General features: G+C 65.0%; 47 protein-coding genes. 24 read left to right on the forward strand and 23 right to left on the reverse strand.

The genetic code is table 11. From position 1 onward, the window contains the following. Positions 1–204 precede the first annotated feature (204 nt). The 5 genes from O6X71_RS20650 to O6X71_RS20670 all read right to left on the reverse strand — a co-directional run bounded on the left by O6X71_RS20650 (position 205) and on the right by O6X71_RS20670 (position 5,330). Positions 205–1,509, reverse strand: coding sequence for a sensor histidine kinase (locus O6X71_RS20650; RefSeq protein WP_353467572.1), 1,305 nt, complete (start codon positions 1,507–1,509; stop codon positions 205–207). Between the two features lie 46 nt (positions 1,510–1,555). Then, positions 1,556–2,275, reverse strand: coding sequence for a response regulator (locus tag O6X71_RS20655; RefSeq protein WP_056062218.1), 720 nt, complete (start codon positions 2,273–2,275; stop codon positions 1,556–1,558). A 72-nt stretch (positions 2,276–2,347) separates the two neighbouring features. After that, on the reverse strand, positions 2,348–2,854 hold the full coding sequence (locus O6X71_RS20660) for an EF-hand domain-containing protein (RefSeq protein ID WP_353467539.1): 507 nt from the start codon (positions 2,852–2,854) through the stop codon (positions 2,348–2,350). A gap of 113 nt (positions 2,855–2,967) precedes the next feature. Further along, complete coding sequence (locus O6X71_RS20665) at positions 2,968–3,747, reverse strand: acyl-CoA thioesterase (protein WP_353467540.1); 780 nt, start codon at positions 3,745–3,747, stop codon at positions 2,968–2,970. Next, complete coding sequence (locus O6X71_RS20670; protein ID WP_353467541.1) at positions 3,744–5,330, reverse strand: class I adenylate-forming enzyme family protein; 1,587 nt, start codon at positions 5,328–5,330, stop codon at positions 3,744–3,746. Before O6X71_RS20670 ends, O6X71_RS20665 begins: the two co-directional genes overlap by 4 nt. Positions 5,331–5,404: 74 nt before the next feature. Here O6X71_RS20670 and O6X71_RS20675 point away from each other — a divergent pair, with 74 nt between their 5' ends. The 3 genes from O6X71_RS20675 to O6X71_RS20685 all read left to right on the forward strand — a co-directional run bounded on the left by O6X71_RS20675 (position 5,405) and on the right by O6X71_RS20685 (position 8,793). Then, on the forward strand, positions 5,405–6,019 hold the full coding sequence (locus O6X71_RS20675) for a glutathione S-transferase family protein (protein WP_353467542.1): 615 nt from the start codon (positions 5,405–5,407) through the stop codon (positions 6,017–6,019). A 407-nt stretch (positions 6,020–6,426) separates the two neighbouring features. Beyond that, positions 6,427–6,831, forward strand: coding sequence for a hypothetical protein (locus tag O6X71_RS20680; protein WP_353467543.1), 405 nt, complete (start codon positions 6,427–6,429; stop codon positions 6,829–6,831). A 660-nt stretch (positions 6,832–7,491) separates the two neighbouring features. After that, positions 7,492–8,793, forward strand: a complete 1,302-nt coding sequence (locus tag O6X71_RS20685) for a spinster family MFS transporter (RefSeq protein WP_353467544.1) — start codon at positions 7,492–7,494, stop codon at positions 8,791–8,793. Between the two features lie 11 nt (positions 8,794–8,804). Here O6X71_RS20685 and O6X71_RS20690 read toward each other — a convergent pair whose 3' ends face one another. Next, positions 8,805–9,200 carry a hypothetical protein gene (locus O6X71_RS20690; protein ID WP_353467545.1) on the reverse strand — a complete coding sequence of 132 codons (396 nt, stop codon included), beginning with the start codon at positions 9,198–9,200 and terminating at the stop codon, positions 8,805–8,807. 106 nt (positions 9,201–9,306) lie between these two features. Next, positions 9,307–10,551, reverse strand: coding sequence for a TetR/AcrR family transcriptional regulator (locus O6X71_RS20695; protein ID WP_353467546.1), 1,245 nt, complete (start codon positions 10,549–10,551; stop codon positions 9,307–9,309). 156 nt (positions 10,552–10,707) lie between these two features. Here O6X71_RS20695 and O6X71_RS20700 point away from each other — a divergent pair, with 156 nt between their 5' ends. The 6 genes from O6X71_RS20700 to O6X71_RS20725 all read left to right on the forward strand — a co-directional run bounded on the left by O6X71_RS20700 (position 10,708) and on the right by O6X71_RS20725 (position 16,702). After that, positions 10,708–11,991 (forward strand): acyl-CoA dehydrogenase family protein, encoded by a 1,284-nt coding sequence (locus O6X71_RS20700; RefSeq protein WP_353467547.1) that lies wholly within the window; start codon positions 10,708–10,710, stop codon positions 11,989–11,991. 130 nt (positions 11,992–12,121) lie between these two features. Then, on the forward strand, positions 12,122–13,204 hold the full coding sequence (locus O6X71_RS20705; RefSeq protein ID WP_353467548.1) for a Zn-dependent alcohol dehydrogenase: 1,083 nt from the start codon (positions 12,122–12,124) through the stop codon (positions 13,202–13,204). Beyond that, positions 13,201–14,265, forward strand: coding sequence for a phosphotransferase family protein (locus O6X71_RS20710; protein ID WP_353467549.1), 1,065 nt, complete (start codon positions 13,201–13,203; stop codon positions 14,263–14,265). The genes O6X71_RS20705 and O6X71_RS20710 overlap by 4 nt, the downstream gene beginning before the upstream one ends. A 126-nt stretch (positions 14,266–14,391) precedes the next feature. After that, on the forward strand, positions 14,392–15,156 hold the full coding sequence (locus O6X71_RS20715; RefSeq protein ID WP_353467550.1) for an SDR family oxidoreductase: 765 nt from the start codon (positions 14,392–14,394) through the stop codon (positions 15,154–15,156). 15 nt (positions 15,157–15,171) lie between these two features. Then, on the forward strand, positions 15,172–15,969 hold the full coding sequence (locus tag O6X71_RS20720; protein ID WP_353467551.1) for an SDR family NAD(P)-dependent oxidoreductase: 798 nt from the start codon (positions 15,172–15,174) through the stop codon (positions 15,967–15,969). 118 nt (positions 15,970–16,087) lie between these two features. After that, a complete protein-coding gene (locus O6X71_RS20725; RefSeq protein ID WP_107952266.1) occupies positions 16,088–16,702 on the forward strand; it encodes a superoxide dismutase in 615 nt (204 codons plus the stop codon). A gap of 74 nt (positions 16,703–16,776) precedes the next feature. Here the strand turns inward: O6X71_RS20725 and O6X71_RS20730 are convergent, their stop codons facing one another. The 4 genes from O6X71_RS20730 to O6X71_RS20745 form a co-directional block, all read right to left on the reverse strand. Next, a complete protein-coding gene (locus O6X71_RS20730) occupies positions 16,777–17,394 on the reverse strand; it encodes a septation protein A (RefSeq protein ID WP_353467552.1) in 618 nt (205 codons plus the stop codon). 181 nt (positions 17,395–17,575) lie between these two features. Next, positions 17,576–18,511, reverse strand: a complete 936-nt coding sequence (gene ftsY, locus O6X71_RS20735; protein WP_353467553.1) for a signal recognition particle-docking protein FtsY — start codon at positions 18,509–18,511, stop codon at positions 17,576–17,578. Continuing rightward, entirely contained in the window at positions 18,508–19,755 is a 1,248-nt protein-coding gene (gene mtaB, locus O6X71_RS20740; RefSeq protein WP_353467554.1) for a tRNA (N(6)-L-threonylcarbamoyladenosine(37)-C(2))-methylthiotransferase MtaB, read from the reverse strand. The genes ftsY and mtaB overlap by 4 nt, the downstream gene beginning before the upstream one ends. Before the next feature lie 293 nt (positions 19,756–20,048). Then, complete coding sequence (locus O6X71_RS20745) at positions 20,049–21,674, reverse strand: putative bifunctional diguanylate cyclase/phosphodiesterase (protein WP_353467555.1); 1,626 nt, start codon at positions 21,672–21,674, stop codon at positions 20,049–20,051. 389 nt (positions 21,675–22,063) lie between these two features. On the opposite strand from O6X71_RS20745, the gene ffh reads away from it, so the two are divergent. The 4 genes from ffh (at position 22,064) to rimM (ending at position 24,958) form a co-directional block, all read left to right on the forward strand. After that, positions 22,064–23,605, forward strand: coding sequence for a signal recognition particle protein (gene ffh / locus O6X71_RS20750; protein WP_353467556.1), 1,542 nt, complete (start codon positions 22,064–22,066; stop codon positions 23,603–23,605). 67 nt (positions 23,606–23,672) lie between these two features. Next, positions 23,673–24,098 carry a 30S ribosomal protein S16 gene (rpsP, locus tag O6X71_RS20755; RefSeq protein WP_056051069.1) on the forward strand — a complete coding sequence of 142 codons (426 nt, stop codon included), beginning with the start codon at positions 23,673–23,675 and terminating at the stop codon, positions 24,096–24,098. A gap of 241 nt (positions 24,099–24,339) precedes the next feature. Next, positions 24,340–24,480, forward strand: coding sequence for a hypothetical protein (locus O6X71_RS20760; protein WP_353467557.1), 141 nt, complete (start codon positions 24,340–24,342; stop codon positions 24,478–24,480). Further along, positions 24,458–24,958, forward strand: coding sequence for a ribosome maturation factor RimM (gene rimM, locus O6X71_RS20765; protein WP_060526849.1), 501 nt, complete (start codon positions 24,458–24,460; stop codon positions 24,956–24,958). Before O6X71_RS20760 ends, rimM begins: the two co-directional genes overlap by 23 nt. Before the next feature lie 96 nt (positions 24,959–25,054). Here rimM and O6X71_RS20770 read toward each other — a convergent pair whose 3' ends face one another. Beyond that, on the reverse strand, positions 25,055–25,960 hold the full coding sequence (locus O6X71_RS20770; RefSeq protein WP_353467558.1) for an NAD(P)/FAD-dependent oxidoreductase: 906 nt from the start codon (positions 25,958–25,960) through the stop codon (positions 25,055–25,057). Positions 25,961–26,068: 108 nt separating this feature from the next. Here O6X71_RS20770 and trmD point away from each other — a divergent pair, with 108 nt between their 5' ends. Further along, complete coding sequence (gene trmD / locus O6X71_RS20775; protein ID WP_353467559.1) at positions 26,069–26,800, forward strand: tRNA (guanosine(37)-N1)-methyltransferase TrmD; 732 nt, start codon at positions 26,069–26,071, stop codon at positions 26,798–26,800. Further along, positions 26,797–27,189 carry a 50S ribosomal protein L19 gene (gene rplS / locus O6X71_RS20780; protein WP_031395442.1) on the forward strand — a complete coding sequence of 131 codons (393 nt, stop codon included), beginning with the start codon at positions 26,797–26,799 and terminating at the stop codon, positions 27,187–27,189. Before trmD ends, rplS begins: the two co-directional genes overlap by 4 nt. 985 nt (positions 27,190–28,174) lie before the next feature. Here the strand turns inward: rplS and O6X71_RS20785 are convergent. Further along, entirely contained in the window at positions 28,175–28,714 is a 540-nt protein-coding gene (locus tag O6X71_RS20785; RefSeq protein ID WP_353467560.1) for a pseudouridine synthase, read from the reverse strand. A 197-nt stretch (positions 28,715–28,911) separates the two neighbouring features. Between O6X71_RS20785 and O6X71_RS20790 the strand changes: the two genes are divergently transcribed. Next, positions 28,912–29,616: a hypothetical protein gene (locus tag O6X71_RS20790; protein ID WP_133030503.1), complete on the forward strand. Its 705-nt coding sequence runs from the start codon at positions 28,912–28,914 to the stop codon at positions 29,614–29,616. Positions 29,617–30,389: 773 nt separating this feature from the next. Here O6X71_RS20790 and rpoD read toward each other — a convergent pair. The 4 genes from rpoD to O6X71_RS20810 form a co-directional block, all read right to left on the reverse strand. After that, entirely contained in the window at positions 30,390–32,417 is a 2,028-nt protein-coding gene (gene rpoD / locus O6X71_RS20795; RefSeq protein ID WP_056051057.1) for an RNA polymerase sigma factor RpoD, read from the reverse strand. After that, on the reverse strand, positions 32,417–34,279 hold the full coding sequence (gene dnaG, locus O6X71_RS20800) for a DNA primase (protein WP_353467561.1): 1,863 nt from the start codon (positions 34,277–34,279) through the stop codon (positions 32,417–32,419). Before dnaG ends, rpoD begins: the two co-directional genes overlap by 1 nt. Beyond that, the gene (locus tag O6X71_RS20805; RefSeq protein WP_353467562.1) at positions 34,270–34,755 is read right to left on the reverse strand and encodes an endonuclease domain-containing protein; all 486 of its coding nucleotides are present in this window, start codon (positions 34,753–34,755) and stop codon (positions 34,270–34,272) included. The genes dnaG and O6X71_RS20805 overlap by 10 nt, the downstream gene beginning before the upstream one ends. Before the next feature lie 65 nt (positions 34,756–34,820). Further along, the gene (locus O6X71_RS20810; RefSeq protein WP_353467563.1) at positions 34,821–35,273 is read right to left on the reverse strand and encodes a GatB/YqeY domain-containing protein; all 453 of its coding nucleotides are present in this window, start codon (positions 35,271–35,273) and stop codon (positions 34,821–34,823) included. A 140-nt stretch (positions 35,274–35,413) separates the two neighbouring features. Here O6X71_RS20810 and carA point away from each other — a divergent pair, with 140 nt between their 5' ends. The 5 genes from carA (at position 35,414) to O6X71_RS20835 (ending at position 41,950) form a co-directional block, all read left to right on the forward strand. Further along, positions 35,414–36,712 carry a glutamine-hydrolyzing carbamoyl-phosphate synthase small subunit gene (carA, locus tag O6X71_RS20815; RefSeq protein WP_353467564.1) on the forward strand — a complete coding sequence of 433 codons (1,299 nt, stop codon included), beginning with the start codon at positions 35,414–35,416 and terminating at the stop codon, positions 36,710–36,712. Continuing rightward, positions 36,712–37,410, forward strand: coding sequence for a hypothetical protein (locus O6X71_RS20820; RefSeq protein ID WP_353467565.1), 699 nt, complete (start codon positions 36,712–36,714; stop codon positions 37,408–37,410). The genes carA and O6X71_RS20820 overlap by 1 nt, the downstream gene beginning before the upstream one ends. Further along, the gene (gene carB, locus O6X71_RS20825; protein ID WP_353467566.1) at positions 37,410–40,742 is read left to right on the forward strand and encodes a carbamoyl-phosphate synthase large subunit; all 3,333 of its coding nucleotides are present in this window, start codon (positions 37,410–37,412) and stop codon (positions 40,740–40,742) included. Before O6X71_RS20820 ends, carB begins: the two co-directional genes overlap by 1 nt. 75 nt (positions 40,743–40,817) lie before the next feature. Next, entirely contained in the window at positions 40,818–41,294 is a 477-nt protein-coding gene (gene greA, locus O6X71_RS20830; protein WP_056052861.1) for a transcription elongation factor GreA, read from the forward strand. A 5-nt stretch (positions 41,295–41,299) separates the two neighbouring features. Further along, the gene (locus O6X71_RS20835) at positions 41,300–41,950 is read left to right on the forward strand and encodes a rhomboid family intramembrane serine protease (RefSeq protein WP_056486305.1); all 651 of its coding nucleotides are present in this window, start codon (positions 41,300–41,302) and stop codon (positions 41,948–41,950) included. 437 nt (positions 41,951–42,387) lie between these two features. Here the strand turns inward: O6X71_RS20835 and O6X71_RS20840 are convergent, their stop codons facing one another. The 5 genes from O6X71_RS20840 to O6X71_RS20860 form a co-directional block, all read right to left on the reverse strand. Continuing rightward, positions 42,388–42,615 carry a DUF4170 domain-containing protein gene (locus tag O6X71_RS20840; protein WP_353467567.1) on the reverse strand — a complete coding sequence of 76 codons (228 nt, stop codon included), beginning with the start codon at positions 42,613–42,615 and terminating at the stop codon, positions 42,388–42,390. An 81-nt stretch (positions 42,616–42,696) separates the two neighbouring features. Beyond that, on the reverse strand, positions 42,697–43,176 hold the full coding sequence (locus O6X71_RS20845; RefSeq protein WP_353467568.1) for a hypothetical protein: 480 nt from the start codon (positions 43,174–43,176) through the stop codon (positions 42,697–42,699). Positions 43,177–43,279: 103 nt separating this feature from the next. After that, positions 43,280–43,552, reverse strand: coding sequence for a hypothetical protein (locus O6X71_RS20850; RefSeq protein WP_056486297.1), 273 nt, complete (start codon positions 43,550–43,552; stop codon positions 43,280–43,282). Continuing rightward, the gene (locus tag O6X71_RS20855) at positions 43,549–43,902 is read right to left on the reverse strand and encodes a phage holin family protein (protein ID WP_353467569.1); all 354 of its coding nucleotides are present in this window, start codon (positions 43,900–43,902) and stop codon (positions 43,549–43,551) included. The genes O6X71_RS20850 and O6X71_RS20855 overlap by 4 nt, the downstream gene beginning before the upstream one ends. A gap of 4 nt (positions 43,903–43,906) precedes the next feature. After that, positions 43,907–44,395 carry a hypothetical protein gene (locus O6X71_RS20860; protein WP_056062308.1) on the reverse strand — a complete coding sequence of 163 codons (489 nt, stop codon included), beginning with the start codon at positions 44,393–44,395 and terminating at the stop codon, positions 43,907–43,909. Between the two features lie 175 nt (positions 44,396–44,570). On the opposite strand from O6X71_RS20860, the gene eno reads away from it, so the two are divergent. Both eno and O6X71_RS20870 read left to right on the forward strand, forming a co-directional pair. Next, the gene (gene eno, locus O6X71_RS20865; protein WP_107961796.1) at positions 44,571–45,851 is read left to right on the forward strand and encodes a phosphopyruvate hydratase; all 1,281 of its coding nucleotides are present in this window, start codon (positions 44,571–44,573) and stop codon (positions 45,849–45,851) included. A gap of 201 nt (positions 45,852–46,052) precedes the next feature. Then, positions 46,053–46,379: an FtsB family cell division protein gene (locus tag O6X71_RS20870; protein WP_055878455.1), complete on the forward strand. Its 327-nt coding sequence runs from the start codon at positions 46,053–46,055 to the stop codon at positions 46,377–46,379. Positions 46,380–46,515: 136 nt separating this feature from the next. On the opposite strand, the gene O6X71_RS20875 is transcribed toward O6X71_RS20870, so the two are convergent. After that, the gene (locus tag O6X71_RS20875) at positions 46,516–47,340 is read right to left on the reverse strand and encodes an alpha/beta fold hydrolase (RefSeq protein ID WP_353467570.1); all 825 of its coding nucleotides are present in this window, start codon (positions 47,338–47,340) and stop codon (positions 46,516–46,518) included. A 126-nt stretch (positions 47,341–47,466) separates the two neighbouring features. Between O6X71_RS20875 and O6X71_RS20880 the strand changes: the two genes are divergently transcribed. Further along, positions 47,467–49,206 carry a DUF885 domain-containing protein gene (locus tag O6X71_RS20880; protein WP_353467571.1) on the forward strand — a complete coding sequence of 580 codons (1,740 nt, stop codon included), beginning with the start codon at positions 47,467–47,469 and terminating at the stop codon, positions 49,204–49,206. Positions 49,207–49,649: the final 443 nt, after the last annotated feature.

The raw sequence follows: 49,649 nt of genomic DNA on the forward strand, positions 1-49,649 counted from the left end.
GCGTTTCTCCCGCCCCCCCCCCCCCCCCCCCCCCCCCCCCCCCCCCCCCCCCCCCCGCCCCCCCCCCCCCCCCCGCGGGGGGGGGGGCCCCCCCCCCCCCCCCCGGGGGGGGGGGGGGGGGGGGGGGCCCCCCCTGTTCCAGGCGGTGTCCTGCTTGGCTGCCCCTCACCCCGACCCTCTCCCCGCAGGGGAGAGGGAGCAGAACTAGCGCGGCAACTCGATGATCGCGTCGAGACCGCCAGCCGGACGGTTGACCAGCCGGATCTCGCCGCCAGCTTCCCGCACGATCGCGCGGGCCAGCGCCAAGCCCAACCCGATCCCCCCCGTCTCGCGGTTCCGCGAACTCTCCAGCCGCGTGAAGGCGTCGAACACGTCGCCCATCCGATCTTCCGGGATACCCGGCCCCTGATCCGTTACGACGATCGCCACGGTCTTCGCCCCCGCCTCGACACGCACTTCCGCCGACACGCCGTATTTGATCGCGTTCTCGATCAGATTGCGGACCGCGCGACGGATCAGCGACGGCCGCAGATGCATCCGCAGCCGCTCCGTCTCGACGAAGCTGACGTCGCTGCCGATATCGCGGAAATCCTCGACCACCGCATCGACCAGCGCCGCTAGGTCGACGTCCGTCAGCGGTTCGCTTGGCCGCCCGAGCCGTGCCAGCGACAGGATGTCGTCGAGCGTCCGGTTCATCTCCGCCACCGTATCGATCATCCGCGCCCGATCGACATCGTCCTCGACCGACTCGATGCGCACTCGCAGAGCCGCCAGCGGCGTGCGTAGGTCATGGCCGATCGCCCCGAGCATCCGGTCCTTCTCGTCGAGCATTCCCGTGACACGGAGCCTCAGCGCGTTGAACGCCGCGATCAGCGCCACGACGTCGTCAGGCCCATGCGGCGGCATCGGCGCACCTGGATCACCCGGCCGAAAGCTCTCCGCCGCGCGCCGCAAATCCTGAAGCGGGCGCGAAATCCGTCGGACGATCCACAACACGGGCAGCAGTACGATGATGTACAGGATCGCGGTCTGCGTCAGCACCGCGAGTAGCAGTCGCCAACCAGGCTGCGGCCAGGGCGCGGTGATCGCCAGCCATCCGCGTCCGGGCTGCTCGATCGCGATCAGCAGCGTCGCGCTCTGCCGATCGCCGCGCCGCAGCCCGTCGCGGCGATGCGCGTCGCTCGTCTCGTCAGTGGCGGGGCGAAGGCCGGTATCGATCCGCCCGACCGTCAGCCCTAGATCGGCGAACTGCCGACGCAGTTCGGTGGCGACTTCGGGATGACGCTCGAACATCGTGGGTGGGATCGGATTGGCCCGCAAGCGGCGTACGCGGCCGCGGTCGGGGCTCAGCGGGCGGCCGCCATGCGCCTCGCGGTCCAGCGCGTCGGCGATTCGCGTCGCGACCGGTCGCGACGCCTGGGCAAGGCGGAATTCGGACCGATCGTGCAGGATCATGCCGAAGTTGATGACTTGCGCCACCAACAGCGCGATCGCGATCAGCAGCGCCATCTGACCGGCGAGACTGCGCGGCCACGGCCGTCTCACGCGCGGGCCATCACAAGCGGGTGACTTCGGCCGCCAGCGTATAGCCGCCGCCCCAGACCGTCTTGATCAACTCCGGCGTCTTCGCATCCGCCTCGATCTTCCGACGCAACCGGCTGATCTGGTTGTCGATCGCACGGTCGAACGCCGCGGCCTCGCGCCCCTGGGTCAGATCGAGCAACTGGTCACGCGTGAGCACTTGGCGCGGACGCGTGACCAGCGCGAGCAACAGGTTATACTCGCCGGTCGACAGCGGTACGGACACGCCTTCGCGGTCGATCAGCGCGCGCTCGCCCGATTTCAGGACCCAGCCGGCGAACCCGTAGGAGCTGCTCTCGGGCGCGTGCTGGCGTGATCCGCCCGCGGTCGCGCGTCGCAACACCACTTTCACCCGCGTCGCCAACTCACGCGGGGAGAATGGCTTCACGACATAATCGTCCGCGCCCATCTCGAGCCCGACGATCCGGTCCGTCTCCTCCGCACGCGCGGTCAGCAGGATCACCGGCACGTCGCTGGTCGCGGCGATGTGGCGGCACAGCGACAAGCCGTCCTCGCCCGGCATCATGATGTCGAGGATGACTAGATCGATCGCATATGCCGTCAGCCGCGTCCGCGCCGCCTCGGCATCGCCCGCCTGCGTGACGCGAAACCCCTGTTTGGTGAGGTACACGGCCAGCGGCTCGCGGATCGAGCGCTCGTCGTCGACGAGCAGCAGGTGCGGCATATCTCCCATCGGGGCAGTGTCTAGCATGGCGGCTGTCCAGGGGAAGCATCGGGGTTTGCCCGACGCCGCCCCTCTTCCGAGTTATCGAGCAGGTGCGGGCGGGGTCACGCCGTCGCGGCGTTCGCGTCGGTCGACGTAGCGCATCTCGGCGGCGTTGGCGCGCTCTGTCGCGTCGATCGTGCCGTCGTGATTGGCATCCATCCGGTCGAACCGCTTGAGCGCGCGCGCCTCGAACTCTTCGCGTGTCACGCTGCCGTCGCCGTTCGGGTCCATCCGGCGCCCCATGCCGTCATGCTTGCGACCGCCCGGCGGCGGCACGGGGACGTCGCGACCGCTGGCGACCATCCGGTCGTGCAACGCCTCGCGATAGGCGCGCATCTCGCCGGCGGTGATCCGGCCGTCATGGTCGGTATCCATCTGCGCGAACCGCGCATCGGCCTGCGCGATCGCTTCCGCGCGCGTGGCGACGCCGTCGTGGTTCGCATCCTGACGCATTGGTAGGCGCGGTGTTGCGGGGGCGGTTTGCGCGCCGGCGGCGGACGTGATCGCGCTGGCGGCGAGCATCAGGGTGAGGACGGTCTTGCGCATGTCGGTCTCCGGCGGAGTGGGACGAATTCCCATCGAATGACCGTCGTTCTAAGCCCCGGTTGTCGCAGGGTTTTGCCGCCCCTCCACCAATGTGTCGCAAGATATGTCAGGCTTCAGGCAAAGATTGCCACGCTCTGCATCTGTTCGGCGACCGGTGTGCCGTCCGCGTTCCAGATCGCCATCTGCTGGCTCGAACTCCCCTCGCGCACGTAATCGGTGGTCGCGCGGAGCAGCCACCAGCCATCGCGCGTCACTGGCTGCGGCCCCAGGATATTGAGCAGCCACGTCATGGAACTGAGCGGGGCGGGGCCGCCGAGCAGCTTCAACGCGGCGGGTGGCAGGCAATCGGCGACCGCGATCAGTTCGACCATCGGATCGAGCCCGTCACGCTCGGCCAGCCGCACCCAGCGCAGCCATTCCGCCGGCCCGACGCCGTCATCCCGCCGATCGAGCAAGTCGAAGTTCCGCGCGAATGCCACCGCACTGTGGCCACGGAACGTCTGCGTCTCCGGCCCGGGCATCGGAAAGTCGGGCGCACTGCCCGTTTGGTGATCGACTCGCGACGCGACCGCACCCATGAACACGAACGTGGCGCGCAGCCCTAGCCCGGCCTCGCTCTCGACATCCGCCTGGACGAACGCGGCGTTGCGGCCGCGCCGCAACTGGGTCGCGCGTATCACGATGTCGCCGGAAAGTGGCCCGATGAACGACACCTGCGCGGACCGCAGCGGCGGCAGGTCGACGTCCGACTTCTGCGCGGCATGCAGCGCGAGCGCGGCGGAGAAGCCGCCATAAGCGGTTCGGCCCTGCAACCAATTCTCGGGCACCGTCCCGCGCCAGCCGCCGCCTTCGATCGGTTCCAGCGCGTCGATCGCCTGTTTCAGACTGGTCATGCGGCGGCAGCTCCGAGCCTGTCGCGGAGTTCGCGCTTGAGCACCTTGCCGATCGCGCTGCGGGGTAGCTCGTCGGCGACATGGAGCGCGGAGAGGCGTTGCGTCTTGCCGAGCTGGCCGTTCACCCAGGCGAGGATCGCGGGGGCATCGTCGATTACGCCATCGCGTCGCACGTAGAACCCCACCGGCGTCTCACCCCATGCCTCGGATGACACGCCGATCACCGCGCAATCCGCCACCGCCGGGTGCTGCGCCATTACCGCTTCCAGGTCCGATGGATAGATGTTGAACCCGCCCGAGATGATCAGGTCCTTCTTCCGATCCATCAGCGTCAGGAAACCGTCCTCGTCGAACCGCCCCACGTCGCCGTGGCGGATGTAGCGGTTGCCGTCGGCGTCATGCCATTCGGCGTCGCGCGTTGCCTCCGATCGGCCGTGATAGCCGTTCATCATCGCCGGGCTACGGCCGACGACCTCGCCCATCTCGCCGGGCGCGACCTCGACGCCGTCATCGTCGATCAGGCGGATTTCGTGCCCCGGCATCGGCTGGCCGACGGTGTGGAGTTTGGTCGGGTTCGCAGTCGCGTTCAGCGCGCAACTCGCGCCGCCTTCGGTCATGCCGTAGAATTCGACGAGCACGCCCGGCCAGCGCGCGATGACGTCGGCCTTCAACGCCGCGGAGAACGGCGCGCTGGTGCTGGTCTTGAAACGGAACGTCGACAGGTCGAAGCTGTCGAAATCGGGCAGCGCCATGATCCGCTGATACTGCACCGGGACCAGCATCGTGTGCGTCGCGCGGTATCGCTGCGCGAGTTCGAGATAGGCGCGCGCCTCGAACTTGCCCATCAGCACGACCGTGCCGCCCCAGCCGAGCGTCGGCAGGAAGCTGACCAGCGTCGTGTTCGAATAGAGCGGCGTGGCGATCATCGTGACCGCGGTGTCGAACCCCGCCGCCGTGTTGCGGGAGACGTGCGCCCAGCGCATCGCGTGGCTCTGGACGATGCCCTTGGGCGTACCGGTCGTGCCGGAGGAGTAGATGATGTTGAACGGGTCTTCGGGTGCTATATCGACGGGGATCGGCTTGGCTTGGGAAGGAGCAAGCCAATCTGCAAAAGCCTGAAAAGAGTGTTCTCCCGCGAAGGCGGGAGCCCAGTCTGGGCTCCCGCCTTCGCGGGAGAACAAGATGGGGCGGGCTGAAAGCGTTTGCTCCTCTAACGACCGAGCATTCTCCAAATCGAGAAACACGATCGGCGCGCCACTATCTGCAATCATTGCCGCAATCGCAGCCGGCGTAGCGGACGGCGCGATCGGTATCGCGACACACCCCGCGCGTACCGCACCAAGGAATACCGCCGCATAGTCCGTCGTCGGCGCCGCGACGATCGCCACCGCCGTCCCGTGCGCGACCCCGTCGCGCTGCAACGCCGCAGCGACCCGGTCCATCATCGCATCAAGCGTCCGATAGTCCATACTGCCCTTTGCGTCGGCAACGGCAGTCCGATCCCCCCGTTCCACCGCGTGCGCACGGATCAAATCGGGGAGGGTGGCAAAGCCCGTGGCGAGCATATCGGCGGCGGTCGTCATGCGACGCATCGCTAGGCGAACGCGTCCGGCAATGCCATACGGTATATTCGAAAACCGATGCCGAGGAGACGCCGTTGCTGTTCTACGATAGCGCACTGCCAGCGCCCAACCCGCGCCGCGTCCGCATCTTCCTCGCCGAAAAGCATGTCCGCGTGCCGATGGCGCAGATCTCGATCCCCAAGGCCGAGCACAAGGCGGAGCCGTTCCTCGCGGTCAATCCACTCGGCCAGACCCCCGCGCTCACGTTCGACGACGGCCGCGTGCTGACCGAGAGCGTTGCGATCTGTCGTTACTTCGAGATACTCCTTCCCGACCCGCCGATGTTCGGCCACGGTGCGCATAACACTGCCGAGATCGACATGTGGACGCGGCGGATCGAGCTGCGGCTGATGACGCCGTTGTCGATGGTCTGGCTGCACACCCATCCCTGGACTGCGCGGATCGTCCAGCCGCAATATACCGAGTTCGGCGAAAGCCAGCGCCCGCGTGTGCTCGCAGCAATGGGGGAGTTCGACCGCGCGCTCGCCGGTCGCGACTGGCTCGATGGCGAGCGCTACACAATTGCCGATATCGTCCTGCTCACGACGATCGACTTCGCCACGTTCGTCGGAATCGCGATGCCCGACGAGCTTGAGCACTTAAGGGCATGGCATGCCCGTGCCTCTGCCCGACCGAGCGCCCAAGCGTAACCAGTGCAGTTAATCAACTCGTTCATACGATAGAAGTCCTTCCTCGGCTAGCTCCGGCGCGGGACGGGCCGTGCCCGCAGGGGAGAAAGTTGAGTACACAAGCTGATCGTCGTCGCGGCATTGTGGACGCTACCGACCACCATAGCCGCGCAGGAAGCGCCGACGGATACGGCGATCGTCGTGCCGGCGCATACCGAGATAGTATTGCGCCTGGACGAGGAAATCGCGTCGGATCGCGCACGTGTCGGACAATCCGTCGCAATATCCGTTGCGCGGGACGTGATCGTCGACGGCGCGGTGCTGATCCCGCGTGGGGCGCCCGGTGTCGGTGCGGTGACCTTCAGGACCGGCAAGGGCGCGTTCGGCAAATCCGGCAAACTCGATATAGAATTGCGCTCGGTCGCAGCGTGCCTGTCGTTGGTCGCTATCACGCTGCAGGCGATGGCCGGACCGGCGAGACGATCGGCACGATCATCGTCGGTGGTGTCGTGGCGGGGGCCTTCGTCACGGGGCATAACGTCGTGTTCGAGGAAGGGCGCCAGTTCACTGCCTTCACCGGCGAGGCGACCCGGATAGCGCGCCCGGCGATGCGCTTGGCCCGGTACGCGTCACCGGCCGTGCCACCGGCAATGTCCTTCGCCCGAGGCCCGGCCCTGGTGTCGCCATCCTACGCGGCCGTGGCCTATAGTCCACCGGCCGCGATGCCCGTTCCGCCAGCCTACGTAGCCGATGGCAGTTTCGCCCAAAAATTGGCTGCCGCCCAACCCGTCCGCGGTGGCGATCCGCGGCTGGGGTGGATGATCAGCGACTAACGTCCGGCCTGCACCGCCGTCTGCCCGAGTAGCGGATTCTTCGCTTCGTCGGTGATTGGCTCGATGCTGTCGTCGATCGCCTGCCCTCTCGTACGCGGCGATCGCCGCCGGCCGAGCGGCAATCGCCTCGATCGTGAAGTCGGGCCCGGCTTCCTCTAGGAGCGGTGGGATCTCGCCGCGTTTGGCGGGGGTGGATTAAATCAGTCAGATTTAGGAATGTTCCAGCGATTGTGTTGCGAGGGCGAGGGCGGGGGCCGTGGCGGGCAAGCTGGGACGCCACGAGCGATTCCATCCCTGGCGAGGGCTATAAGGAAAATACGCTTTGCAACGTCGCGAATCTATGCGAGGGGAGCCGCATACCCGGTATTCAGATTGCCCGGACGCTCCGCTCCTTTGGTAGCGCGGAGACGAGCCCGGCCACGACGTTGGAGAGGGGATAAGGCGGAAGAGCGACCCGAACGAGGACGCATCTTCCGCCGTCCTTCTCACGAAATCCCGGTAACGCCGTCAAACCCGTAAGACTTTGCTTCCAGGGGTAATGTCGCCCGTCATGCACACGCGGTCGGCTCGTCGCAAGTCGGCGAGGAATGCAGCTTTAGCTCGTCTGGTACGCCTCAATTGCCCTAGCGTAAGGCCTGTTTGGACTTCGAGGTATTGCCGATGGCAGTAGCGTATCAGTCCCATCCCGAGATCGCCGACGCATTGGCGATGAAGCGACGGGGCCTGACGCTCGCGCTGCTCACCTTCACCTATTTCTTCAGTTACATGGACCGCCAGATCCTCGCGATCCTGCTCGAGCGGATCAAGGCGGACCTGCTGCTGACCGATACGCAGCTCGGGTTGCTGTCCGGACTCGTCTTCGCGATCTTCTATGCGACGCTCGGCATACCGGTTGCGCGACTCGCGGATCGGACCAGCCGTCGCAACATCATCGCCGCCAGCCTGACGATCTGGAGCGCGATGACCGCGCTGTGCGGGCTCGCGCAGAACTTCACGCAGTTGATGCTCTTCCGGATCGGCGTCGGCATCGGCGAGGCGGGGTCGAGCCCGCCCAGCCACTCGATCATCGCCGACCTCTATCCGCCCGAGAAGCGCGCGAGCGCGATGGCGGTGTATTCGCTCGGCGTGGTGCTAGGCGCAGGGTTCGGCACGCTGATCGGCGGGGTCGTCGCGCACTCGTACGGCTGGCGGATCGCGATGATGACCGTCGGCCTGCCGGGGATCGCGCTGGCCATCCTGGTACGCCTGTTCATGGTCGAGCCCCGCCGCGGCCTGTCCGACGCCGCCCGCGCGGTGGCCACGCCGATGCCGAGCGTCGCGCAGGGGTTCGCGTCGATGTGGGCGAGCGCCCCGGCGCGGCATCTGGTGGTCGGCGTCACGCTGACGTCGATGATCGGCTACGCGCTGACCGGCTGGGGTCCGAGCTATATCCAGCGGTCGCTCGGCATCTCGATGCTCGACATCTCGCGCTACATCGCGCTGCCGGGGGCGCTGTTCGGTGCGGTCTCCGCGCTGGCGGGCGGCAAGATCGCCGACATGCTCGCCAGGCGTCACGGGCTCCACGTCCAGGCGTGGGTGGTACTCGTGATGAAGGGCCTGTCGCTCCCGTTCGCGCTCGCCTTCTATCTGATCGATGCGCCGGTGATCGCGATCGGCAGCTATTTCGTGTCGTTGATCTTTGCGAACTCGTATCTCGGGCCGAGCTTCGCGCTGATCCAGCACCTCGCGCCATTGCAGATCCGTGCGATGTGGGCGGCGATCACGCTGCTGGTGATCAATCTGGTCGGACTAGGGCTCGGGCCGACGCTGGTCGGCTGGCTCAGCGACCTGCTCAAGCCGGGGTTCGGCGAGGATTCGCTGCGGTATGCGCTGATCATCATCGTGCTGATGACGCCGTGGGCACTGTTCCATTATTGGCGCGCGGGGGTTCTTCTGAAACGCGCGGAGGATGCTGCTAGGTAATCGCTTCTTCGTCAGCTTGGCTGGGCGGCGGCAGGGCGGGCCAACGCATCTGCCAACAACCATGTCATCGCGCTTGTCCGGTCATCGAACACCGCCATGTCGTCGCGCACCGCGACGATCCGCTTCACCTGCAGCCGCGCGAGCTTGCCGTCGGTGAACAAGGCGACTTTCCGCGATTTCAGCGGGATGGTCAGAGCCACGCGCTGGAGCATCGCGACCACTTCCTGGGGTTGGATCGCGGACCGCGAGAAATTGCCCAGCAGCATGTGACGCTTGCCGGTCGCCAGCACGCGCCGCGCCTCGCCATCCAGATCGCGGAGGAAGCCCTGGACATGCGGGATCGTCCAGAATCCGGACGCCTCGACCTCGATGATGCCGGTGTCGAGATCGGTCGTGATCGTGTGCATGACGCCCTCCGTGGAGGTGTCGGGATCGGCCGCTCGGCGTTAACGATGCGTAACCAAACCGTTACGAATGCGATTGTTGCCGCCTATGACGCCGTCGCGACTGGCGTCAGGCCTTCGCCATGCGATCGTCGAACAGCCCGAACATCAACGTCGAGGCATACATCGCGATCGCCCGCTCACGAGGCATAGTCGACGCCCATTTGCGCATGTCGAACGCCGCGTTCTGGAGCGCCATCAACGCCTGCGCCGCGATCAGGGCATCGACCGCGCGGATCGAGCCTTCGCCGATGCCGTCCATCATCATGCCCGCATAGCGTCGCGCGATACCGTTCGAGCGGTCGACCATCGCGTTGCGCACGCCGATCGGCAGGCCGCTGAGTGCCGTGGTACGCAGCAGCGGGCCGCGTTCGGCGAACTGCACGTCGAGCAAGGTCGCGACGGTGCTCGACAGCTTGTGCCAATAGCTCCCGCCCTCGGCCTCGCCACGGCTCTGCGCATCGGCGATCGTGTCGAAGCTGCGGCGGTAGCACGCGATGACGAGATCGTCCTTCGCATCGAGATGGTGGTAGAAGCTGCCCTTGGTCACGTTCAGCTCGGAGGCGATCTTCTGCACCGAGGCGCCGCGATAGCCAAGTTCGTTGATCAGGCGCGTCGCGGCGAGCAGGAACGCCTCGCGCCCCGGCTCCGCCTCGTCATGGCTCAGATCGAGCAGGGTAGGGGACCATTTGGCGTCCTTGCCGGCGATACCGTGCGCGAACACGTCCATCAGCCTTTCCTCGACCCGGCCATATTGATCGGGCTCGTAGCGCGTGAGCCAGATCGGCAGCCAGAACGTGTTTTCCAGAAGCACATGCGCGCGTGCGCCGTTGAGATCGGTCTGCGCGCGCGACGAGGTGGGACCCCACAACAGCCGCGTACGGCGAAACACCTCGCGCCAGCCCGCCATCAGCCGACCGCGCATCGGCTCCTCTGTCGCGCGCAAGTCGGAGAGGACGGCGAACGCTTTCTCCTCGCCGCGCTGGATCCGCCCAAGCCGGTCCATGTTGAGCGCGAGATAGCGCCGAACGCGGTCCTCCGGCGTTGCTTCTTCCGCCGCGACGTCGAGCATCGCAATCAGCGATTCGAGCGTGTTCTCGAACGCCGCCGCCGCGAGGTCTTCCTTGCGCTTGAAATAATAGGTAACGCTCGTCGTGTTGAGCCCGACGCGCCGCGCCACGTCCGCGAACGTCATGCCCTTGGCACTCTGTTCGTTGATCGCTTCTGCCGCCGCGGCGAGGATCGCGTCACGCTTCGCACGGAAGCGCTTGGTCCCCTGTTCGCTCTCGTCGCTGGCCTCTGCCGGAACCTTCATCGAAACACCCTAACAGCTTCGATTTGAAGATACAGTGCTTTTTAGGCGGTTTCAGGGCGGACTTGAAAACATGCTTTCCGGGGCGCTCCACACGCTTTACCGAATGTGCGGTATGGTCTAACCCGCCTTTAAAGCGATGACGAACGGAGAGCCCGCATGGATTTTACGCTGAGCGAACGAGAGATGTATTTCCGGGATCGGGTCCGGGATTTCATCGACCAGAATATCCGCCCGCGACAGGTTGATTACGACCAGCAGGCGCATGAGGGCGAGCGCTGGAAGGTGATTCCGGTGATCGAGGAGATGAAGGAGAAGGCCAAGGCGGCCGGGCTCTGGAATTTCTTCATGCCGCCCCATTCGGGCCAGACGCATGTCGACGATACGTTCGCGTTCGAAGGCACGCAGCTCACCAATCTCGAATATGCGTTATGCGCGGAGGAGATGGGCAAGATCAGTTGGGCGAGCGAATGTTTCAACTGTTCGGCGCCCGATACCGGCAACATGGAGGTGTTTCACCGCTATGGCACGCGCGAGCAGAAGGAGGCCTATCTCGGGCCGTTGATGCGCGGCGAGATCCGCTCGGCGTTCCTGATGACCGAGCCCGCGGTGGCGTCGTCGGACGCGACCAACATCGAGACGTCGATGGTGCGCGACGGCGATCACTACGTCATCAACGGCACCAAATGGTGGTCGAGCGGCGTCGGCGATCCGCGCTGCAAGATCGCGATCGTGATGGGCAAGACGAGCTTCGAGGGCTCGCGGCACCAGCAGCAGAGCCAGATTCTCGTGCCGATGGACACGCCCGGCGTGACGATCAAGCGGATGCTCTCGGTTTATGGCTATGACCACGCGCCGCATGGGCATGGCGAAGTCGTGCTGGAGAACGTCCGGGTGCCGGTCGAGAACGTGCTGCTCGGCGAGGGGCGCGGGTTCGAGATCGCGCAGGGGCGGCTTGGGCCGGGCCGTATCCATCACTGCATGCGCACCATCGGTGTCGCCGAGACCGCGATCGAGGCGATGGCGCGGCGACTGCTCGACCGGGTCGCGTTCGGCAAGCGGATCGCCGACTTCTCGGTGTGGGAGGAGCGGATCGCGACCGCGCGAATCGACATCGAGATGACTCGTTTGCTCTGCCTCAAGGCGGCGGACATGATGGACAAGGCGGGCAACAAGTCCGCGCAGATCGAGATCTCGATGATCAAGGTCGCCGCGCCGAACATGGCGCTGCGGATTCTCGACGATGCGATCCAGGCGCATGGCGGCGGCGGCGTGTCGGGTGACTTCCGGTTGGCGCACGACTGGGCGGCGATGCGCACCCTGCGGTTCGCGGACGGTCCGGATGAGGTCCACAATCGATCGATCGCACGCAACGAGTTCGGCAAATACGGCGACTTCCGCAAGGGTGGCGTGTCGAGCGGGGATGTCGGGGTGAGCCGATAAACCCCCGTTCGTCCTTCTTTCTTCGTCATCCTGGGCTCGACCCAGGACCCATAGCCACAAGGGCAGCGATCTTGGTTCTGGGTCCTGACTTTCGTCAGGATGACGGTCTCGTTTCGGAGCGCACCTACCCATGAAAGCCGCAGTCCTTTTCGAAGCCAAGACGCCGCTCAGCATCGAGGATGTCACTATCTCGAAGCCGACCGCGCACGAAGTGCTGATCCGCACGATGGCGGTCGGCGTGTGCCGGTCCGACCTGCATTTCGTCGACGGCGCCTATCCGCATGCGATGCCGACCATTCCGGGGCACGAGGCTTGCGGCGTGGTCGAGGCGATCGGCGACGAAGTGCGCGGCGTGAAGGTCGGCGATCATGTCGTCACGTGCCTGTCGGCATTCTGTGGTCAGTGCGAGTTCTGCGTCACCGGCCGGATGTCGCTGTGCATCGACGCCAGCGTGCGCCGTCCGAAAGGCGCTACACCGCGCCTGATGCTCGGCGACCGGCCGATCGCGCAGATGCTCAACCTCAGTGCCTATGCCGAGATGATGCTGGTCCACGAACATGCTTGCGTTGCGATCGACCGCGACATGCCGATGGACCGTGCGGCGCTGCTCGGCTGCGCGATCACGACGGGGGCGGGGGCGGTGTTCAACACTACCGACGTGACTCCGGGCGAGACGGTATGCGTGGTCGGCTGCGGCGGTATTGGGCTCGCGGCGGTCAACGCGGCCAAGATCGCCGGCGCAGGGAAGATCATCGCGCTCGATCCGGTCCCCGAGAAGCGCGCGATGGCGGAAAAACTCGGCGCGACGCACAGCATCGATGCGCTGTCCAACACCGCCGCGGACGAGGTCGTCGCGATCACGAAGGGTGGCGTGCATCACGCGATCGAGGCGGTCGGCCGCGCGCAATCCGCGGCGACTGCGGTCAAGGTCCTGCGTCGGGGCGGCACCGCGACCATCCTCGGGATGATGCCGCTCGGCGAGAAGGTCGGGCTGTCGGCGATGGACCTGCTGTCGGGCAAGCGTCTGCAGGGCGGCTTCATGGGCTCGAACCGGTTCCCGGTCGACATCCCGCGGCTGGTCGATTTCTACATGCGCGGGTTGCTCGATCTCGACACGATCATTGCCGACCGGATGCCGCTGGAGCGGATCAACGACGCGTTCGACGAACTCCGCCGCGGCGACACGACCCGTAGCGTGATCACCTTCTCATGAGCGATGCATCGACCAGCATGGTCGGCACGATCGCGGTCGGCGACAAGGACCGTCTCGACCTCGGCACGCTTGGCGCGTGGATGACCGCCAACGTGCCCGGCTATGCGGGCCCGCTGACCTACGCGAAGTTCGCCGGCGGCCAGTCGAACCCGACCTACCGCCTCGACACGCCGGAGCGCGCCTACGTCCTGCGCCGGAAACCGTTCGGCCCGATCCTGCCGAGCGCGCACGCCGTCGACCGCGAATACCGTGTGATCGCGGGGCTGCACCCAACCGGCTTCCCCGTTCCGCGGCCCTATGGCCTCTGCGAAGACGCGGGGGTGATCGGCTCGGCCTTCTACGTCATGGAGATGGTCGAGGGCCGGACGATCTGGGACGGCGCGATGCCCGGCGCGACGCCCGCCGAGCGCACCGCGCACTACGAGGCGATGGTCGACACGCTCGCCGCGCTCCACAACACCGATTACGCGGCGGCGGGGCTCGGCGACTACGGCAAGCCCGGCAATTATTTCGAGCGCCAGGTCGGCCGCTGGACCAAACAGTACCGCGCCGCCGAAACCGAGCATATGGACTCGGTCGAGCGCCTGATCGAATGGTTGCCGCGTACGCTGCCCGAGCAGACGCGCACCTCGATCGTCCACGGCGACTACCGCATCGACAACATGATCTTCGCGCCGTCCGAGCCCAAGGTCATCGCGGTGCTCGACTGGGAATTGTCGACGCTCGGCGATCCGCTCGCGGACTTCTCGTATCTGCTGATGAGCTGGGTGACCGAACCCGAGGGGCGCTCGGGCGTGCTCGGGATGACCGGTCCGGAGACGGGCATTCCGACGATCGAGCAGGTTGTAGACCGCTATTGTGCCGCGACCGGCCGCGGCGGCGTGCCTGATCTGAACTGGTATTTCGCCTACAACCTCTTCCGCCTGACCGGCATCGTCCAGGGCATCAAGAAGCGTATCATCGACGGCACTGCTTCTAGTGCGCAGGCGGAGAAGACGGTCGCAAAGATCCACGGGTTGGCGGATGCGGCGTGGGGATTTGCGGTGAAGGCTGGGGCGTAAACTCATTCCCCTCCCGCATGCGGGAGGGGCTAGGGGTGGGCTCGCGCTCACCATAACCGATACCGTTTGTGGAAGGCCGGGTGCCCACCCCCGACCCCTCCCGCATGCGGGAGGGGAGAAGCAGGAATGTCGCAATTCGACCTGACCGGCATGGTCGCCATAGTTACCGGGTCGTCGCGCGGCATTGGCCTCGCCTCCGCGCGCGAACTCGCCGAGCACGGCGCGAAGATCGTGATATCCAGCCGCAAGCAGGACGCCTGCGATACCGTCGCTGCGGAACTCAACGCCAAGCATGGCGAAGGCACCGCGATAGCCATCGCCGCCAACATCTCGGACAAGGCCGGTCTCCAGCACCTCGTCGACCAGACCCGCGCCCAGTTCGGCCGGATCGACATCCTCGTCTGCAACGCCGCCTCGAACCCCTATTACGGTCCGCAAGCCGGCATCGCCGACGACCAGTTCCGGAAAATCCTCGACAACAACATCGTCTCCAACCATTGGCTGATCCAGATGGTCGCGCCCGAGATGCTCGAGCGCCGCAGCGGCAGCATCATCATCATATCCTCGATCGGCGGGCTGCGCGGTTCACCGGTGATCGGCGCCTATTGCATCAGCAAGGCCGCCGACATGCAGCTCGCGCGCAACCTCGCGGTCGAGTTCGGACCGTCCAACGTCCGCGTGAACTGCATCGCCCCCGGCCTGATCAAGACCGACTTCGCCCGCGCCTTGTGGGAAGACCCGCAGCGGATCGAGGCGGCGAACACCAGTGTGCCGCTCCGCCGGATCGGTGAGCCCGAGGAGATCGCCGGGGCAGTCGTCTTCCTGGCGTCGTCGGCAAGCAATTTCATGACCGGCCAGACGATGGTCATCGACGGCGGCGTCACGATCTAACCGAAGGACCATGCGATGCGCTTTACCGACAAATCGATCATCGTCACCGGCGCAGGCTCCGGCATCGGCCGTGCCGCCGCGCTCCTGTTCGCGAGCGAAGGGGGCAAGGTCGTCGTCGCCGACAAGACCGAGGGCGCGGACGAAACCGCGCACCTGATCACGCAGGCCGGCGGCACGGCGAAGGCGATCCGCATCGATGCCGGCCTCGAAGACGACGTGATCCGCACGATCGCGCTCGCCTGCGACAGCTTCGGCGGGCTCGACGTGATGTTCGCCAACGCGGGTATTTCGGGCGGCATGGCCAACCTCTTCGACACCGACGTCGCGCTGATCACTGAAGTTTTGCGCGTCAACCTGATCGGCCCGTTCCTCGCGATCAAGCATGGCGCCCCGCGGATCGCCGAGCGAGGGAAGGGCGCGATCGTTCTCACCGCCAGCGTCGCCGGGATTCGCTCGGGGGCCGGCTCGCCCGCCTATTCCGCGTCGAAGGCCGGCGTCATCAACCTCGCTGCCGTCTCTGCGCAACAACTCACGGGCTCGAACGTCCGCGTCAACGCGATCTGCCCCGGCCTGACCGAGACGGGCATGACCAAGCCCGTCTTCGACTACGCGCGCGAGGCGAACAAGATGGACCGCGTCGGTCGCCTCAACCCGCTCCACCGTGGCGCGCAACCCGAGGAACTCGCCAAGGTCGCGCTGTTCCTCGCCTCCGACGACGCCAGCTACGTCAACGGCCAGGCGATCGCGGTCGACGGCGGTCTCTCGTCAAGCCATCCGGTCACCCGACAGGAATACGGCAAGACCGCCGCCTGACCGATGATGCTGTCGGGTGGCGACGTTTCGGCCGCTGGATACGCTTGCGCAACGACTTTTGCGGGACCATTTGCGACGTGCGGACGTTGAGCGTCCGACCCCATAAAGGAGAATCCCCATGGCTTTCGAACTCCCACCGCTGCCGTATGCCTATGACGCGCTCGAGCCGGTGATCGACCAGGAAACGATGAAGTTTCATCACGACAAGCATCACGCGGCGTACACGGCCAAGCTGAACGAAGGCGTCGAGAAGGATTCCGCGCTGGCGGGCAAGTCGATCGAGGACATCCTCGGCATGATCTCGTCGCAGCCGCCGCTGGTCCGCAACAATGGCGGCGGTTTCTGGAACCACGACTTCTTCTGGAAGACGATGGCGGCCAAGAACGGCCAGGCACCGTCGGGCAAGCTCGCCGAGGCGATCGATCGCGACTTTGGCAGCCTCGACAAGCTGAAGGAAGAGTTCAACACCAAGGGTGCGGGGCAGTTCGGCTCGGGCTGGGCTTGGCTGATCGCGGATGCGAGCGGCAAGCTGAAGGTGACGAGCACGCCGAACCAGGACAACCCGCTGATGGACGACGCCAAGGAGCCCGGCACGCCGTTGCTCGGTAACGACGTTTGGGAGCACGCCTATTACCTGACGTACAAGAACGATCGTCCGGGCTATCTGAAGGCTTGGTGGGACATCGTGAACTGGGACGTCGTCGGCGAGCGTTACGCGAAGGTCGCGGGCTGAACCGAGCTAAGATTGTTCCCCCGCGAAGGCGGGGGCCCAGTCTGGACTCCCGCCTTCGCGGGAGAACAAGAAAGTTACCCTTCGGGCGGCAGGTCGGTCACGGCTTTGTCGCCCGTTTGCAATCCGTGCTTCAGCAGCATCGGAATGTTGGCGAACGCGAAGAGCAGCGTAAGCGGGATCGCGCCCCAAAGCTTGAAGCCGACCCAGAAGTCCCAGGTCGTGTTGCGCCATACGCCCTCGTTCAGCACCGCCATGAACACGAAGAACACCGCCCAGTTGCGCGTGAGCTTGCGCCAGCCATCGGCGGACAGACCGGGGTAAGCGGTTGCGAGCAGCGACTGGAGCAGCGGGCGCCCCGTGACGAGCCCGAACGTCAGGATCGCCGCGAACATCGCGTAGATGATCGTCGGCTTCATCTGGATGAAGCGCTGGTCGTGGAAATAGATCGTCAGCCCGCCGAACACGACGATCAGCGCGCCAGACAGCCACAGCATCGGCGAGATATGGCCGGTCTTGACCTTCGACACGATCATTGCGGCGACCGTGGCGATGATGAACGCGGTGGTGGCGGCGACGACGCGGACGATCGGCAGGCCGGGCGTGAGGAAGTTCACCGCGAAGAAGACCGCGAGCGGGCCGTAGTCGACCGCCATGCGGAGGCCGGGGGATAGGGGGGGCTTGGTTGGGGTCACTGGGTTTTCGCTTCCTGGGGCGGGTGCGTGCGGACATGTACCTCGATACAGGCCCTCGACAAGCTCGATCCTTACTCGGCACGAACGGGGGCAGTTCGGGAGGGCGTCTGTCAGTCCACGCCGTTCGTCCCGAGTAGCCGTCGAGCTTGTCGAGATGGCGTATCGAAGGACATTCCGAGCGTTACTTCCGAACGCTCTCCACCCCGGCGATGATCCGGCTCACTTCGTTCGCATCGAACGGGCGCAGGTCGGTCATGCCCTCGCCGATCCCGATCGCGTGGATCGGCAGGCCGTATTTTTCCGCCGCCGCGACCAGCACGCCGCCGCGCGCGGTGCCGTCGAGCTTGGTCATCACGAGCCCGGTGACGCCCGCGACCTCCTTGAAGACCTCGATCTGCTGGAGCGCGTTCTGCCCGGTCGTAGCGTCGAGGACGAGGACGATGTCGTGCGGGCTCTCCGGGTTGATCCGGCCCAGCACGCGGCGGATCTTGGCCAGTTCGTCCATCAACTCGCGCTTGTTCTGCAAGCGGCCGGCGGTGTCGACGATCAGCACGTCGATGCCGGTCTCGGTCGCCTTCTTGACCGCGTCCCACACCACGCCCGCTGCATCGCCGCCCTCGGGACCGGTGACGATCGGCACGCCGACGCGCTCGGCCCAGGTCCGCAACTGGCCGATCGCGGCGGCGCGGAACGTGTCGCCGGCGGCCAGCATCACGCCGTAGTCCTGCTCCACCAGCAGATGCGCGAGCTTGGCGATGGTCGTCGTTTTGCCCGAGCCGTTGACGCCGATGACGAGGATCACCTGCGGCCGCGGGAAGGCGTCGATCTCGATCGGCTTGGCGACCGTGGCGAGCACCTTCTCGACCTCTTCCGCGACGATGACGCGGATGCCGAGTTCTTCCATGTTGCGTTCGAAACTGCCTTCAGACAGGCGGCGGCGTATCCGGCCGGCGGTCTCGGGGCCGAGATCCGACGCGATCAGCGCTTCCTCGATATCGTCGAGCGTCGAATCGTCGAGCCGCGCGCCGCCGAGGCCGGCGAGGTTGCCGACCAGCCGGTCGGAGGTGCGCTTGAAGCCGCCGATCAGCTTGTCGTGCCAGGTTGGGGTGGTGCTCATGATGGTTCTCGTGTTGCGCTGAGGCGGTCGGACGTGGCGCCGGTGATCGTGATGCGGACGATGTCGCCGGGTATGGCGGGTTCGTCCAGCAGGACTTCTGCGAAATTGCCGATATGGCCGCGGTCGCCGGGGCGTTCGACGAGCAGATCCTGCGATGTGCCTACCAGCGCTTGCAGCCAGTTCGCTCGCGCGGTTTCGCCGGCGTCGCGGAGGAGGGCGGCGCGCTGGCGGCGGATCTCGGGTTCGACCTGCGGCATCCGCGCGGCGGGGGTGCCGGCGCGGGGCGAGTAGGGGAAGATGTGCGGGTGGACGATGTGGCAGTCGTCGATCAGCGCGCGCGTGTTGGCGAACATCGCCGCGTCCTCGGTCGGGAAGCCGGCGATCAGGTCCGCGCCGATCGCGATGTCGGTGCGGGCGGTCTTGAGGCGATCGACCAGCGCAACGCTTTCGGCGCGTGAATGGCGTCGCTTCATGCGCTTGAGGATCATGTCGTCGCCGGCCTGCAACGACAGGTGTACGTGCGGCATGATGCGCGTTTCGGTCGTCAGCAGCGCGAAGAGGCGGTCGTCGATCTCGATGCCGTCTAGCGAGGAGAGACGCAGGCGTTCGAGCTTTGGGACGTGATGCAGGATGCGTTCGACGAGGTGACCGAGCGTCGGCGCGCCGGGGAGGTCGGGGCCGTAGCTGGTGAGGTCGACGCCGGTGAGGACGATCTCGCGGTGGCCTGCGTCGACGAGGCCGGCGATCCGGTCGACGACCGCGCCGGCGGGGACCGAGCGGCTCGGGCCGCGACCGAACGGGATTGCGCAGAAGGTGCAACGGTGGTCGCAGCCGTTCTGGACCTCGACGAACGCGCGGGCATGCGCGGAGAAGCTGGCGGCGAGGTGTGGCGCGGTCTCGCGGACCTGCATGATGTCGGAGACCACCACTGCGTCATCAGCCTTCCAAGCTGAATACGTCAGCTTGTCTGCATTGCCGATGACGCGGTCGACTTCGGGCATTGCCGAGAAGCTCGCGGGGGCGATCTGGGCGGCGCAGCCGGTGACGACGATCTGCGCGTCCGGCCGATCGCGTTTGGCCCGGCGGATCGCGACCCGCGTGGCCTTCACCGCCGCGTTGGTGACGGCGCAGCTGTTGACCACGACCATGTCCCGCCCGGCGACGAGCGCGCGGATGGTCTCGCTTTCGGCGATGTTGAGGCGGCAGCCGAGGCTGATGACCTCTGGCTGCGGGGCAGATGGCATGCGGCGCGATTTAGGAGGGGAGGGGGGGGAAGTCCACGGTTTGCTCGTTGGGGGCGGCCGACATCGTGTTCTCCTGCGAACGCAGGAGCCTAGGGTACCGGACGGAGCGCTGCTTGGTCCTGGGCTCCTGCGTTCGCAGGAGAACGGATCGGGGAGCGACCATTTACCTATTCCACCCCGGCGGAGGCCGGGGCCCAGTTGGGGGACGATCATTGGGAAGGACGGTGCGTTGTAACTGCAACCTTCCCAACTGGGCCCCGGCCTTCGCCGGGGTGGTGTTTTGTGAATGGGCCTTAGCCCGCCAATCGCGGCGCAATGCCGCGCGGCGGTGGCACGCTCCGGTCGGGGCGCTGGGCCAGCAAGCGTTTCTCCGCCAGCAAGCGCCGGACCTGCGCCGCACCGAGCGGGCGCCCGTACAGATACCCCTGACCCTTCGCACAACCCATGCCGCGCAGGCGCTCCTCAATCGCGGCGTCCTCGATCCCTTCCGCGGTCGTTGGCAGGTTGAGGCTGTCCCCCAGCCGGACGATCGTGTTCACGATCGCCATGCTCTCCGGATTGTCGAGGATCGACGAGACGAAGCTCTTGTCGATCTTGATCCGGTCGAACGGCAGCGCCCGCAGATGCGCCAGGCTCGAATAGCCGGTGCCGAAATCGTCGAGCGCGAGGCGGATGCCCTGGTTTTTCAGGCTGCCCACGATCGACTGCGCGAGTGGCAGGTTGTCGAACAGCGCGCTCTCGGTGATCTCGATCTCGAGCCGGCTCGCAGGGAAGCCTGTCTCGACCAGCGTCTTGATGATCTTCTGCGCGAGCCACGCATCGCGCAACTGCAGCGGCGAAACGTTGACCGACAAAGTGAGCCCGGCGTCCCAGTCGCGCGCGGCGGCGAATGCCTGGCGCATGATCGACAGCGACAGGTCGCCGATGAGCCCCGTTTCCTCCGCGATCGGGATGAACACGTCGGGCGCGATCATGCCGCGCGTCGGATGCTCCCAGCGCGCCAGCACCTCGAAACCGGTGATGAGGCCGGTGGTCAGGTCGACCTGCTGCTCGAAATACGGAACGACCTCCTGCGCCGGGATCGCACTTCGGAGGCCCGCTTCGAGTTCGCCACGGAGTTGCAGCGATCGCTCCATCGACGTGTCGAACCACGCATGGCGACTACGCCCGGCGGTCTTGGCCGCGTGGAGCGCGATGTCGGCGTTGCGCAGCAAGGCGTCGACCGAGGCGCAGTCGCGATCGGACCGGGCGATACCGATCGAGACGCTGCTGTGGATGTCGGCGCCATTGGAGCGGAACGGCAAGGCGAGGCCTGCGACCATGCGCTCGGCGATCCGGTCGGCGACGTTCTCGTGCGCGGAGTCGAAGACGAATGCGCAGGCGAACTCATCTGCGCCCAGCCTAGCAAGCAGGCTGGTACCGGGCGCGATCGCTGCGATCGTTTCCGCGACATGAGCAAGCAACAGGTCGCCTACCGCATAGCCGTGCAGATCGTTGACGCTCTTGAAGTGATCGATGTCGATCGTCAGCATGGCCATCGCCTTGCCGCGGCGGCGCGTACTGGCGAACAGTGCCGCGCCGTCTTCGGACAGGCTGCGGCGATTGAGGAAGCCGGTGAGCGGATCGCGCTGCGCAAGCGCGTGCGCATGGCGGCCGGCGTCGGACAGAATGCTCAGCTCTTCCGATAGGGCCCGGTATCGGAACCAGCCGAACAGGATCAGCGCCGCGTTCAACAACAGCGCCGCGACCAGGCCGTGATCGATCACCGCATCGCTGCCGTGCCAATGTGCCAGTGCCTTGACGACGGCGGTGCCCGCGGTGCCGACGAACAGAAGCAGTGCGGCGCCCGTAACGGCGCCGGTCATGAATTCCCGACTGATGTTGCGGAGCGAAAATGTCGTCGCCGACTTTACGGTCATGGGGTTGGCCTGTTCGGTCTCTTGCTTGGGTGGCGGTGTGGCATGCGACACGTGTAGGATATGTTAAGAAGCCGTATAGGCGGGACGGGGCGAGGCGCGGGCGCGATTGGCTGCGCGAGATAAGAGTGAATTGAACCGAGGTACGAATGTCTCCCCGCGAAGGCGGGGACCCAGTCTGGGCTCCCGCCTTCGCGGGAGAACAAGGAGAGGTGCCGATCAACGTCCCTCCGCTCGGGAACCCATCTTGCATCTCGAACCGCATTCCAGTAGGTGACAGCCCACGTTCCGTTACGGGGCGCATTGGACGAGCATCCAAGGATGCACGCTGGCCGGCGAGGTTTCGCCCGCCGGCGCTTTTGCGTTTGGTAGCGGTGTATGGGAGTATTTCGATGTTCGAAAGCCTGAGCGATCGACTTGGCGGCGTCTTCGACCGCCTTCGCGGCCGGGGTGCGCTGACCGAAGCGGACGTGCGCGCGGCGATGCGCGAGGTGCGTGTCGCGCTGCTCGAAGCCGACGTCGCGCTGCCCGTCGCGCGCGAGTTCGTCGAGAAGGCGACCGAGAAGGCGATCGGCCAGAACGTCCTGCGCTCGGTCACGCCGGGTCAGCAGGTCGTCAAGATCGTCAGCGATGCGCTGGTCGAGATGCTCGGCTCGGATGCCGTCGAGCTCGAGCTGGGCGTCACGCCGCCGGCCGTCATCATGATGGTAGGCCTCCAGGGTTCGGGTAAGACCACCACCACCGCCAAGATCGCCAAGCGGCTGGCGGCTGGGCAGGCCAATTTCGTACAGGCCGGTCGCGAGCGCAAAAAGGTGCTGATGGCGTCGCTCGACGTCAATCGCCCGAACGCGCAGGAGCAGCTGGCGACTCTCGGCACGCAGATCGACGTAGCGACGCTGCCGATCGTGCAGGGCCAGCAGCCGGTCGATATCGCGCGGCGTGCGATGCAGGCGGCCAAGCTCCAGGGTTATGACGTCCTGATGCTCGACACCGCGGGCCGACTCCATGTCGACCAGGCGTTGATGGACGAGATGAAGGCGGTTGCCGACGTCGCGAACCCGGCCGAGATTCTCCTCGTGGTCGACTCGCTGACCGGCCAGGACGCGGTCAACGTCGCGCAGAACTTCAGCGATCAGGTGCCGCTGACGGGTATCGTGCTGACCCGCATGGACGGCGATGCCCGCGGCGGTGCGGCGCTGTCGATGCGCGCTGTCACCGGCAAGCCGATCAAGTTCGCCGGCACGGGCGAGAAGCTCGATGCGCTCGAGGCGTTCCATCCGGAGCGCGTCGCCGGACGCATCCTCGGCATGGGCGACGTCGTCAGCCTGGTCGAACGCGCCGCGGAGTCGATCCAGGCCGAAGACGCCGAGCGCATGGCCGCCAAGATGGCCAAGGGTCAGTTCGACATGAACGACCTGCGCGCCCAGCTGGCGCAGATGCAGCGGATGGGCGGGCTCGGCGCGCTGGCGGGGATGATCCCCGGCATGAAGAAGGCGCAGGGCGCGGTCGCGTCGGTCGGTGGCGAAAAGGTGCTGGTACACATGGACGCGATGATCGGTTCGATGACGATCAAGGAGCGCAACAAGCCCGAGCTGATCAACGCCAAGCGCAAGATCCGCATCGCCAAGGGCTCCGGGACGACCGTCCAGGAGGTCAACAAGCTGCTGAAAATGCACCTCGAAATGTCGACCGCCATGAAGAAGATCAAGAAGATGGGCGGCATGAAGGGCATGATGGCGATGCTCGGCAAGGGAGGCCTGGGCGGCGGTCTCGGCGGTATCGGCAACGCGATCGGCGGGCCGCAGATGGGCGACATGCTCAACAAGGCCGGCGCGGGTGGTTTGCCGGGCGGCGGCGGCGGTCTGCCGGGGCTTGGTGGCCCCAAGATGCCGCAGATGCCTGCCGGTTTCGACGATTTTCTGAAGAAGAAATAACCTCCTTATCCAACCACGACACCTCGGCTTCGCTCGGGGATCTATCTAGAAAACGAAGGAAAATATCATGGCAATCAACATTCGCCTCGCGCGCGGTGGCTCCAAGAAGCGTCCTTACTACAAGATCGTCGTTGCCGATGCGCGTTCGCCGCGTGATGGCCGCTTCATCGAGAAGATCGGCAACTACAACCCGCTCCTCGCCAAGGACAACGAGCAGCGCGTGCAGCTCGACGCCGATCGCGCGAAGCATTGGCTGAGCGTCGGCGCGCAGCCGACCGACCGCGTCGCGCGCTTCCTCGACCAGGCTGGCGTGCTCGAGCGTTCGGCGCGCAACAACCCGAACAAGGGCAAGCCCGGCGAGAAGGCCACCGAGCGCGCCGAAGAGCGTGCGACCAAGGCGGCTGAAGCTGCCGAGGCTGAAGCTGCTGCGAAGGCGGCACCTGCTGCCGAGGCAGAGGCTGCTCCTGCCGAGACCGAAGAAGCCGCTTCGTAAGACAGCGCTCCTGGAGAGGGGCAGGGCGTGATCGTCCAACCCCTCTCCGTCATGCCGGGCTTGTTCCGGCAACCACCCGTCCGCGGATTCGAGAGAATTGGGTACGCGGAACGGTGGACCCCGGAACAAGTCCGGGGTGACGACGGGCGGGAGGCAACCCCCGCTCCGACTACGGGTCGCCAACCGCACCCGATCCGGACTTCATGCGTTCTTCCTCGGTAACCCCGAACAGGAGCGCATGATGGCCCCCGAAACCGCCCCCCGCACAGCCCCCGCACCCGAGGATATCGAAGATGCCACCAACCAAGGCGTCTCCGCCGACGACCCCGCCGAAGGCTCCGACGACACTCCCGGTCGCGATGAAGGCTCCGCGCAAGGCTGACGTGACGCTCGCCGTCGTCATCGGTGCGCACGGCATCGGTGGCGAAGTGCGGCTGAAAGTCTTCGCCGAGAATTTCGGAAGCTATAAGAGCTTCAACAACGGCGCGCTGTCGCTGAAATCCGCGCGTAACGGCAATAACGGCATGATCGCGCGATTTGCCGAGGTCGCCGATCGCAACGCTGCCGAGGCGATGCGGGGGACTGAACTGACGGTGCCTCGGTCGTCGCTGCCGCCGTTGGAAGACGGTGAGTATTATCACACTGATGTTATCGGTCTCGATGTCGTCTCGACCGATGGCGAGGCGATCGGACGGGTCGTGGCGATCGACAATTTCGGTGCGGGCGACGTGATCGAGATCGAACGGCCCTCCGTGGACGACAAGCCCGGCAAACGCTTCATGATACCGATGCGCCCTGAAGCCGTTCCCGAATGGGATGCCGACCGGCTCGTTGTCGAGGCTTCGTTCGCCGCCGAGTAACGCGGGCTTACCTTAAGTCACTTGTTCTCCCGCGAAGGCGGGAGCCCAGTCTGGGTCCCCGCCTTCGCGGGGAAACAATCTCCTTCGAGCGTGCGATTACCGCCGCAGTGGCCGCTGCTCAGCGAGCATGTTTCGGATTGTTGTTGCGGCGACGCCGGCTTCGCCCATTGCGTGGCTGATCTGGTCGAGGCCCTTCACCACGTCGCCCGCCGCGAACAGGCCGGGGATCGAGGTTCGCTGGTGCGAGTCGACCTCCAGGCACCCATCCTCCGAAGCGCGCGCACCGGCCGCGACGGCTAGTTCCGAACGGATCACTGATCCGAGCGCTGGATAGATGCTGTCGAACGACAACCGTCCTTCGACCGTGTCCAAAGCCAACTTGTCTCTCTCAATTGCATAGTTGCCGCAGGGGCCTCCGACGCGGACGATTCCGGCATCGTCTAGCGCCGCTTCGCATGTCGGATCGAGATCGTGGCTGCCCTCGGGCGCGATCAGCGTCACGTCCTTTGTATAACCGCGCAGGAACAGGGCCTCGCGCATGCCGTGGTCGCCGGTGCCGATGATGCCGACACGCTTGTCGGTGACTTCGTAGCCGTCGCAGATCGGGCAGTAGCGGAGGAGGCCGGCTTCGAGCGCTTCGTCGTGGATCGCGTCGGGCATGTTGGGGCGGTTGTTCACGACTCCGGTGGCGAGCAGCACGCTCCGGGCTCGCGCGCGGCGATCGCCCAGCCGCACGGTGAAGCCGTCGTCGTCGACCTCGATCGCATCGACCCCCACACCCTCGCGGACCGCACCATAGGTTTCCGCCTGCGCCAGCATCCGGGCTAGCAGGTCCGTGCCGCGGATGCCTTCGGGATAGCCGGCGTGGTTGTGTGTGCACGGGATCAACGCGGCGCGGCTGCTGCCGCAATCGAACAAGCGGATCGAGAGGTGGAATCGCGCTAGATAGATGGCCGCGGTCAGACCCGCCGGGCCGGCGCCAATGATGATGCAATCGTCCATCCGCCGCGAGCGTTTCGCCAGCGTAATTGTTCCGTCACGCCGATCCGTATAGGTGCTGGGCGCATTCGGCGCCGCACGCTGGCGCAAACGCTTAGAGAATTGGACGCTGTGACTTTCGCTGCCACGATATTGACACTGTATCCGGAGATGTTTCCGGGACCGCTGGGTACCTCGCTCGCAGGCCGCGCGCTCGGGGAGGGGCGGTGGTCCTGTTCGCCGGTGCAGATCCGGGATTTTACGACGGATAAGCACAAATCGGTGGATGATACGCCGGCGGGGGGCGGGGCTGGGATGGTACTGCGCGCCGACGTGATGGCCTCGGCGATCGACAGCGTTGCGGATGGGCGGCCGGTGCTGGCGATGACGCCTCGGGGAAAGCCGCTCACCCAGGGCCGGGTTCGGGAACTGGCGCAGGGCCCCGGCGTCACCATTCTCTGCGGCCGGTTCGAGGGCTTCGACGAACGCCTGTTCGAGGCGCGGGAGATCGAGGAGGTCTCGATCGGCGACTACATCCTGTCGGGCGGCGAGATGGGCGCGCTGGTGCTGCTCGATGCTTGCATTCGGCTCCTGCCCGGCGTAATGGGCGCGGCTTCTAGTGGGGATGACGAGAGCTTCGAAACGGGGCTGCTCGAATATCCGCATTATACCCGACCTCAATCATGGGAAGGGCGCACGATCCCGCAGGTGCTGCGATCGGGGGATCATGCGAAGATCGCTGCATGGCGCAAACGCCGCGCGGAGATCGATACACGGTCACGGCGACCGGACCTTTGGGAGCGCCATGAGGGCGTTCGGGTCCAGTCGCCCTCTGGCGCGCAGCGACACGAGGACGAGACATGAACCTGTTGCAGACGATTGAAGCCGAGAACATCGCGAAGTTCCTGGCCAACAAGACGATCCCCGATTTCCGCCCCGGCGATACGCTGAAGGTCGGCGTGAAGGTCGTCGAAGGCGAGCGCACGCGTATTCAGAACTACGAGGGCGTGTGCATCGCGCGCTCGAACAAGGGCATGGGCTCGAACTTCACCGTGCGTAAGATGAGCTTCGGCGAGGGCGTCGAGCGCGTCTTCCCGCTCTACTCGCCGAACGTTGATTCGATCGAAGTCGTCCGCAAGGGCGCCGTGCGTCGCGCCAAGCTGTATTACCTGCGTGGCCGCACCGGCAAGGCAGCGCGTATCGCCGAGCGTCGCGACATGCGCCCTGCCAAGGGCACCGCAGCCGCCGAGTAATCGGAGACTGTTTGAGTTGGAGAAGGGCGCGGGGGCGATGGTCCCGGCGCCCTTTTTCGTTGTGCGCCTGAAATCAGTGCCTTGCGCCGATGCTGCAGTGCGGAAGTGCACGAAGTTCACAGTCTCACAGCGTTCTGCACATCGCCCGATTTGGGGGTCGATAGGGGCGTTTGGGCCGAGGTGATGCATGCGGGATAAGCGGGGCTGGGCATCCGCTGAGGGTGCGCTCCGAGGCGCGTGTAGGACAGCGGATTAGCGTGCCGGCCAGCGGCGGCCGTGGTGTCTGCGCGATTTCTCCGTCCTTCGGGGTGTCGTAGGTGGTTGTCGGGTCGGATAGGGACGCGCGGTCCTGCGCAGGCCGACTGCCGCTTCCTTGTTCTCGCGCCCGCTTCCTTGTTCTCCCGCGAAGGCGGGAGCCCAGTCTGGGTCCCCGCCTTCGCGGGGAAACACGTCTTGCTGGCGGACTCGAATGCCGCCTGCTTGGACTAGGCGAAGCAATGCCACACTGAGCGCGCTCGCGTGGACATGCCCCACCCCGACCCTCCCCCGAAGGGGAGGGAGTTTCGTCGTGCCACCATGCAATTTCGGCGCGTCACGCAACGCACTCTCCGCGCGGGCGGGGAACGCTATCCTCGGGACTTATGATCACATTGCGCCACGGAGCGCAGCTCAAGGAATGGATTCACGCGAAGGCGCTAAGGCGCGAAGAGAAGGCCGGGCAAGTGCGCTAAATAAGCTGCTTCTCTTCGCGCCTTAGCGCCTTCGCGTGAACATGCCCTTCCCCGTCATCCTGACGAAAGTCAGGACCCAGGATCACGAACGCTGCGCTGTTTGGCTCTGGGTCCTGACTTTCGTCAGGATGACGGCGTGGGTGGGAAGGTCTTCCGCTTGTAATCACGAACGCTGCCCGCCTGATGGGCGTACCTTATGAGCGTACGCGCCTCCGGTGGGCAGCACGCACCCGTCAGCCCGCCTCAAGCGCTCGTCAGGCGTCGCGCCACGTGCCGGGCGCCAGACCCGCCACGGTCCAGTCGCCGATGCTCCACCGGACCAGCCGCAGCGTGGGGTGGTCGATCGCGGCGGTCATGCGGCGGACTTGCCGGTTGCGGCCTTCGCGGATCGTTATCTTCAGCCAGCAATCGGGGATGCTCGCGCGGACCCGGATCGGCGGCACGCGCGGCCAGAGGTCGGGTGCGGCGATCCGCTCGACGTCGGCGCGGGCAGGGCCGTCCTTCAGCAGGACGCCGCCCCGCAACTGATCGAGCGCGTCCTCGCCGGCATCGCCCTCGACCTGCACGAGATAGGTCTTGGCCAGCTTGAACTTCGGGTCCGCGATCCGCGCCTGGAGGCGACCGTCGTCGGTCAGCAGCAACAGCCCTTCGCTATCGCGGTCGAGCCGCCCCGCCGGATAGACGCCCGGCACCTCGACGAACTGCGACAGCGTCGCGCGCGGGGTCGGACTGTTCACGTCGGTGAACTGGCTGAGCACGTCGTACGGTTTGTTGAACAGGATTACCCGGGGCATGGCGCTGTCTTAGGGGAAGGCCATTAAGAGGGTCGAGGGGTAACGCCAAACCGGCGACATAAAAGACTCGTTGATGCCGCCACGCATGGAAGCACGCCAAGTAAGGTGGCGCCCAAAAGCTACCATTTTTTTGGCTGTATCAAACGATCAGTTACATTTATCATCAACGACTGGTGGTTTGACTTGGAGGTTGAGCGATGGCCGAGAAAGTGATCCGCATTGATCGTAAGACCTTTCGTCTCGTCGCTACGGTGAACGAGGGTGGCAGTCTGTATTTTTCTGCGGGTGCTGTAATCGCGGTCGAGAAATATGACATGAGAATCGGTAAGAGCGAGTTCGATTTTCAGGTGAACTCACGTCGTTTTCGCGGGCGTGTTCCTGAGCCGATAGCAGCCTCGCAGGCTGGCTTAGATCGCGAGTTTATGGAAAGTCGCGTTAAGTCGAACTTGATGGGGCTACCGGTCAGTGTTGGCAATGCTGTAGCGATGGCGCGCGACCGTCGTATCGAACTTACCTATGGTGAAGTACGTCCTCAAGTGTTCCGTAGCTCGGTTCCCACGCAACCGGTTGCGTGGCGTATTTGGTTCAAGCAGACTTGGTATAGCGGGCAAGCGAGCGGACGAAGCATGCTCGGCAAAGCCAAGGCATCTGACGGTCTCAAGGCATCCGCCTCCGCTGCAGGAAGCGCCGCCATAGGAGGTGCTTCGGGGAGGTCCATCACAACTTTCGCCCCCAATGCGATTGGGCCGCTGACCAACGATGCCGGAATTCTACGAGTATATGTCCCGACGGAGGATCCCTTCACTCTCTTCCGCCGTCCGTTTGATAGCCATGATCTGATAGGACGCGCGCCAACCTTGGCGGATCATGTAGGTTCTTTTATTCGGGGACGTGGCTGGTGAGGACGCGAGTATTTTTGATCGCACTACTTGTTACGGCATGTAGTCCGGACCGGGGTCGATCGCCAGATGACGTCGAGCATGGCTATATCGTATTTAATCCGAAAACACAGGACAGTGGTTGGGCGATTATAGATGCGATGAACCAAGAACTCCCAGCTACCGAAAAGGTTAAAGTTCGGACCGCTGGACTCGTTGCGAGTGATAAACCAACCATGTTCGTCGACTTCACTGGTAGCTGTACGCGTGATCGAGACTTTCTCAGTCTTGTTCGCCAAATAGCTGCACGACTTGATCAAGCTGGGTTGGAATGCAGCGCAAAACCTCCGACGGCGCTCTGAGCAGGGGGATCTGGCCTACATGGGAGCAGGTCATTTTCGAGCTGGGCCGCGACATGGACTTGGGTCTGATTAGAAGGTGCCTAGCGCGTGGTGTTAGTGGGTATGAGCGGGCGCCGCTGCGTATATTGTTGGGTTCCGAAGCCGCTGGCCCGATCGACGATTTGCTTGTTCGTGCCGTTGCTTGGATCGTAATCCGACTTGCTGGAATCAAGCGCGTAGAATGGCGATCGCCGCCTATGCCGCCCCCTGCCTACTCTGGCTGGCGAGGAAATTTGTTATTTGTTGTTTTTTGGGGAAGTGCGATCGTCATCACAGGAACGGTGCTACGACGATACGCGCACGGCTGAGTTAGTCAGGTCCAGAACCTCAGGCTGATAAAAAAGGGGCCGCAGCTTGCCGAAAGCTGCGGCCCCTAATTTGCGAAAACCCCAACCCTTACTGGTCGAGGAAGCTCCGCATCTTCCGTGACCGGCTCGGATGCTTCAGCTTCCGCAGCGCCTTCGCCTCGATCTGGCGGATGCGCTCGCGGGTCACCGAGAACTGCTGGCCGACCTCCTCGAGCGTGTGATCGGTGTTCATGCCGATGCCGAAGCGCATGCGCAGCACGCGCTCCTCACGCGGGGTGAGCGACGCGAGCACGCGCGTGACCGTCTCCTTGAGGTTCGCCTGGATCGCGGCATCCACCGGGATGATCGCGTTCTTGTCCTCGATGAAGTCTCCGAGATGCGAATCCTCCTCGTCGCCGATCGGCGTTTCGAGGCTGATCGGCTCCTTGGCGATCTTCATCACCTTGCGCACCTTCTCCAGCGGCATGGAGAGGCGCTCGGCCATCTCCTCCGGGGTCGGTTCGCGGCCCTGCTCGTGCAGGAACTGGCGGCTGGTGCGGACCAGCTTGTTAATCGTCTCGATCATGTGGACCGGGATGCGGATGGTCCGCGCCTGGTCCGCGATCGAGCGGGTGATCGCCTGGCGGATCCACCACGTCGCGTAGGTGCTGAACTTGTAGCCGCGGCGATACTCGAACTTGTCGACCGCCTTCATCAGGCCGATATTGCCCTCCTGGATGAGATCCAGGAACTGAAGGCCGCGGTTCGTGTATTTCTTGGCGATCGAGATCACCAGCCGCAGGTTCGCCTCGACCATCTCCTTCTTAGCGATCCGCGCCTCGCGCTCGCCCTTCTGGACCATGTTGACGATCCGGCGGAACTCGGTGAGCGCCATGCCGGTCTGCTGCGTGATGTCGGCGATTTCGGCGCGGATGCGCTCGACCGCCTCGCCCTCGTTGGCGACGAACGCGGTCCACTTCTTGTCGACCTTGTTGACCGTCGTCAGCCAGTTCTCGTCGATCTCGTGACCGATATAGCGATCGAGGAAGTCCTTGCGCGGCACCTTGTGGCGCTCGGCGAGGCGCAGCATCTGGCCGCCCAGCGCGGTCAGGCGACGGTTATAGGCATAGAGCTGATCGACCAGATATTCGATCTTGGCGTTGTGGAACTGGACGCTCTCGACTTCCGCCGTGAGTTCCTCGCGCAGCTTCTGGTATTTGCGCTCGTCGGCAGCCGAAAAATCGCCGCCGATGCCCATCGCGTCGACGCGCGACTGCTGGATCTTGCTGAACTTCTTGTAGAGCGCGGTGATGCTGGCGAACCGCTCGAGCGCGATCGGCTTGAGCTGTTCCTCCATCTGCGCGAGGCTGAGGGTGTTGTCCTCCTCCTCGTCGTCCGATGCGCGCGGGGCGCGGCGCTCGCCGTCCTCGTCCTCGTCGGCGGACGGCTCTTCGGGCTCGGCCTCTTCCTTGAACGAGGGACCGGCGTTCTTCTCGCTGATCTCGCCGTCGTCGGCTTCGCCGTCCTCGGCCATCGCTTCCGGCGCGGGGTCCTTCGACAGCATCGCGTCGAGATCCATGATCTCGCGCAACTGCATCGTGCCCTCGTTCAGTGCGGTCGACCAGTCGATGATCGCGTTGAAGGTGATCGGCGATTCGCACAGGCCGAGGATCATCGTGTCGCGACCCGCCTCGATGCGCTTGGCGATCGCGATCTCGCCCTCGCGGCTGAGCAGCTCGACCGCGCCCATCTCGCGCAGGTACATGCGGACCGGATCGTCGGTGCGATCGATGGTCTCTTTCTTCTTCTCGATCGCGGGGCCTGTGTCGGCATCCGCGTCGGCGGCCTCCGGCTCGTCCTCGTCGTCCTTGGCGGGCTCGGTCTCGCCGTCCTCGCCGGCTTCGTCGTTCTCGACGATGTTGATGCCCATCTCGCTCAGCGCGGCGCTGATGTCCTCGATCTGGTCGGACGACATCTCGCCCTGCGGCAGCGCTTCGTTGAGCTGCTCATAGGTGATGTAGCCGCGCTTCTTGGCGCGCGCGATGACCTTCTTGATCGACGCATCGTTCATGTCGATCAGCGGCGCATCGCCGGTTTCGTTCGTCTCGGCGGGTTCCGCCATGTTCGCCTTAGCCATCAATCGCCCTCGGTACCCAACGCTCGGGCGTCTTCGTTCGACTGTACAAGATTTGCAAGTCGGACTTCCAACGCCTGTTTCTCTCTTACCATAGCCACTTGTCGTTCGAACGCATCTTCGGTGAAGTGCGTCTGCATCGCCGCGGTCGCCTGCTTGAGTGCCGCGTCTACCTCAGGGCGGGCGACCATGATCGCGATCGCCTCGTCGAGGTCGGCACGGACGCGGGCTGGATCGGCCGTGGTCTGCGTGAACGAATAGGGCATCGTATCGGCTCTCAACAGGTCACTCGCGACTGAATTGAAACCGGACCTCGCCAATATGGTGAGAAGTCGCCCGCTATCAAGCTTCTGGTCCTCAAGTGCAACATCTACGACCGCTTCGAACAATCGCCCGAGCGCGCCGTCGATCATTTGGAGGGAGCCGAGCACCTCCATGTGGCGCGCGATCTCGACCGGGTGGCGGATCAGGCCGGCGAGCACGGCCTTGGCCAATACGCGGTCGATGCCGGTGGCGAGGAAGGCCTTCGCGTCTTCGGTGACGGGCGCGGCGGGGGGCTTCCAGCCGCCCTTGGGACGCTCGCCGCGGGGCACGAAGGGGGCGCGGACGGGTTTGAAATGCTCGTAGAAGCGGTTCTTGAACTCGGCATGATATTGCTGCTTCACCGAGGGGTCGGCGATGCCTTCGGCGAGTTCGTGGAGGCGGCGCTTGAGGCCGGCGCGCTGTTCGGGGGTGTCGAGCGCCTCGGCGGCGACTTCGGACGCCCAGAGCCGGTCGACGAGCTGTTCGGGGGATTTGAGGAGTGTTTCGAACGCGCCGGGGCCGCCGGCGCGGACGAGGTCGTCGGGGTCCTGGCCTTGCGGGAGCGTGACGAAGGCGAGGCTGCGGCCGGGCGCGAGTAGCGGGAGCGCGCGGTGGGCGGCCCGGAGCGACGCCTTCTGGCCGGCACCGTCGCCGTCGAAGCAGAGCAGGGGGACGTCGACCATCCGCCACAGCCGTTCGAGTTGCGCTTCGGTCAGCGCCGTGCCGAGCGGGGCGACCGCTTCGCCGAAGCCTGCCTGGGCGAGCGCGATGACGTCCATATAGCCCTCGACCACGAGCACACGGCCCGACTTGCGCGAGGCGGGGGCGGCCTTGTCGAGATTGTAGAGCGTGCGGCCCTTGTCGAAGAGTGGCGTGTCGGGGGAGTTGAGGTACTTCGGCTCGCCACCATCGAGCACGCGCCCGCCGAATGCGATGGTCCGGCCGCGGGGGTCGCGGATCGGGATCATCAGGCGGCCGCGGAACCGGTCGTACGGGTCCTTGCCCTCGACATTGATGAGCATGCCGGACTCGACCAGCATGGGGTCGCCGTAGTCCTTCAGCGCGGTCTTCAGCTTGCCGCGGCTGTCGGGGGCGAACCCCATGCCGAACGCACGCGCCGTCTCGGGCCTGATCCCGCGGCGGTCGAGGAGCGCGCGGGCGTCGGTGCCGGGGAGGCCGTTGAGCTGCTCGGTGAACCAGTCGGCGGCGTCGGACATGACCTCATGCAGGCCTTTGGCGCGTTCGGCCTTCGCGGCGGACTGGCGGTCCATCGCGGGCATGTCCATCCCGGCGGCCTGCGCGAGTTCCTTCACCGCGTCCATGAAGGGGAGGCCGCGCTGGTCGGTCATCCACTTGATCGCGTCGCCGTGCGCGGAGCAACCGAAGCAGTGGTAGAAGCCCTTGTCGTCATTGACGTAGAAGCTTGGGGTCTTCTCGTTGTGGAACGGGCAGCAGCCCTTGTGCTCGCGACCGGCCTTGGTGAGCTTGGTGGTCTTGCCGACGAGCGCCGAGAGCGAGGTGCGGGCGCGGAGTTCGTCGAGGAATTGTGGGGTTAGCGCCATGGGGTTGCTTTTGTGGGGTGGGTGTTTGCGGCACTGCCCTCCCCCGACCCCTCCCGCAGGCGGGAGGGGGGCAGAAGGGGTGCTACGTTCGCAGCGAGCGCAACAGAGTCCCCCTTCCGCTTGCGGGAGGGGTTAGGGGAGGGGCGTTCCGCAAGCACGCGCCCGATCTCGGCCACCACGCTTTCGATCCGCTCCAACACGTCGTTGTTCCAGAACCGGATCACTCGGTAGCCTTGCTGTTCGATGAAGTGCGTCCGTCTCGCGTCATCGTCGGAGTGCCAGTCATGCTGCCCGCCATCGACCTCGACTACGAGCTTCGTAGCGCGGGAAACGAAGTCGCAGATGAACGGGCCGATCGGGACTTGGCGGTTGAACCTTGCGCCCGAAGTCCGGCGCGCGGCGAGGTGTTGCCATAGCGCGCTTTCTGCACGCGTGGGGTGGGCGCGGAGGTCTCGGATGCGGGTGCGTTGTTCCAATGCTCCGTCTCCTGTGTGGCGCTGCCCTCCCCCGACCCCTCCCGCAGGCGGGAGGGGAGCAGAATTTACGACAGCGCTGCCTTTACCAGGCCGCTCGCCTTGCTCATGTCCAGCTCGCTTGCGTGGCGTGCCTTCAGCTCCGCCATCACGCGGCCCATGTCCTTCATGCCGGTCGCGCCGAGTTCCACCTTGATCGCCTCGATCGCCGCGGTCGTTTCCGCCTCGCTCATCTGCTGGGGCAAGAAGCGTTCGATCACCGCGACCTCTGCCGTCTCCGCATCGGCGAGCTCCTGGCGGCCGCCCTTCGAGAACATCTCGATCGACTCGCGGCGCTGCTTGACCATCTTCTGGAGCACTTCGACCACCAGCGCGTCGTCGCTCTCGGGGGCCTTGCCGGTGCGCGCCTCGATGTCGCGGTTCTTGATCGCGGCCTGGATCAACGAGATAGCGTTGCGGCTCTGCTTGTCGCCGGCCTTCATGGCGGTCAGCTGCGCAGCCTTGATGTCGTCGCGAATCATGTACTGGTCTTTCAGGCGGTTCGGGATAGCCCGACGGGATAGCGCGTCCGCCGTCCGTTTAACAGATTGACGCTGCGGCACGCCGGCCTTAGCGGACACCACTTAGCGACATCGTCAACGTAAAGAGAGTGCCCAGCCTGATGGCCGACGCCCAGCCTATAGCCATGCCTGCCGGTGCAACAGGCGTCCTCGTCCTCGCCAATGGCGACGTGATCTGGGGTCGCGGGTTCGGCGCAGAGGGCAGTGCGGTCGGCGAAGTGTGCTTCCACACCGCGATGACCGGCTATCAGGAGGTGCTGACCGACCCGTCCTTCGCCGGGCAGATGATCTGCTTCACCTTTCCGCACATCGGCAACGTCGGCGCGAACCCCGACGACGTCGAGGCGGACGACCCGCACGCGCTCGGCATCATCGTCCGCGAGGACGTGACGCAGCCGTCGAGTTTTCGCGCGGTCGAGGGGCTCGATGGCTGGATGAAGCGGCATGCGCGGATCGGTCTGTCGGGCGTCGACACGCGTGCGCTGACGCGGCGGATCCGGGTGGCGGGCGCGCCTAATGGGGTCATCGCGCATTCGGCGAGCGGTGAGTTCGACGTGGCCGAGCTGCTGGCGATGGCGCGCGCGTGGCCGGGGCTTGAGGGCATGGACCTCGCCAAGGACGTGTCGACCGAGATGCATTATGGCTGGGGTGAGGATGCTCCGGGCGGTGTCTGGAAGCTGGGCTTCGGCTACGGCGACAGCTCGCAAGCGGGAGAGGGCGCTTCTGCTCCCCTCCCGCTTGCGGGAGGGGTCGGGGGAGGGGCTGACCAATCAGCGCCGACCCCGCCTGAGGCCATGCCCTCCCCCAACCCCTCCCGCTCCGCGGAAGGGGAGCAGAAGGCCCGCCCCCACGTCGTCGCGATCGATTACGGCTCGAAGCGCAACATCTTCCGCAACCTCGTCGAGGCGGGCGCGAAAGTCTCCGTCGTCTCCGCCACCGCCAGCTTCGACGACGTGATGGCGCTCGCCCCCGACGGCATCTTCCTGTCGAACGGCCCCGGCGATCCCGCCGCGACCGCCGAATACGCGGTACCGGTGATCCGCCAGCTGCTGGAGACGGGCAAGCCGCTGTTCGGCATCTGCCTCGGCCACCAGTTGCTCGGCCTCGCGGTCGGCGCGACCACGACCAAGATGTTCCAGGGCCACCGCGGCGCCAACCATCCGGTCAAGCGCCTGTCCGACGGCGCGGTCGAGATCACCAGCATGAACCACGGCTTCGCGGTCGAGCGCGACAGCCTGCCGGCGAACGTCCGCGAGACGCACGTGTCGCTGTTCGACGGGTCGAATGCGGGGCTGGAACTGACCGATCGGAACGCGTTCAGCGTGCAGTATCATCCGGAAGCGAGCCCGGGGCCGCAGGACAGCCTGTATCTCTTCGAACGGTTTGTGAAGGGACTGTAATGGCAAATCCTATCGATTACCTCCTGACGGGCCTGCTAAATGCTCTTTACTTGAGCACTAAGAACCAAACCTCGCATTCTTTAACGTACTCTGAATTGATGATGCTATTTGAAAAGCATTACGAGATTCCGATCAACCGTGCTCAAGTCGAATTGGCAGTTGCTCGAATGGAGCACGAGGGTTTGGCTACATTAGTGCTAGACCCATACGCTGATACCGTAATTGAAACATCCGATAAGACAATAGCTGAGTATTGCGGCAGTCATGCGGGCGTTATCAGCCGAGGTTGGTCCAACGAAGAATGGTTAAGATCAGCATTCCGAAACGAGAAGTTGTGGTCAGATATAGATCAGGGGGTAGATGAATCCGAGGATGTTCGGGTGATCCCGTCTGCGGATGGCTTTGTTACGGTAAATCACAATGACGAAAGCTATAAGGCTGTCGAAGAAGCTGTCGTTGAAGCTGATGAGGCTCTCCGTAGTGACAACGAGCTTCAGGTCGAAGAGAGAAGTTGGATCCGCGTCCACTTGGAGGCTGGCATATCGCTTCTGCGTAGCGGCGGACCAATACTCAGAAGTGCATTGGTCGCTCTAATAATCGAGCCGCTCAAAGCGGCGATGAAAGCTGCGGCTAGCGAGAAGGTAAAAGCTCTTGTGGGCATAGCAATCAAAAACCTTATGATCTGGTTAGCACACTAATGCCAAAACGCACCGACATCTCCTCGATCCTCGTCATCGGCGCAGGACCCATCGTCATCGGCCAGGCGTGCGAGTTCGATTATTCGGGCACGCAGGCGATCAAGGCGTTGAAGGAGGAGGGCTATCGTATCGTCCTCGTCAATTCGAACCCCGCCACGATCATGACCGATCCCGAGCTGGCCGACGCGACCTATGTCGAGCCGATCACGCCTGCGATCGTCGCCAAGATCATCGAGAAGGAGCGCCCTGACGCGATCCTGCCGACGATGGGCGGGCAGACCGCGCTCAATACCGCGCTGGCGCTGTTCCATGACGGTACGCTGGAGAAGTTCGGCGTGACGATGATCGGGGCGGATGCCGATGCGATCGACATGGCGGAGGACCGGCTGAAGTTCCGCGATGCGATGGACCGGATCGGGCTGGAAAGCGCGCGCTCGGCGATCGCACATACTGTTGAAGAAGCTTTGGAAGGCCTTGAGAAGACGGGGCTTCCGTCGATCATTCGGCCGAGCTTCACGATGGGCGGCTCGGGCGGCGGCATCGCGTACAACCGCGAGGAGTTCATCGCGATCGTCCGCAACGGGCTCGACCTGTCGCCGACCACCGAGGTGCTGATCGAGGAATCGCTGCTCGGCTGGAAAGAATACGAGATGGAGGTGGTGCGCGATCGCAACGACAACGCGATCATCATCTGCTCGATCGAGAACGTCGATCCGATGGGCGTCCACACCGGCGACTCGATCACGGTCGCGCCGGCGCTGACGCTGACCGACAAGGAATACCAGATCATGCGCAACGCATCGATCGCGGTGTTGCGCGAAATCGGTGTCGAAACAGGCGGTTCGAACGTCCAGTTCGCCGTCAATCCGAAGGACGGCCGGCTGGTCGTCATCGAGATGAACCCGCGCGTTTCGCGCTCGTCCGCGCTGGCGTCGAAGGCGACCGGCTTCCCGATCGCGAAGGTCGCGGCGAAGCTGGCGGTCGGCTACACGCTCGACGAGATCGAGAACGACATTACCGGCGCCACCCCCGCCGCGTTCGAGCCGACGATCGATTACGTCGTGACGAAGATTCCGCGGTTCGCGTTCGAGAAGTTCAAGGGCGCGTCGAACACGCTCGGCACCGCGATGAAGTCGGTCGGCGAGGTGATGGCGATCGGTCGCAACATCCACGAATCGATGCAGAAGGCGTTGCGCGGGCTTGAGACAGGCTTGTCGGGGTTCAACCAGGTCGATCATCTGGTGGGTGCGCCGCGCGCGGAAATCGAGGCGGCGCTGGCCGTCGCGACGCCGGACCGGCTGCTGGTGGCGGCTCAAGCGTTGCGTGAGGGCTTTACGGTCGCCGAGGTGCACGCGATCGCGAAGTATGATCCGTGGTTCCTCGAGCGGATCGCGGAGATCATCGCGGCCGAGGCCGAGGTGATGAAGGACGGCCTGCCGATCGACGCGCCCGGTATGCGCCGCCTGAAGAGCATGGGGTTCAGCGACAAGCGGCTTGCGTGGCTGGCGCTGCAGTCGGCAAATCTGCGCGGGATGAACCGGGGGATCGCACGTGGCTCTGGCCTGATCCACGAGGTCGTCAAGGCGATGACCGGCGGCGTGACCGAGGAGGAGGTGCGCCAGCATCGCCTGAAGCTCGGCGTGCGGCCGGTGTTCAAGCGGATCGACACGTGCGCGGCCGAATTCGATGCGAAGACGCCGTATATGTACTCGACCTACGAGGCGCCGAGCTTCGGAGAGCCCGAGAACGAGTCCGAGCCGACCGACCGGAAGAAGATCGTGATTCTGGGCGGCGGGCCGAACCGGATCGGGCAGGGTATCGAGTTCGATTACTGCTGCTGCCATGCGTGCTTCGCGCTGGCGGATGCGGGCTATGAGACGATCATGGTCAACTGCAACCCGGAGACGGTGTCGACCGATTACGACACGTCGGACCGGCTGTATTTCGAGCCGCTGACCGCCGAGGACGTGTTGGAGATCCTGCATGTCGAGCAGCAGAACGGCACGCTGGTGGGCGTAATCGTGCAGTTCGGTGGGCAGACTCCGCTGAACCTCGCGCGCGCGCTCGAGGCTGCGGGCATTCCGATCCTGGGGACGACGCCGGATGCGATCGATCTGGCGGAGGACCGTGAGCGGTTCGCGGCGTTGATCACCAAGCTCGGGCTGTTGCAGCCGGCCAATGGCCTGGCGCGGAGCCGGGACGAGGCGGTCGCGGCGGCGGAGCGGATCGGCTATCCGGTGCTGATGCGGCCGTCTTACGTGCTGGGCGGGCGGGCGATGGAGATCGTCGATACGATCGGGCAGCTCGAGCATTACATCGCGACCGCGGTGCAGGTGTCGGGCGACTCGCCGGTGCTGATCGACCAGTATCTGCGCGATGCGATCGAGGTCGATGTCGATGCGATCTGCGACGGGACCGACGTGGTCGTCGCGGGCGTGTTGCAGCATATCGAGGAGGCGGGCGTCCATTCGGGCGACTCTGCGTGCTCGATCCCGCCTTACTCGCTGTCGGCGGAGATCATCGCAGAGATCGAGCGGCAGACGGTGGCGCTCGCGCATGCCTTGTCGGTGGTCGGGCTGATGAACATCCAGTTCGCGGTGAAGGATGGGCTGGTCTACCTCATCGAGGTCAACCCGCGCGCGTCGCGCACCGTGCCGTTCGTCGCCAAGGCCATCGGTGCGCCGATCGCCAAGATCGCCGCGCGGGTGATGGCGGGCGAGAAGCTGGTCAATCTGCCGAAGATCGACCGGCATATCGACTATTATGCGGTGAAGGAGGCGGTGTTCCCCTTCAACAAGTTCCCCGGCGTCGATCCGGTGCTGTCACCGGAGATGAAGTCGACCGGCGAAGTCATGGGAATCGATCCCGATTTCACGATCGCATTCGCCAAGGCGCAGCTTGGCGCGGGGACGATCCTGCCGACCAAGGGCAATGTCTTCGTCAGCGTGAAGGACGGTGACAAGGTGATGATCGTCGAGGCGGTGAAGGCTTTGGTCGACACCGGCTTCTCGATCGTCGCGACCGGTGGGACGGCGGATCACCTCGCACTTGCCGGGTTGCCGGTCGAGAAGGTCAACAAGGTCGCTCAAGGTCGGCCGCATATCGTCGACCGGATCAAGGACGGCGATATCGCGCTGATCTTCAACACCACCGAGGGGTGGCAGAGCCTGAAGGACTCGCAGCCGATCCGCGCGTCCGCGCTGGGACAACGCATTCCGTACTTCACGACCGCGCCGGCTTCGCTCGAAGCGGCGAAGGCGATCGCCAAGCTTTCGACGCACAGCCTTGAAGTACGGCCGCTGCAATCCTATTATTCGCAGTCGCACGACTGATCCCGACATGAGAATGATGTGTGGGCGGGGCTGGTACAGGGCCTCGCGCGGGGAAATGGATTTGGGGACGAGATGATGGCGACCGTCGAAAAGATGCCGATGCTGCAGGAAGGCTATGAGACGCTGAGCGCGGATCTGAAGCGCCTGAAAGCCGAACGTCCGACGATCGTCGACGCGATCGAAGAGGCGCGCGCGCACGGCGACCTGAGCGAGAACGCAGAATATCATGCCGCGAAGGAGCGTCAGGGCCAGGTCGAGGCATCGATCTCCGACATCGAGGACAAGCTGTCGCGCGCGCAGATCATCGACCCGAAGGACCTGTCGGGCGATAAAGTGGTGTTCGGCGCGACGGTGACGTTGCTCGACGAGAACGACAAGCCGGTGAAGTATCAGATCGTCGGCCAGACCGAGGCTAACGCGAAAACCGGGCGGATCTCGTACAATTCGCCGCTGGGGCGTGGGCTGATCGGTCGGAAGCTCGACGAAGAGGTCGAAGTCACGGTGCCGGCTGGCGAGCGTTACTACGTCGTCTCCAAGATCGAGTTCATCTGAGCTTTATGAATTTTTTCGAGACGCGGGCGACGGCGATCATCACGATCGTGACGGTCATCGTCTCGGGATTTCTGGTGCTGAGCGGGTCGCTTGGGTATTGGGCGGTGAACGCCGGGTTCATTCCTTTGCGGATGACCGATCTGGGTATTCCGAGCGAGCATATGTTCGTCGTGCCGTCTTGGGCGACGCCGCTGACCGCGACGTTGATCCACGGCGGCTGGGCGCATATCGCGCTGAACCTCGTGATGCTGGTGTATTGCGGGCAGTTCGTCGAGAAGGCGCTGGGGACGGTCGGGTTGGTCGTTCTGTATGTGCTGGGTGCGTATGCGGCGGCGGCGGGGCATTGGGCTTTCGGGCCTGAGTCTACCGCGCCTATGATTGGCGCTTCGGGCGCGATTTCGGCGGTCGTTGGAGCGTACGCGCTGTTGTATGGCGAGCGGCGGGCGCAGGCGATCGGGCCGGTGCCGGCTGGGGTCGTGCATGTGGTTTGGCTTGCCGCCGCGTGGATCGGAATCCAGTTGCTGATGGGGCTGGCCGGGTTTGGGGCTTCGGTTGGGGCTAGCGGGCCTATTGCTATTGGCGCGCATATCGGCGGGTTCTTGGCGGGGCTGGTGCTGGCTCGGCCGTTGTTGCTTTGGCATTATCGGGCTGCTTAGGCGGCCGCCCCGTTCGTCCTGAGTAGCTGCTGAGCTTGTCGAAGCGGCGTATGGAAGGATGAGTTGGCGCTCGGGGCCTGTTCTTCGATACGAGCCCTCGATACGCTCCTTGCGGAGCCTACTCGGTCTCTACTCAGCACGAACGGGGAGGGGAGGATGGCTACTGCCTGCGCCGCGATCTGGCGAGACCGCACGAGCTCGTAGCCATAGTCCTGCTTGGCGTGCCCTCCCCCATTGCCGCCTTCGGCGTCTCTCCCTCTCCCCGATGGGAGAGGGATAAGTGGCCACGCTTCATGCGAACTTGCTCGTCAGGCTGGTATGCCCAAATCCGTCATCCCCGCGAAGGCGGGGATCCATAAACTATGCCGTTGCGATTACATCGCGCCGTTAGCCAGTATGGGTTCCCGCCTCCGCGGGAATGACGGCTCAGGAGTAGTTCAGGCTACGCTCGCGCCTAGGTTCGGTTCGAGCATGCGGTGCAGGTGCACCACCACGAACTTCATCTCGGCATCATCGACGGTACGCTGCGCCGCAGCACGCCAGGCCTTTTCGGCACTGGCGTAGTCGGGAAATACGCCGACGAATTCGATCTTGCTCAGATCGTTGAAATCCAGGGTGCGCGGGTCGCTGACGCGGCCGCCGAATACGAGGTGGAGCTTGCTCATGCGCTTGCTTTCCTAGGGAGGGGGTTGCCGCCTCCCTAGCGTGTTCGACCCGCGGTTTGAACCCTTAGACGCCCTATCTTCTCAAACGGCAGGCTTTTGCGAAACCGCCTTCGCACCTGCGGTACCGGCCGTCGTGACGGCCTTGACGATACCCTCGAGCAAGCCCTTGGCCTGATCGCGCGCATTTTCTTTGGTCAAGCCGAGCTCGCCAAGTTCCGAGCGACCTGCGTCCTTGGCTGCCGCGGTCGCCGCGACGAGCGTCTCGCTAAGACGCTTGCCGACGGGGGCGAGCAGTTCCTTCTCGCGTGCCGAACGCGGGAGCAGCGCACCGGCGAGCGCGCCGACAGCGAGACCGCCGACGAGGATGCCGAGCGGGTTGGATTCGAGGTTGTTGACGACGCACTTGGTCTTCTCGCGTGAGACTTCGATAACCTCCGAGGCCTTGTCGCCGGCGTCATGATAGACCTTCGATGCGGTCTCGCGGACGGTGTCGAGGCCTTCGCGCAGGCGGCTCTCGGTCTCGTGGGCGGCTTCGTTGGCAGTGGTCTTTGCGTCGGTCATGGAAATGTCCTTCTGGTGGCAAGCTGCTCGCCGTTCAATGCGATGAGGGTTCAACGCGAGCCGGGACTTCTAGGTTTCAATATTGTGACCGTGGTCAGGGCGATCACCGTCCGCGGCGGAACAGTCCGACGATCCGGTGGCGCGCGAGGAACAGTCCAGCGACCGCGGCGAACCCCGCAGTCGGTCCCGGATTGCGCTTCACCGTCTCGACGCTGGCGCTGAGCGCGGCAGTGCCGGCATCGGCGACGTCGCGGCTGGCGTTCAGCGCGAGCTTCCGCGGATTGAGCCGGTCCTGCAACTGCCCTAGCGTCATCATGACGCGCTGGCGGGCGAGGGCCGATTCGATCTCTGCGGCGGCGACTTTGGCGGATGTCATGATACGGGCTCGCTCTTCGTCTGAAGCTTCGACTTGCCGATCATCGCCAGGATCGCCGCCACTGCGAGGACGGCCACCACGACGATGGCGGTCGCCCATCCTGGCCCCACCAGCGTCGCCACCGTCAAGATCGCACCGACCAGCAGTGCGATCAGTGCGGCCAAAGCCAGCACGCCTGCGACCGCGAAGAACATCGCGGCCGACTTGTAAGCACTCGCCGTCTCGCCGAACTTCGCCTTGTAGACAGCGACTTCCGCGGTCGCGAGGCTCTTCGTCTCGGTCGCCAGGCGACCGACGATCGAAGCAAGGCTCTCGTTCTCGCCGGTCGCGAACGTCAGTGGATCGACCAAGACGTCAGACCTTCGAGTTGGCATCGACGCCCGACTGCACCAGCCGCGCGACGACGAAGCCGATGGCAGCTGCTGCACCCACCGCGATCGCGGGCGACTTCCGCACGAGTTCGCGCGCGTCGTCGAACAGCTCGTCGATGTCCTTCGCCTTCACCTGATCGGCGAAACCCGATACGCTGTCGGCCGCGCTACGGGCATAGCCGCCGTACTGCGAGCCCAGCTTCTCATCGACCTGGCCGGCGGCGTCGGTCAGCAACTGCGCGACCTGCTCCAGCGCGCCGCTCGCGCGTGCCTTGCCGTCCTCGGCGAAGGTGCGGACCTTGTCGGTCGCCTGCGCGGTGTACTTGTTCGCGCCGTCCTTGATTGCCTGCTTGGCGTCGCCGGCCTTGGCCGAGACATCGCCGTTATCGATCGTCTTGCTGAGCTCGGTCCCGACCTCGTTCGCGGTCGTTTTCAGGTCGTTGACGGTGTCGTTTACGCTGGAGTCGGCCATGACGGTCCCTTTCAGAATTGTTACGCCCTCAACACCGTCGTTGGAGCACGGTTCCCGAACCGTCGCGCGATTGCACGACACTATTCTCGGATGTCCGCGCGATTGCCCGATATGGCGTGAGACGGTAGAGGCGGCGCGAACGACCCGGCACCGGGATTTGTAGGAGCATCGTTACGTGACCGCAATCATCGACCTTCATGCACGCCAGATCCTCGACAGCCGCGGCAATCCGACCGTCGAGGTCGACGTTCTGCTCGAAGACGGCAGCTTCGGCCGCGCGGCTGTGCCGTCGGGCGCATCGACCGGCGCGCACGAGGCGGTCGAGCGCCGCGACGGCGACAAGACCCGTTGGGGCGGCAAGGGCGTCGATGGGGCGGTCGATGCGGTCAACGACGAGATCACCGACACCGTGCTCGGCATGGACGCGGAGGACCAGTCGGATCTCGATCGCGCGATGATCGAGCTCGACGGCACCGAGAACAAGGGCCGGCTGGGCGCGAACGCGATCCTCGGCGTCAGCCTCGCCGTCGCCAAGGCCGCCGCCGAAGCGCGTGGCCTGCCACTGTACCGCTATGTCGGCGGCGTGCAGGCGCATCTGCTGCCGGTGCCGATGATGAACATCATCAACGGCGGCGAGCATGCCGACAACCCGATCGATTTCCAGGAATTCATGGTCGTGCCGGTCGGCGCGTCGAACATCCTCGAAGCGGTGCGTTGTGGTTCGGAGATCTTCCATACGCTGAAGAAGGGCCTGAGTGAGAAGGGCCTGTCGACCAGCGTCGGCGACGAGGGCGGCTTCGCGCCGAACATCGGCAGCACGACCGAGGCTTTGGACTTCATCATGTCGAGCATCGAGAAGGCGGGGTACAAGCCCGGCGAGGACGTGATGCTCGCGCTCGATTGCGCGGCGACCGAGTTCTACAAGAACGGCAAGTACGACATCTCGGGCGAGGGCCGGATCCTCGAGAGTGCCGAGATGGCGGAATATCTCGCGGACCTGACGCGGCGCTATCCGATCTTCTCGATCGAGGACGGCATGGGCGAGGACGATTGGGAGGGCTGGAAGACGCTCACCGACCTGATCGGCGACAAGGTCCAGCTGGTCGGCGACGATCTGTTCGTGACCAACCCGAAGCGCCTGAAGCGCGGGATCGACCAGGGTATCGCGAACTCGCTGCTGGTGAAGGTCAACCAGATCGGCACGCTGACCGAGACGCTGGAGGCAGTGTCGATGGCGCAGCGGGCGAAGTATACCGCGGTGATGTCGCATCGGTCGGGTGAGACCGAGGATGCGACGATCGCTGATCTGGCGGTCGCGACAAACTGCGGGCAGATCAAGACGGGCAGCCTTGCGCGCTCGGACCGGTTGGCGAAGTACAACCAGCTGATCCGGATCGAGGAAGAACTGGGCGATGCTGCGCGTTATGCGGGTCGCGACATCCTGATCGGGGGGTGACGGTATAGCCCCTTCGAAATCCAATTCTTGTCATCCCCGCGGAGGCGGGGACCCATAATCTCGAACGGTCGCGTTTCTATTGCTCGGCCTGCCACTATGGGTTCCCGCCTTCGCGGGAATGACGGTTGGGTGTATGAGGGTATAAGTATTTGATCGGTCCGGAGTGATCGACCGATCAGGGCGCGAGTACCGGAGGACGACATGGCACGCGTGACGACGAAGACCAGCAAGTTGCGGAAGACGATGCGCAAGGCCGCTTGGCCGGCGTTGGGGCTGACGCTGATGGCGTTCTTCGGCGCGTATGCCGTGCTCGGGCCGAACGGGATGTTCGCGTATGGCGACTACAAGCGCCAGCTTGCGAAGCGCGAGCAGGACTATGCCGCGCTCGATCGCAAGCGTGAGGTCTTGAAGAACCGGGTGGCGTTGCTGAACCCGGATCATGCGAACCCGGATATGGTCGACGAGATGGTTCGCAAGGAGCTGAACGTCGCGCATCCGGACGAGGTTATCGTTCCGCTGGGCAATTGAACTCCCTCTCCCGTCGGGAGAGGGAAGGGGCCCGCCGCCCTTGCGGTGGGAAGGGTGAGGGTGATGATCGCCCTTCACCCTCACCCTTCCGGCGCAAGCGCGCCTCCCTCCCTCTCCCAGGGGGAGAGGGAATTGGTTACCGACCCAGGAACGTCAGCAGATCGTTGGTGAAGCGATCGCTTTCGGTGATCGTCAGGCCGTGCGGGGCGCCGTCATATTCGACCAGCTGCGAGTCCGCGATGCCCTTGGCGGCGGCGCGGCCGGTGGCGTCGATCGGGACCGTCTTGTCACTCGTCCCGTGGACGACCAGCGTCGGGACGCGGAAGGCGGCCAGATCCTGACGGAAATCGGTGTGACCGAACGCCTTGGCGCACTCCAGCGTCGGGTGAAGACCCGCCTGCATCGCCAAGCTCCATGCCCAGTCGACAACCTCGTCGCTGACCGGCGAGGTGATGAAACCGACGCCGAGGAATTGCTGGAGGAAGGTCTTGAAGAACGCCGGGCGGTCGTCCTCGATGTTCGCGCCGATGCTGGCGAGCGTTTCCTCGTCGACGCCGTCAGGATTGTCGTCGGTCTTGAGCATGTACGGCACCACCGACGAGATCAGCCCGGCGGCGACCACGCCCTTGCCCTCGTAGCGGCTCATGTAGCGCGCGATCTCGCCGCCCCCCATCGAGAAGCCGACGATCGTCGCGTCGGTGTTTGCGCCGGTTGTTTCCATGACGTCGGCCAGATCGTCGGTCAGGGTGTCGTAGTCGTAGCCGGTCCAGGGCTGGCTCGAGCGGCCGAAGCCGCGGCGGTCGTAGGCGATCGCGCGGAAGCCGGCATTGGCGAGCGCCATCGCCTGCGCGTCCCAGCTGTCGGCGTTGAGCGGCCAGCCATGCGTCAGGATCACCGGGCGACCCGTGCCCCAGTCCTTGACGTAAATGTCTGTACCGTCACGGGTTTTTACGTAGGGCATGCAAGTCTCCGGTCTGTCTTTGCAGATGCACGCTCAACGGCTCATCGTGCGCGCCGTTCCGCACGCTGGCGTACCGAAGCTTCGACTGGCAGCATGGCGCCAGACGAATCGAGAGGTGGAGACAGGATGCGGATCGGACTTTTGACGACGGCGCTCGGCGCGGTCCTGGCCTTGAGCGCGTGCGGCCCTGCAAAGGCTCCTTCCACTACACAGGCACCCGCTGCGCCTTCGTCCGCCGCGAAAAGCGACTGGGCAGGGTTCCGCGATGGCTTCATCGACGGCTGGTTCAAGATCGATCCGGCCAACGCGGTCTATCAGGGCAAGCACGAGTATGACGGCGGCTTGGGCGACTGGAGCGCGGCGGGGCTGAAGCGGCAGGCGGACTTCCTGCATGGCGCGATCGACAAGGCGGGGGCGTTCAAGGATTTGAAGCCAACCGAGGCGTTCGAGCGCGACTATCTGGTGCAGGTCGCCAAGGCGAAACTGTTCTGGCTGGAGGACGCCGACCAGCCGCATACGAACCTGACCTGGTACATCAGCGCCGGGCTCGATCCGAACGTGTACGTCGCGCGCAACTATGGCACGCCGGCACAGCGGATGAAGGCGCTGACGGCGCTGTTCGAAAAGATCCCGGCGGCGACAGGCAATATCAAGGCGAACCTGAAGACGCCTATGCCGCTGAGCTTCGTCAATATCGGGGTGGCGGGGTTCAACGGGTTCGCCGACTATTACACCGGCGATGCGGTGAAGGCGTTCGCGGGCGTGAAGGACGATGCCGCGCAGAAGCGGCTGGTGGATGCGGCCAAGGCGGCGTCGGTGGCGATGCGCGATCTCGCCAAATGGACCGAGGGTCAGCGGGCAACCGCGACGCAGGATTTCGCGCTGGGCGCGGACCGGTTCGCGCGGATGGTGTCGGCGACCGAGGGCGTGGATACGCCGCTCGATCAGCTCGAGGCGGCGGGTGTCGCAGATTTGAAGCGCAACCAGGCGGCGCTGGCGGAAGCTTGTAGTCTGTTCGCCAAGGGGCAGACGATCGTCGCGTGCATCGCCAAGATGAATGCGAACAAGCCAGTCGGTGGCCCGGTCGCGGAGGCGCGGCGCCAGATCCCGGGCTTGCGGAAGTTCGTCGTGGATCACGACCTGGTGACGATCCCGGGGATCGAGCAGGCGCTGGTCGAGGAATCGCCGCCGTACAACCGGCAGAATTCGGCGTATATCGATCCGCCGGGGCCGTTCGATAAGGGCGTGCCGTCGATCTACTATATCTCGCCGCCCGACCCGAGCTGGACCAGGGCGGTGCAGGACGCGTTCGTGCCGGGCAAGAACGACCTGCTGTTCACGTCGGTGCATGAGGTGATGCCGGGGCATTTCGTCCAGTTCCTGCATGCGAACCGCTCGCCGTCGCTCTTCGGGCGGCTGTTCGTGGGGTATGCGTTTGCCGAGGGGTGGGCGCATTATGCCGAGGAGATGATGTGGGAGGCTGGGCTCAACAACGGCGATCCTGAGACGCATGTCGGGCAGATCTCTAACGCGTTGCTGCGGGATTGCCGGTACCTGTCCGCGATCCGCATGCATGCGAAGGGTATGACGCAGGAACAGTCGTTCCGGATGTTCGTCGACGAATGTTACCAGGACGAGGGGAATGCGAAGCAGCAGGCGGCGCGGGGGACGTATGATCCTGCTTATTTGAATTATACTATGGGTAAGTTGATGATCCGGAAACTGCGGGCGGATTGGACTGCGACGCGGGGTGGGCGGAAGGCCTGGAAGGCGTTCCATGATCAGTTCTTGAGTTATGGGGGGCCGCCGATTCCTTTGGTGAGGAAGGCGATGATGGGGGAGGATGAGGCGAGCGCGACGTTTTGATTTTGGGGGCGGTGTTCGCTCCCTGACACATCGCGCCACCCCGGCGAATTGCACCACCCCGGCGAAGGCCGGGGCCCAATTGGAAAGGTCGGCGTAACGGAAGATGCCACCCCGTTATCACCGTCCCCCAATTGGGCCCCGGCCTTCGCCGGGGTGGTGCATGGGGGTAAAGGCGTCCCAAACCAAAGCTTGTGTCCCCGCGAAGGCGGGGACCCAGACTGGGCACCCGCCTTCGCGGGTGAACATTCTTTTTTCTTCAGCTTCTTCTGCTGCTCCCTCTCCCCGTCGGGGAGAGGGCTGGGGTGAGGGGCTGTTCCGGGTGGAGCACTGCTTGGCGGGGGGGGGCCCCCCCCCCCCCCCCCCCCCCCCCGGGGGGGGGGCCCCCCCCCCCGCGGGGGGGGGGGGGGGGGCGCCCCCCCCCCCCCCCCGCCAAGCAGTGGTGG

Source organism: Sphingomonas faeni (assembly GCF_040407505.1).
GTDB classification, from domain to species: Bacteria; Pseudomonadota; Alphaproteobacteria; order Sphingomonadales; family Sphingomonadaceae; genus Sphingomonas; species Sphingomonas faeni_E.

Coding starts and splice junctions, on each gene's coding strand:
- O6X71_RS20650 (WP_353467572.1), bottom strand. CDS start 1,509: ATGGCGCTGCTGATCGCGATCGCGCTGTTGGTGGCGCAAGTCATCAAC.
- O6X71_RS20655 (WP_056062218.1), bottom strand. CDS start 2,275: ATGGGAGATATGCCGCACCTGCTGCTCGTCGACGACGAGCGCTCGATC.
- O6X71_RS20660 (WP_353467539.1), bottom strand. CDS start 2,854: ATGCGCAAGACCGTCCTCACCCTGATGCTCGCCGCCAGCGCGATCACG.
- O6X71_RS20665 (WP_353467540.1), bottom strand. CDS start 3,747: ATGACCAGTCTGAAACAGGCGATCGACGCGCTGGAACCGATCGAAGGC.
- O6X71_RS20670 (WP_353467541.1), bottom strand. CDS start 5,330: ATGACGACCGCCGCCGATATGCTCGCCACGGGCTTTGCCACCCTCCCC.
- O6X71_RS20685 (WP_353467544.1), top strand. CDS start 7,492: ATGGCAGTAGCGTATCAGTCCCATCCCGAGATCGCCGACGCATTGGCG.
- O6X71_RS20690 (WP_353467545.1), bottom strand. CDS start 9,200: ATGCACACGATCACGACCGATCTCGACACCGGCATCATCGAGGTCGAG.
- O6X71_RS20695 (WP_353467546.1), bottom strand. CDS start 10,551: ATGAAGGTTCCGGCAGAGGCCAGCGACGAGAGCGAACAGGGGACCAAG.
- O6X71_RS20700 (WP_353467547.1), top strand. CDS start 10,708: ATGGATTTTACGCTGAGCGAACGAGAGATGTATTTCCGGGATCGGGTC.
- O6X71_RS20705 (WP_353467548.1), top strand. CDS start 12,122: ATGAAAGCCGCAGTCCTTTTCGAAGCCAAGACGCCGCTCAGCATCGAG.
- O6X71_RS20710 (WP_353467549.1), top strand. CDS start 13,201: ATGAGCGATGCATCGACCAGCATGGTCGGCACGATCGCGGTCGGCGAC.
- O6X71_RS20715 (WP_353467550.1), top strand. CDS start 14,392: ATGTCGCAATTCGACCTGACCGGCATGGTCGCCATAGTTACCGGGTCG.
- O6X71_RS20720 (WP_353467551.1), top strand. CDS start 15,172: ATGCGCTTTACCGACAAATCGATCATCGTCACCGGCGCAGGCTCCGGC.
- O6X71_RS20725 (WP_107952266.1), top strand. CDS start 16,088: ATGGCTTTCGAACTCCCACCGCTGCCGTATGCCTATGACGCGCTCGAG.
- ftsY (WP_353467553.1), bottom strand. CDS start 18,511: ATGAGCACCACCCCAACCTGGCACGACAAGCTGATCGGCGGCTTCAAG.
- mtaB (WP_353467554.1), bottom strand. CDS start 19,755: ATGCCATCTGCCCCGCAGCCAGAGGTCATCAGCCTCGGCTGCCGCCTC.
- O6X71_RS20745 (WP_353467555.1), bottom strand. CDS start 21,674: ATGACCGTAAAGTCGGCGACGACATTTTCGCTCCGCAACATCAGTCGG.
- ffh (WP_353467556.1), top strand. CDS start 22,064: ATGTTCGAAAGCCTGAGCGATCGACTTGGCGGCGTCTTCGACCGCCTT.
- rpsP (WP_056051069.1), top strand. CDS start 23,673: ATGGCAATCAACATTCGCCTCGCGCGCGGTGGCTCCAAGAAGCGTCCT.
- O6X71_RS20760 (WP_353467557.1), top strand. CDS start 24,340: ATGGCCCCCGAAACCGCCCCCCGCACAGCCCCCGCACCCGAGGATATC.
- rimM (WP_060526849.1), top strand. CDS start 24,458: ATGAAGGCTCCGCGCAAGGCTGACGTGACGCTCGCCGTCGTCATCGGT.
- O6X71_RS20770 (WP_353467558.1), bottom strand. CDS start 25,960: ATGGACGATTGCATCATCATTGGCGCCGGCCCGGCGGGTCTGACCGCG.
- rplS (WP_031395442.1), top strand. CDS start 26,797: ATGAACCTGTTGCAGACGATTGAAGCCGAGAACATCGCGAAGTTCCTG.
- O6X71_RS20785 (WP_353467560.1), bottom strand. CDS start 28,714: ATGCCCCGGGTAATCCTGTTCAACAAACCGTACGACGTGCTCAGCCAG.
- O6X71_RS20790 (WP_133030503.1), top strand. CDS start 28,912: ATGGCCGAGAAAGTGATCCGCATTGATCGTAAGACCTTTCGTCTCGTC.
- rpoD (WP_056051057.1), bottom strand. CDS start 32,417: ATGGCTAAGGCGAACATGGCGGAACCCGCCGAGACGAACGAAACCGGC.
- dnaG (WP_353467561.1), bottom strand. CDS start 34,279: ATGGCGCTAACCCCACAATTCCTCGACGAACTCCGCGCCCGCACCTCG.
- O6X71_RS20810 (WP_353467563.1), bottom strand. CDS start 35,273: ATGATTCGCGACGACATCAAGGCTGCGCAGCTGACCGCCATGAAGGCC.
- carA (WP_353467564.1), top strand. CDS start 35,414: ATGGCCGACGCCCAGCCTATAGCCATGCCTGCCGGTGCAACAGGCGTC.
- O6X71_RS20820 (WP_353467565.1), top strand. CDS start 36,712: ATGGCAAATCCTATCGATTACCTCCTGACGGGCCTGCTAAATGCTCTT.
- carB (WP_353467566.1), top strand. CDS start 37,410: ATGCCAAAACGCACCGACATCTCCTCGATCCTCGTCATCGGCGCAGGA.
- greA (WP_056052861.1), top strand. CDS start 40,818: ATGGCGACCGTCGAAAAGATGCCGATGCTGCAGGAAGGCTATGAGACG.
- O6X71_RS20835 (WP_056486305.1), top strand. CDS start 41,300: ATGAATTTTTTCGAGACGCGGGCGACGGCGATCATCACGATCGTGACG.
- O6X71_RS20840 (WP_353467567.1), bottom strand. CDS start 42,615: ATGAGCAAGCTCCACCTCGTATTCGGCGGCCGCGTCAGCGACCCGCGC.
- O6X71_RS20845 (WP_353467568.1), bottom strand. CDS start 43,176: ATGACCGACGCAAAGACCACTGCCAACGAAGCCGCCCACGAGACCGAG.
- O6X71_RS20850 (WP_056486297.1), bottom strand. CDS start 43,552: ATGACATCCGCCAAAGTCGCCGCCGCAGAGATCGAATCGGCCCTCGCC.
- O6X71_RS20860 (WP_056062308.1), bottom strand. CDS start 44,395: ATGGCCGACTCCAGCGTAAACGACACCGTCAACGACCTGAAAACGACC.
- O6X71_RS20870 (WP_055878455.1), top strand. CDS start 46,053: ATGGCACGCGTGACGACGAAGACCAGCAAGTTGCGGAAGACGATGCGC.
- O6X71_RS20875 (WP_353467570.1), bottom strand. CDS start 47,340: ATGCCCTACGTAAAAACCCGTGACGGTACAGACATTTACGTCAAGGAC.
- O6X71_RS20880 (WP_353467571.1), top strand. CDS start 47,467: ATGCGGATCGGACTTTTGACGACGGCGCTCGGCGCGGTCCTGGCCTTG.